The following is a 54,976-nucleotide window of genomic DNA, read 5'->3' on the forward strand; positions in this document are numbered from 1 at the left end:
CGGTCGCGCAGCTCGTAAAGTGGCCGAGACACCTCCACCTTTACCAGGTCCCAGTTCGGCTCGTTCGAGTGCCGCTTCAGCTCGGCGCGCATGCCGCGGGCACGCTCGCGGATGCGGGCGGCCTCGGCACGCAGTTCCGGACCGTCGACCATCTCTTCCACGTCGCGCAGCCGGTCCGACCAGTCGCGGAAGTCTTCGCCGGCCAGCGGCGACCAGGGCCGGTTGCCCGGCTCGAAGAACGGAGCGAAGCCGCCTGGGCCCGTGGCCGTGTTGGGATTCGACTGGCTGCGATTACCGCCGCGCCGTGAACTTGATTGCTGCTGGCCACCTTGGCCCTGCTGGCCACGGTTGGAGCCGCCGGCTTGTTCGCCCGGTTGATTTCCCTGGGGCATAGGCTGGCCGTCCTGCTGAGGAGCGTCCTCACCAGCCGGTTGATTCGACGACCGTGTCGCGTTCGCTGGCGGCTGGCCCCCGCCGTTTGCCGGCTGCGGCTCTGGATTGCGCTGCTGTTGATTGCCCCCGCCGGGTTGACGTTCAACTTGTTGTTGCGAACCTTCATCACCCTGGTCCCTTTCGCGACCGTCGCGTCGGTCGACCTGACCAGTATTGCGAGCGATCTCGTCGCCAAGCTGATCGGCCAGACGATCGAGCTCTTCACGCGCACGGCGGAGGGCCTCGGTGTCGTCGCCCAGCACGCTCTCGGCCGCTCGCTCGATGCCCTGACGCAACTCGCCGATGCCTTTGCCGGCAATGCGCTCCTGGCCGCGGGCATCGTCGGCCAGTCCGCGCCGCACGGAAAGCTCGGCGGCCTCCAAGGCCCGGTCGAGGTTCTGCTCCTGGATTTTGCGGGCCGTGTCGTAAAGCTGCTCGGCCAACAGCGGTTCGGTCGGCTCCGCTTCTTCGATCGTCTCACGCATGCGATTTAGCAGCTCTCTCAGCCGTTCTTTCTGCTGCGCCAACTCAGCCGGCATCTTTTCGCGGTCGTTGTCGTCTCGCAACGACCTTGTAGGCCCGGCACTCCGTGACGGGGGCGCCAGCCCGTCGCCTGCGGCGACGGGTTCTCCGCCACGGAGTGTCGGAGCTACGGTAGGCTCGGCCAGACGTTCGGCGATCTCGTGCTCTTTTTCGTCCAGCTCGCGGGCACTGTCACGCATTTCGCGCATCTGGTCGGTGAACTGACCCGATGTGCGGCGGCGGAATTCATTTCGCAGATCATTGAAATCGCGTTCGGCGCGCGTGCCCGCCGCGGCGGCCTGCGAAACCCTTTCCTGGTCGAGGGCCTCGCTGGCTCGCTGCACCTGATCGCGGGTCTGGTCGAGCTGCTGCCGCGCGTCGGCCATCCGTTCCTGGTTTTCGGGCTGGTCCATGCGGGCCTTCAGCTCGTCGGTGTCGCGCAGGATCTCCTGTTCCTCTTCACGCAGCCGCTTGAGCTGCCGGCGAATCTCGTCACGCTCCGGCTCGCTCTTGGCCTCTTCCAGAGCCGATTGCAATTCCTTCAGCCGCTCGTTCAGATCGTTCTGACGGCGGGCCAACTCGCCCAACCGATTCAGCACCTGCCGCGTCTCGCGCTCTTGCGTTTGCTGCGGCGACTGTGCCGTGCGCTGTGTCTCATAGCGGTTTTCGTCGTTCTTCAGCTCCAGTTGCTGCAACTGCTGCTGCGAGCGGTTCGAGGCGCCGGCCATCCCGCCACCCTGCTGCCGCTGGCTGCGAATGACGCTGTGCTCGCGGGCACGCAGCTTGAGCAACGCCGAATACGCCGCTTGCTCCGCGGTCAGCGCGGGCTTGAGCGGCCCGACCGCCGGCGCATCATGGGCCGCCTGCAAGTTGTCGAGCGCCTGCTGCATCGCCCGCGTCACTTCGCCCGCGTGCGCTTTCGACTGCGGGTCTTGTAACTTCTCGGCCAGCGACTCGGCCTGTTCCAGGGCCGAAGACTGCGACTCGCGGACCGACTGCACGTCGGGGGCGAACGCGCTCGACGGCTCGGCCGGCAACTCGCGGCGAATCAGTTTCCAGGTGGCGTTGATGATGTCCTTTTGCAGTTGGGCCAGCTTCTCGGCGGCCTGGGCGTTTTCGGCCCCTTGCTGCTGTTGCTGCTGCGAGCCGCCCGGCGGCTGCTGGCCTTGCCTGAAGATTTCTTCGAAGGGCCGGACTTCGGCAAAATACATGTCGCTTTCGGTGCGGCGGGGCTGGCCGTCGGGACCGGCGTCTTCGGCCCAGAAGTGATACGACAGCAATTGGTCCGGCTCCGCCTTGAGGTCCTCGAAGCGAATCACGTGCATCATCTCACGGCGTTCTTTCGCCGCGGCGTTTTCGCCCAGCACCACGTCAGTCGGCTCGCCGCCGGCCAGTTCATAGGTCAGCCCGAACCGCTTCAGCCCAAAATCGTCCCACGCCGTTGCCTTGACTTCGGTCTCTTCCAACGGCGATACCTCCACATCGTGCGCCGGGAAAACCAGCTTCAGGTCGGGCGGCTTGTTGGGCAACACGTTGATGGCAAACTCCACCGGGTTCTTGTTCTGCCGGCCCTTGTCATCGACGAGCCGCAACCGCAACCGCCGCGACTTCTGACACGTCAGCTTGGTCTGCCAGGTGAGCGCGTCGTCATCGGTCGCGGCGAGCGCGATCGGTTCCACTCCTTCTTCGGTCAGCGTGGCCGAGACCACTGCTTTGTTCAGATGGCAGAGTAGCGTCAACTCGGTGCCCTCGACGGCCGAGACGGTGCGCACGTCCTGCACCAGCCGCTCTTCGAGTCCCGTATAGGCGGGATAGACGAGCTTCGCGTCGGCCCGGATCAGTTTGGGATACTCGAACACCGTCACGTGGTAAGTGTCGCTGGTGTGGCCCGTCAGCTCGACGCGATAATCGAGCGGCCCGTCGACCACGGGGATGCGGCCGCCGAACACCGGATCGTCGAGGCTCTTTGACATTTTAAGCACTACGGCACGGCGTTGTTGCGCGTTCTTGGAGGATGGCCTTCCTAGGCCGTCACCCTTGCTACTGGACGGCCTAGGAAGGCCATCCTCCTTTTCTCGTCCGCCAAATGCATAGACGAGCGTCGCCTCGGCCGGTTCGTTTCCCTGAAACCGGGCCAGCACCAGCAGGCTGGTGCCGCGTTCGATCTCGGTGTTGCCTGGTTCGATGGTCACGGAAAACTGGCCGGTCGGCTGCAGGCCGTCCTTCGCCAGCGATGCCGCGGTGGCGCGTTGCGAGACCGACTGCGAGCTGAGCGCCGCCAGCACGAACAGCAGCAGCACGCCGGCCGCCAAGTTGGCGAATATGGCCGTCGCAATCCGCCGCGTGGGCACGACGCCTTGCCAGGCGTGCCCGTAGGCGTGGTTGAGCGCCTGACGAATGACGCGGTCTTGCAGAAAGCCGAAACGTCCGTCGGGCAGCGTGGGCCGCTGTTCCATCGCGGCCAGCAGGCATGAGCCAAGTTCGGGATAGGCCGCTTCGACCCTTCGGGCCACCCAGTGATAGTCGCCCGCCGAGCGAACCGCCAGCCACGTGCAGAGCGCGGCGGTGACGAGTGCCAGGCCGAGAGCCAGCGGCACCGCGCCGGGCGGAAACCAACCGATCGCCCGGTGCAGGCCGAGCATGGCCAGCCCGCACCCCGCGGCCAGCAGCCAGGCAAACGAGAGACCGCGCCAAAACCGCAGACGCCGAAACCGGGCCGCTACTTTTTCGAGTTGTTGGCTAAGGCGGTGTTCCATGAGGCCTTTCCATCACAAAGTTTACGCAGCTTGGAACGCCCCGTAAATGGATCCACGACTTGTCCGTCGCATTGTGGACGCCCTGCCCGAAGAACAACAGTCGAAAGTTGCGGTGCGCCAGTGCTCGTAGCATACCGTCAAGTTAGCAGCCGCGGCGGAGAACGCGATCAGGTAGGTGGCATGCGCACCACGGGCTTGACGAGTGGATGCTGATCATGGCGGCCGCCGACAAAGACGGCGACCCACTCGGCCAAGCGCCGCCCCAGGATACGGCAGGCGGACTTCAACTCATCGCTTCGCGGTTCGCGGGCCGAAACGGCGCCGTAGTGGAGTGTCGTCAATTTGCCGGCATAGTCGGTGACGCCGAAGACCAGGAAGCCAAAGTTCATCAGCACCGTCAGTAGCGATTGGCAGGCCAGTTCCTGACCGCCGCCCCATCCGCCGGACGACGAGAAGGCGCAGGCGATCTTGCCATCGACTTTCATCCAGTGCGGCATCATGGTCTCGTCCCAGAAGCGTTTCATCTTCCAGGAGAGGATGCCCATATTCGTCGGGCTGCCCAGAGCCAGACCATCGCACCACAAGACATCGTCGGCCGTGGCCTCGTCGAGATGGCGCAGCCGAACTTCAATCTCGGGCACCTCCCGCGCTCCCTCGGCGACAAGGGCCGCCATCTTCGCCGTGTTGCCGCTGGCCGAATCGTAGAGGACGAGAACTTTGTTCATCGGTGCGGCGACCAGCGGTCTTTGTTTCTCGCCGGATGTTCCCCATCTCGCTTCGACTTGTTGCTCATCACCCGTGCCTTGTGGTCATGGTAATCAATTTCAGCGCGCAACCATAGGGTCGTTGGCCAATGTGGGCACTGGTGGGCGAGCCGGACGCGACCGAATGCCATTTGACTTGTTCCTGGCGGCCGGTTCCGACGGAGCGACCCCTACCTACGTCTGGGAGACGCTTATGAACGCGCACGACGAAACGCGGCCGAGCACGGCGTCGTTTCAATTGCCGCGGAGCGTCTCTGCCTTCCACAGATAGACGTTGAACTCGCCCCGTTGCGTGTCAACCGCGATCTGCTCGTCGGGCTTGATGTCGGCCATCCGGTGCCCGACCGAAACGACGCGCGCGCCGGGCGGCAGCTTGCGAAGCTGCGGCAACAATTTGGCATTGAGACGCGGCAGCAGGGAGAGTGTGACGACGGTCGGCCCTGTGCTCAGGTCGAGCGTGAAGATGTCGCGCTCGTCAATCGTGACCAGCCGCTGCACGCCGTGTGTACGTACGTTGGCGAGGGATTCCTTGACACGCTGGGGATCGATGTCGAAACCGCATGCCCGGCAGCCGTAGTCCTTGGCCGCCGTCGCCACGATGCGTCCGTCGCCGCAGCCGAGGTCCCAGACCACGTCCTTTCTGGTTATCTTGGCAAGCCGCAGCAGCGCATCGACGACCTTTTGCGGCGTGGGCTCATATTCGACGTCGGTGATGGGCCGTTCGCCCGGCGCGCGCAGGTCGATCGATTCGAAGTCGCCCGGCCGGACATCGATCCGGCGCGTGACCGTGCGCGGACCGTTTGGGTCGGGCACGATCGCCTTGATGGTGTAGACGTACTTGCCGGGCGGCAGCGGCGGCGACACAAAGCGGCGCATCGGCCCCTTCGACTTTGTCTCCTGACCCTCGATCAACAGCCGGGCGCACGGCGGCAGATAGACCTCGACCGTGACGGTCTGCCGATAGTCCTGAGCGGACATACCGGCCGGGATCACGCACGTAACCGTACTCACCGCCAGAATCAAGTTGCGCCACATGGAAACGCCTCTCTGTTTCAGATCGCGTTGGCGATGCAAACGATGTGCCGGACGGCTGAGCACAGCCGCCGGACAACTTAAGAGCGTGCGGTGGTGGCATCGAGCGCTAGGCCGGCACTTTTTCTGACTTACGGTTCGGGTTACTATGGGGCTGATAACGTCGTGCAGACGGGAAGAGCGATCGTCGAGGCTGCGGGCATCGTGCCGAGCCCCATGACTAGAGCTTCGCTAGAAAACACTGTGTGGAGGTTGGTTCTTGGCGAGCCGCTTGATGACAGTCTTCTTGCTCGCGGCGCTTGGTGGGGGCTGCTTCTTGCTGATGCCGCGGCTGAGGAACTATCACCTGCCTGGAAATCAGCAGGGTTACGAGCCCGCCCAGCCCGTCGCCTTCTCTCACCGGCAGCACGCCGGCGAGCTGAGTATTTCCTGCCTCTACTGCCACTTTGGCGCGGAACGCAGCCGGCAGGCAGGTTTGCCCTCCGCCAATCTGTGCATGAACTGCCATCGCTTTGTCACCGCTTCCTGGGAAGCGATGTTCCGTGAGTACTTCGAAGCGCTCCACGCGAATCGACCGGTCCGCCCCGTCGTATCGGCTGAGCTCGCCAAACTCTATGACAGCCTGGGCCTCGACGATCAACTGCTGCCCGATCCCAAGAAAGCGTCAACGCCGACTGCTTGGATCCGCGTCCACAATCTGCCGGCCTATGCCTGCTTCGATCACCGGGCGCACCTGCAAGCGGGCGCAACCTGTCAGCGCTGTCATGGGCCGGTCGAGACCATGGACCGCGTGCGGCAAGTGGAAGACTTGTCGATGGGATGGTGCGTAGACTGCCACCGCAACCCCGGCCTACCGGAAGTGGGCGGCCAACAACGCCAGCCCTCGACCGATTGCGCCGTTTGCCACCATTGACGACAGGAAACGAGCCGATGTCACTCGATGAACAGCAAGAACAACCGCCGCGAGCAGATCGCGGTGGGGGTCCACCGGACGTTGCCCATGCACGCCCGGCACCCGACACGGCCGCGGCGACGCGGCGCGACTTCTTGAAGTTGGCGGGTTTTACCTTTGCCGGCACAGCCCTCAGCGGCTGCGCGCCGAGCGCCGTACGTTACGCCGTGGTGCCCGCCATACAGCCGGACGAGATGGTTCCGGGCAAGTCGTATGATTATGCTTCCACGTGCGCGGCCTGCCCCGCCGCTTGTGGCCTGCTGGTGAAGGTCCGCGACGGCCGGCCGATCAAGTTGGAAGGCAACCCGCAACACCCGCTGTCGCTGGGCGGGCTCTGCGCGGCCGGCCAGGCTTCGCTCCTGGGCCTGTACGATCGGTTCAGGTTGCGACAGCCGTGGCACGACGGAAAGCCGAGCGACTGGCACGTCGTCGATGAGGACATCCGCGATCGGCTTGACGATATCCGCAAACGGGGCCAGGCCGTGCGGTTCTTGTCGGGCTCGCTGGCGGGACCGACGGCGCGCGGGCAGGTCAAGCAGTTCCTGAACATGTTTGCCGACGCTCGGCACGTGGTTTACGACGCGCGGTCCTGCTCGGCCATTCTCGAGGCGCACGCCCACACGCACGGCGTACGGCTGCTGCCACACTACCAGCTCGAAAAAGCGGACGTGATCGTCAGCTTCGACGCCGATTTTCTCGGAACCTGGCTTTCGCCGGTGGAATTCACCGCCGCCTATCAAGCCGCGCGGCGCCTGGCGGATTCAATCCCGAGGTCGTCCTACCATGTGCAATTCGAGTCGCACTTGTCGCTGACCGGCAGCAAGGCCGATCGGCGGTTTTGTGTCGCGCCGGGGGAAGTCGCGTTGGTGATGAGCCACCTGGCGACGCGACTGGCGGAGAAAGCGGGCGTGGCGATCAAGACCGTGCCCTTAGAGCCGCCGCCGGTCTCCGGGCCGTTTCTCGACCAGCTCGCCGAACGGCTGTGCCAGAGCCGCGGCCGCAGCCTGGTGCTCTGCGGCAGCCACGATGTGCAAGAGCAGACGCTCGGCAACCTGCTGAACCATCTGCTGGATAATTACGGTTCGACCGTCGACTTCGAGCGGCCGTCGCTTCAGTGGCAGGTAAACGATGCCGAGTTGGCAAACCTGCTGAGCGAAATCCGCGAGGACAAAGTGGCGGCACTGTTCATCTCGCAGTGCAACCCACTATACGACTTGCCGGACGGGGAGGCGCTGGCCGACGCCTTGCGTCGCGTGCCCCTGGTCGTGAACTGCGCCGAGCGAATGGACGAAACGGCCGCGCTGGCCCGCTATGTCTGCGCGGTGCCTCATTACTTGGAGTCGTGGAGCGATGCGGAACCCGTCGCCGGGTTGGTGAGCCTGGCGCAGCCGACGATTGCTCCGCTGGGCAACACTCGATCGCTGTTGGAAAGCCTGGCCGCATGGATGGGAAAACCACAGAAGGCCGACGAGTTGTTGCACGCGCATTGGGAGCAACACGTCTTTCCACGTTGGCGCGGCGGGGGAACGTTCCAGGATTTCTGGGAGCACACGCTGCACGACGGCTTCGCCCAGGTCGCGCCGCAAGGCGATGAGCGCGCGTCGCCCGCGTCACGCCCCTTCGACGTGGATGCCGTCCGCCTTGTGCCACGTGCGGGCCGACCCGCGGAAGAAGCTTACAGCCTCGTGCTCTATTCGAAGGTTGGTATGCCCGATGCCAGCCATGCCTATAATCCTTGGTTGCACGAACTGCCCGACCCGGTGAGCAAAATCACGTGGGACAACTACGCCTGCCTCTCGCCTGCGACCGCGGCCGGCTTGGGGATGACGAGCGGCGACGTGGTCCGGCTGGAAGCCCCCACCGCGGACGGGCGGCCGACCGTGTTGGAGTTGCCCGTGCTGGTGCAGCCGGGCCAGCACGACGGCGTGGTGGCGGTGGCCTTGGGTTATGGCAGCCGATTGAGCCAGCGTTTTGCCAAGATCGGGCCGGAGTGGCTGCAGGCTCGGCCTACCGTGGGCGCCGACGGCCTGGTGGGAAAGAACGCCGCGGCGATGTTGACCTGGGTCGAAGGGAATCTACGCTGGCTGCGCGAAGGCGTGCGGCTGACGAAGACGGGAGAAACGCACGCCCTGGCGGCGTCGCAAGATTACGACTTGCTTGCCGCGCCCGAGCGCCTGGCGCTCGCCGGCCAAGAGCGGCGGCCGATCGTTCGTGAAATTACGCTTGAGGCCTATCGCACGCAACTCGCTCAGGCGGCCACGGTGCCAGGTGCTGAAGCCGCAATCGCGCCGCGGCCGGCGGAAGCGAACGAGGATCTGTGGCCGGCCGACCATCCCACGACCGGAGCAAAATGGGGCATGGCGATCGACATGAACGCCTGCACCGGCTGTTCGGCGTGCGTGATTGCCTGCCAGACGGAGAACAACATCCCGGTGGTCGGGAAGGACGAAGTGCGGCGGCACCGCGAGATGCACTGGCTGCGCATCGATCGCTACTATCGCGAGCGCGAGGGTGGCGTCGATGTGGCTTTCCAGCCGATGCTCTGCCAGCATTGCGCGAGCGCGCCGTGCGAGGCCGTGTGCCCGGTGTTGGCCACCGTCCACAGCGACGAAGGGCTCAACCAGCAGGTTTACAACCGTTGTGTCGGCACGCGCTTCTGCGCCAACAATTGCCCGTACAAGGTCCGCCGCTTCAACTGGTTCAACTACGCCCACGACGACAACTTGCAAAATCTGGTGCTCAATCCGGACGTCACGGTTCGTTCGCGCGGGGTCATGGAAAAGTGTACGTTTTGCGTGCAGCGGATCGAAGAGGCGAAGATCGAGGCGCGCCGGCTAGGGCAACCGCTGCGCGACGGCGACGTCAAAACGGCCTGTCAGCAGTCGTGCCCGGCACAGGCGATCGTGTTCGGCGACTTGAACGACGCCGCGAGCCGGGTGGCGCGGTTGGCCACCGGTCCACGCAGTTACCGGGTGCTGGAGGAGCTCAACGTGCGGCCATCGGTGAGCTATCTGGCCGTGGTCCGCAATCGCCCGGCCGGTGACGAGGAGCCGCGGCATGGCTGACGCCCCTTGGCCCTCCGAGGCGCCGTTGATCGCCGGCCACAAAACGGCGGCCCAGGTAACCCGTGACATCTGCGCGCCACTGGAGCGCAGCGCCGGCGGCTGGTGGTGGCTGGCGTTCAGCCTCGCATTTTCGGTGCTCTGCCTGGGCGTGGCGGCCGTCTCCTATCAAATTGCCGTCGGCATCGGCACGTGGGGGCTCAATCGCACCGTGGGATGGGCGTTTGACATCACCAACTTCGTGTTCTGGATCGGCATCGGCCACGCCGGCACGCTGATCTCGGCGATCCTCTTCCTGTTCCGCCAGAAATGGCGGACGTCGGTCAACCGCTCGGCCGAGGCGATGACGCTGATTGCCGTGACCTGTGCCGGACTGTTTCCGGTGATTCACATGGGCCGGCCGTGGCTGGCCTATTGGATCGTTCCCTATCCGAATTGGCGCGGGCCGCTGTGGGTCAACTTCCTTTCGCCGCTGGTATGGGACTTTTTCGCCATCGGAACGTATTTTCTGGTTTCGCTGGCCTTCTGGTACATCGGGCTTGTCCCCGACCTGGCCACGCTTCGCGACTCGCTGCGCCGCGGCTGGTACTGCCGTCTCGTGGGATTCTTCAGCCTGGGCTGGAACGGCTCCTGCCGCACGTGGCTCCGCTACGAAGTGGTCTACCTGCTGTTGGCCGGACTGGCCACGCCGCTGGTCGTCTCCGTACACTCGGTGGTCAGCACCGACTTCGCGGTCACGCTGCTGCCCGGCTGGCACTCCACGATATTCCCGCCCTACTTCGTCACCGGGGCGATTTTTTCGGGCATGGCGATGGTGCTCACCTTGATGCTGTTGGCCCGCAAGGCGATGCGGCTTGAAGACTATATCACGTTGCGGCACGTGGAAGCGATGTCCAAGCTGGTGCTGGCGACAAGCTGTCTTGTCGGGCTCTCCTATGCGATTGAGTTCTTTACTGCGTTTTATGCCGGCAATCGATATGAGTCGTTCACGTTCCTGAACCGCGCCTTGGGCCCGCTGGGCTGGGGCTACTGGATCATGGTGGCTGCGAACGTCGTGCTCCCGCAACTTTTCTGGCTGGACCGCGCTCGCCGCAATCTGCTGGCGGTATTTGCGGTTTGCGTGCTGGTCAACGTAGGCATGTGGTTCGAGCGGTTCATTATCATCGTCAGCTCGTTGGAGCGCGATTTCCTGCCGTCGAGTTGGAGCGGATACGTGCCGACGTTGATCGAGCTGGCCACGTTGGCAGGCAGCTTCGGCCTGTTCTTCACCTGCTTTTTGGTTTTTTGTCGGATCTTGCCCGTGATTGCGATGGCTGAGGTCAAGGCGGTTGTCCGAGACGCACATCCGGAGGCGCGCCCATGAACGGGAAGGTTTTTGTGGCAGGCTTCGCCACGGAAGAAGACTTGCGGCACGCCGTGCATGCGGCGCGCGAGCGCGGCTGGACGATCGCCGACGCCTTTGCGCCGTATGCCTTGCACGACTTGCCCGATTTGCTCGGCTGGCGGCGCTCGCGGCTTCCGGTGGCCTGCTTTTTGTGTGGAGCGACCGGCGCGGCCCTGTCGTTGTGGTTCCAGTTTTGGACGACCACGCGTAACTGGCCGCTGAACGTCGGCGGCCGTCCCTGGAACTCGCTGCCCGCGTTTGTGCCGGTGACTTTTGAAAGCATGGTGTTGTTGGGCGGGTTCGGGCTGGTATTCGCCTGGCTGATTCGCTGCCGGCTGTATCCGGGAAAGAAGGCCCTGCTGCCGTTGAGCGGACTTACGGATGATCGGTTTGCTTTGGTGCTCGACATCTCCGATTCGGCCGCAACGATCGCGGAGGTCCGGCAGGCGTTCGAGGACTGCGGCGCAACCGAGTTCGTCGAACCAAGCGAGGAGGCATCCTCGTGAAGGGACGAAGCTGGTTGAACCTGTTTCTTTTGTTGGCCTGCCTGGTCACGGGCATGCTGTGTTGGATCGTGCCCGAGCATGACGCGACCCGGCCGAACTACGACTTTTTGCTGGAAGCGCAGATGGACAGTCCCGTGGCCTATGATTCGTTTTCTCCCAATCCCAACTTTCCCGACGGCCTCACGTTGCGTACGCCGCCGCCGGGCACGATTGCGCGCGGCCGGATTCCGCTGCACTACCAAGCGACGCCACAAGACGCCCTCCGCGCGGGTGACGAGTTGAAGAACCCGTTTGCCGACCACGACGCATCGCGGCTGGAACGCGGCAGCGTCGTCTTCACCAACTTCTGCCAGGTGTGCCATGGGGCAACCGGCGAGGGCAACACGCCGGTGACGCAACGCGGCTTCCCCATGCCGCCTTCGCTCTTGGCCCAACGTTGCCTGCAAATGAAAGACGGACAGATGTTCCACGTGATCACCTACGGCCAAGGCAAAATGCCTCCGCACGCGGCTCAGCTCTCGCAGGACGACCGGTGGAGCGTCGTTTTGCACCTGCGCGTGCTGCAACGAGCCAGCGCCACGAGCGGCGGAGCGGGGGCGGCGCCCGTGCGGCTCGCGGACATGACCGACTTGTTTCGCAACAATTGCGCCGCCTGCCATGGCGAGGACGGCACCGGCAGTATCATTCGCAAGGCACTGCCGCTGATTCCCGACTTCACCAGCCTGGCCTGGCAGACGGCGCAGACCGACATGGCGCTGGTCAATCAGATCGACTACGGCTCGATGCCGCTGATGCCCGCCTTCCGTTACAAACTCAAGCCGAGAGAGATCCTGCAGTTGGCCGTGTACGTGCGCTCGTTCGCGGCACGGTGGGCCGGGGCGCCCGCGGCACTCCCCGCCACGGCCCACGTTTCCGCCGATGCGGTGTATCGCACTTTTTGCTTCGCCTGCCACGACACGACGGGCCGGGGGAATCCCGTCATTCGCCAGATGATGCCGGAGCTGCCCAACTTCACCGCGACCACCTGGGCCAAAACTCGCACGGATGCCGATCTGGCCCATTCGATCCTGGAGGGGAAGGGCAAATTCATGTTGCCCATGAAAGACAAGTTGGGACCGGTCGACGTGAAACAAATGGTGGCGCTGGTCAGAAAGTTCGAGGGAGGCAAGCAAGTCATTGCGGTGGAAGGCCCCAAATTGCCCGGCCCGCCCGCGCCCGCGACCGCGGCGACTCCCTTGGCCATCGTGGGCGGCCATCTTCCCGCCGTGACTTTGCCGGAGGAGCCTCTGGTGGCCCCTTCGAGCGAAACGGCCGCACGAGTCCGCGTTGGGGCCACCATTTTTCGCCAATACTGCATCATCTGCCACGGCCCGGACGGGACCGGCAACGTCATGCGTGAAAGGTTGCCGCCGATCCCAAACTTCACCAACGCCGCTTGGCAGCGACAACATAGCGACGCGCAGTTGTTTGTCAGCATCATGGACGGCAAGGGGACGCTGATGCCCGCCAATCGCGGCCGGCTGACGCCGGACGAGGTGCGCGACCTCGTGCCCTACGTGCGCGCCTTCGGTCCCTCCTTGCCCGGTGGCCGGGGCCCGCTGCCGGAAAGCGAATTCTCGACGGCCTTCCGCCAGTTGGAACGCCAATGGAACGAGCTGGAAACACAATTGGGGGAAGCCAAGAGCCCGTAACGGTCAGTGCTCTAACGGAGGCGCGTCGTCACCGGCCTTGACGTGCGGTGGCGTTTCAGGTAACTCCAGCACCTTCACGTCTTTCCTTCCCACCACCTCGCTCATCAAACGCACCGGCCGGTGTGACCTCGCTCCGCGCGCCGATCGCTCGGAAGCGGTTGCCTGTCGGGCATCGCCGGAGCCAAACGCGGATGCGCCTGCGATACAGCCTCGCGCTCACGGCGGCAATTCTTTGGGCCTGTGGGCGCTCGGCCCAGGCCCAGATGCCGCGCAGCGCGGTACTGTCATCCGCGCCCGCGGCCGCCGACCAGGGTCTTGGCGGTTCCCCGGTCCCGGATCCCAGGCGCGCTCGCCCGTCCGTGCTCCAGACGCCCAGCGCGAGACAACAACTTCTCGTTCAAGAAAAACAAATCGAATCGCTGACCAACACGGTCCAGTCTCTCGGCCAGCGGCTGGATCGATCGCCGTTTCAAAGCGCGCTGTCAGGGGACGGCACGGCACCAGGCACGCCCGCGATCGGCCCCGGACCAGCACCCTTCTTAACCCCGCCAGCCGGGCCGCCCGGCACGACCGAGCTGCGCCAAACGCAGCTCGCCCTGCAAAACCTGAAACAGCAACAAGCGGCCGCACCCCTCGACGCTTCAGCCGAGGAACTGCAAAGGCAACTGGAACTGCAGCGCAAACAGATCGAGGTGTTGGAAAAGATGGTCCGGCTGCTGGCCTCGCAGCTCGAGCAGCAAGGCCCGCTGCTGGCCGATATGCAGACCCAAGTGGCCACGCTCACCGCCCGTTCGCAGCAGGCCGCCCAGCGCGATCGGCAGTTGGCCAGCGGCATCGACAACCTGTCCGACCAATTCGACGCCCAGCAGCGTTATGGCCCGCCCTTGCCGGCCCAGCTCAAACAATCATTTCTGGCCAGCGGCACCAATGAAACGCCCTTGAGCATCTTCAACGCGCTCAGCATGCGCTACCAGTATTTTCCCAGCCAGCGGGGGCTGGGACAGTTCCAGTTCATCGAATATGACCCGATTTTCCTGCTGCAACTGAACAACAGTTTCCTATTCGAGAGCCAGCTCGAGGTCCATCCCGACGGCGTCGAACCCGAATTCGCCCAGATCGACTGGACGGTCAACGATGCGCTGACGGTGGTGGGCGGCCGTTTCATGACGCCCATCGGGGTGTTCAACGAGCGACTGCATTACCTGTGGATCAATCGGTTACCCGATTATCCGATCTTTGCCTGGCAGGTGGTGCCGGCCTTCGACTTCAATCTGAACGGAGTACAACTGCGCGGCGCTAAATACCTGTTTCGATCGTCCTGGAAGGCCGAATATGCCTTCTATATGACCAACGGCTGGGGCGTTCCGGGCCAGGGAGGCCTGGGCGACTTCGCCGATCTGAACGGCATGACCGACCAGAGCAAGAGCATCAACAACGCCGTGGCTTACGGGGGGCGGATCGGCCTCTGGCACCCGGCCAGCGGCTTTTTTGGCGGCATCTCCTACTTTGGCAACAGTCCCTACAGCACAACGTCGGGCACCAACATGACGATTTGGGACCTCGACCTGAACTACCACCAGGGAAACTGGGACTGGCGCTTCGAGGGCGCCCAGACGTTTCAGCAAACCGGCAGTTTCATCGGCAACGACATCGTGCGCCGCGGGTTTTACACGCAGATCGCCTATCGCTTTTACGACGCGCCCACCGAATTCCTCTCGCGGATCGAGGCGGTGTTTCGCTACAGCTATGCCGACATCCGCGGGGTTCCGCTCAATCAACTCGACTTGACGGCGTTCACTTTCCCGAACCAATCGCCCGTCTCGCGCGATCAATACACGGTGGGAGCGAATTACTATATTTACCCGTCCATGGCGATCAGGTGGGCCTACGAATTCAACAAGGAAATCGGCGGCAACCTCAAAGACGACGTGCTGTTGACGAGCTTTACTTGGGGATTTTGATGACGTTCGCCACACGAACCCGAAGCGCCAGCGAGGCCATGTCAAGCGGAAGTGCCGCTTATCGTGCTGCGCGTGTGACGGGACGCCGCGGAGCGGCGCGGGAGTTAAGCCGTGGGCGCCAGCCCACGGTTAGCTTGCCGCGAGTTTGTAAAGCCGCGGAGCGGCGACGGAGCGTGGTGTGCCATTCTCCGTCGCCGCTCCGCGGCTGTGGTGATTTGGCCGACGATGTCCGTGGGCTGGCGCCCACGGCTAAACTCCGTTGCCCCTCCGGGGCAGGCGAAAGCAGAAAGCAAGTATGTTAATCGTCCGAAAGCGCTCGGTCGGCTGGCCGACGCTCGTTTGGCTCCTTTTCGGTGGAGGGCTGGCCCTGCTTGGCTGCCGGAACACGCCCGTCGATTTACAGAACGGCCCGGCGCCCTTGCGCGGGCCGCCGCCCAAGCTCGCCGAGGCGGAGAGCTATGAGGATTCGCTGACCGGCGGCCAGGTGTTCGCCATGTATTGCTCCTCCTGCCATAACCCGCGCCCGCTGGCGGAGCGTCCCTTCTCCAGTTACCAAAACGTGGCGGCGCACATGCGGGTCCGTGCCAACTTGACGGGCAAGGAGTACGCCAAGCTGATGGAGTTCTTGCGGCGCTGGCACGATGTGCCACCGCCTCATCCGCCCCTCGAGCCCCCACCCAAGCGGTTCTTCTTCAACCAGCCGATCCCGGAACAACAAGAGGAGATTCCGGCCCCCAAGCCGATGCCGCCGGTCCCGGTCGCGGTGCCGAGCCGGTGATGACTATTTTGCTTTCGGCGGCGGCAGGTTCTCTGGAGACGGCTGGCCGCCTCCTTGCGCTTTGGCCTTTCGCTCCCTCTTTCCCGGTTTGGTTTCCGGCCTGGCCTGTTGAGACTCGCCCTCGTCGGGGCGCGAAACCTCCGTGCCGGGAATGAAGCCGCGCACGTAGCGCGCCAGTGCCCAGGCCTCTTCCAACGTCAGCGCGCCGCGGAACGGCGGCATAACGGCCCCGCGTCCCTGCATGATCGCGCGGGCCAGCTGATCGTCGGACCGCGAAGCGTGAAAGCGGACGTTGGTGAAATTGGGGATGCCGGGAATGTCCCATACGCCGCGGCCATCGATGCCGTGGCAGCGGATGCAATAGCGATTGAAGAGAGCCGCCGCGGCCTGTTTTTCCTCCTCCGGGCTGCGCATCCAGTACCACGTGCCGCCCGGTGGGCCCGCAAACATGGGATGGCTATCGACGAGGATCTGGCCGCCATGATGCCGGCAAAAGTGCGAGCTTTTCCGCCTGGGCGGGACCGCCCCTAAGACCGAGACCAACGCCAGGCTGACCGCGCCAAAAACAAAAAAACGGGCAGCGACGCTGACCCAGAGCATCTCTTGATTTCGCTTCATGCGTCTCACCCTGTAGCGGCGGCCATCTCTCCCGCGCCCCACCTGTTGGACTTATCGGTATTGTTCTCACGCTTTGTGCAGGCCGATTCTTGTCAACAATCGCTCCGCGCGCTGTTATGATGTAGCGTGACGGACCCAACGGATGACGATGCCAGATTCACTCGCTTTTCGCTCGCCTCGCAGGGCCATCCGGCTTTTTCAAATTGCCGCGGCCGCGGGGGCGTGTACGCTGATGGCCGGATGGTGGCTGGCCCCCCAGCGCACGTGGGCCAACCTGCTGCTGGTCAGCTATGGTCTGCTCGGCCTTGGCTTGGGCGGCCTGCTGTGGATCGCCCTGCACCATGTTACCGGCGCACGCTGGAGCGTACCGCTGCTGCGCGTGCCTGAGGCCATGTCAAGTGTGCTGCCCATTGCTGCCGCGGGATTGGTAGTCGTGCTGTTATTCCGCCCCTCGCTCTACCCTTGGTCGGCACCAACCTTCGCGGCAGAATCGTCTTCGTTGTTGCAGCGATTCTGGTTGAGCCGACCGTTCTTTCTCATTCGTGCGCTGACGTATCTGGCGTTGTGGTTGGTTTTCGCGGTCTTGTTCGCGCGCGCTTCGCGACAGCAGCTTGTGGCTGCCGACCCGCCTCCGACGCGAAGCAGCCTCGCCCTGTCGGCCGCGTTCCTGGTCGTTTTCGGCATCACTTGCTGGTTGGCCAGTTACGACTGGATTATGTCGTTGCAACCGCAGTGGGCCAGCACGATCTTCGGCGTCTACAACTTCGCCGGGCTGTTCGTCAGCGGCCTGGCCGCCGCCACCTTGCTGATCCTCTGGCTGCGGCGGCACAGCTCGCTCGAAGGCGTCGTGACCGACGATCATCTGCACGATTTAGGGACGCTGTTGTTTGCCTTCAGCAGCTTTTGGATGTACATCTGGTTTTGCCAGTACATGGTGATTTGGTTCGCAAACAATCCCGAGGAAACCGTCTATTATCTGCGACGAGCGTCAGGGGCATGGATCTCGCTGGCGATTGCCAATGGGGTGCTTGGATGGGGCATTCCCTTTCTCGTGCTCCTCTTCCGCCGGGCGAAACGCACTGCGAAGATCCTGGGAACGGTTGCCATGCTCATTCTCGTCGGTCGCTGGATCGACCTCTATTTGATGATCTTTCCTTCGCAGGGAGAGCTCCTGCCAACTCCGGGACCGCTCGAGGCGGGGCTGCTCTTGGGCGGTCTCGGCGTTTTGGGCCTGGCCGTGTTTCGGGCACTCGAGACGACGCCCCACGGTCCGGTTACAGCAACCGGCTTGCGGCAGAACTCTGATGGGCTCTGACAAACAAAATCGGTAACGACGTTACTGCGCGAGACCGCACGCATGATGCGGAACCGCACCGCCTCCGCACGGCCGCCGGCGTGCCTTCACCGCGGCGCCGTGCAGAACGGCCTGTCGCCGGCGGCGTTTCCGGCGAATGGTCGCCCTACACGCAGCCGGGGTGTACAACGGCACGGCGCTTGCGTTTGTTCCTGACGCCGTAGTCCAAGTCGCGCGGCACGACTGGCGGCGAGGCTTTCCTTCCTGCGACGTGAGGTGCGCCATGTACAGCGACCCAGAAATGGCGGAGTATTTGAAAGAGATCCGGGACCAGGTTTGCAGCCGTTGCATCGAAAAGCCGCCCGGTGGCCCGCCCTGCGCTCCCTTGGGAAAATCGATGGCTTGCCATGGTGGGACCCACACTTCTGAACCAGTGCTGCCGCAAGTCCCTTAAGTTGAAAACCTTCCAGAGTGGGCGATACAGGGCTCGAACCTGTGACCCCCAGCTTGTCGAGCTGGTGCTCTAACCAACTGAGCTAATCGCCCGTCAAGGTCACGTAAACAGACAAATCTGACGCGCCGGCGGTCCGCAGTCAAGGGCCCGGTCGCCGTTTCCGCCGTTTCGGCTGCGTCGACGCAGGCGGCACGACTACATCAGCAGGCGGGACGCCTACGCCACAAACCAGACGCCTACGCCACAAATCAGCAGGCTAGCGGGCCGCAGGCGATGCCAGCCGGTCGCCCGTCCATAAGGCACGCATCTCGGCGGCGATGAAAAATGAACCGGTTACGCAGACCAAATCCTCCTCGCCCGCTTGCTCGCGCGCCGCTTGCCACGCCGCCGACGGATCGGCACACACCTGCACCGGCACCTCCGATATGCCACGGGCCAACGCCGCCAGCTCTTCGGGCGGAACTCCACGCGGGTTGTTCTGATAGCGGGTCAGGATCACGCGGTCGAAATCGGGCAGCAACAAGGCCAGCATCTGGGCAACCTGCTTTTCTTGCGTCGTCGCGAACACCAATAACCGCTCGCGCGCCGAAAAACTTTCACGCAACGTTTGCACCAAGGCCGCGATCGAGGCCACGTTGTGGGCCGCATCCAGCACCAACGTCGGCCGCCGGCCAACCACCTCCACGCGCGCCGGCCAACGCACTTCGGCCAGCCCGCGCCGAATGGCCGTCTCGGGAAGCGACCAGCCTTGCAATGCCAATTGATCCAGCGACGCCAGGGCCAAGGCCGCGTTTGCAGCCTGGTGCGAACCGAGCAACCCCAGCGCGACACCTCGACGGTATTGCTCGCGGCCGGCCGTGTGCGACACAAAGTCGATCGTCGGCCAAATCGGCCCTTCGTCAACGCGCCGGGCGGGATGATAGGCGAAATCGAAATCGCGGCCAAGCTGCACCCGCGGCGCATCCGACTGCTGGCAAACCAACTCGATCTCGCGCCGCGGCCGCTCGGCCGTCACACCGCTGATCACCGGCACGCCGGGCTTCACGATGCCCGCCTTCTCGCGAGCGATCGCTTCCAGCGTGTTGCCAAGCTGCTTCATGTGGTCGAAGCTGATGCTGGTGATGATCGTCAACCGCGGCCGGCAAACGTTCGTGGAGTCGAGCCGGCCGCCCAGGCCGACTTCGGCCACCGCCACGTCAATGCCCCGCTCGACAAAGTGCAGCCATGCCAACGCGGTCGTCAGCTCGAAGTAGGTGGGACCTGTGTCGCCGTTGGTCAGGCACGCCTCGCGGTCCATCTCGGCCACAACTGGCCGCAGTTGGTCGGTAAGCCGGACCAGCTCGTCGGCAGTGCATGCCCGGCCGTCGATCATGAATCGCTCTTCCAGGCGATCCAGGTGCGGCGACGTGTAGAGGCCCGTCGTATAACCCGCCGCCGAGAGCGCCGCGGCGATCATCGCCGAGGTCGAGCCTTTGCCTTTCGTGCCCGCCACGTGAACGATCGGCAGGCGGTCTTGTGGATTGCCGAGCCGGACCAGCAACTCGCGCATGCGATCGAGCTTCAGCTCGCTGCCGTAGGGCATGGCCAAGGCACGTTCATAGTCGATGCGGCCGTACAGAAACGACAAGGCCGCCTGATAGGCGTCGCTCAAGTTTGTCGGTCCTCACCGTCACAACAGCCCGTAGGCGGTGAGCGTCTTGGCGAGCTTCTGCTCTTCGGACGACGTGAGCGAGGTCATCGGCAGCCGCAACTCGCCGGTGTCGCGGCCGAGCATCTTCATGGCCGCTTTGACCGGAATCGGGTTCGTCGCCAGGCCCAGCATGTCGCGGCACAGCGGGAACAGCTTGCGATGCCAACGCTGTGCCTCGGCCAGATTACCCGACTCGAACGACCGCAACAGCGAAAGCATGTCGTTGGGCACGATGTTGCCCACCACGGAGATCACGCCCCGCCCGCCGATCGACAACAGCGGCAAGGTCAGGCTGTCGTCGCCGCTGAGCACGGTCAAGTTCGTCAGGGCCAGAATCTGCGACGCCTGGTCCATCGAACCGGTGGCTTCTTTCACCAGGGCGATGTTCGGCAGCTCCGCCATTCGGGCAATGGTTTCCGGCTCGATGTTCTTGCCCGTGCGGCCGGGAATGTTGTAAACGCAGATCGGAATGCCCACCGCCTCGGCCAGCGCTTCGAAGTGCTGATAAAAACCTTCCTGCGTCGGTTTGTTGTAGTAGGGGGCCACGACCAGCGCGGCGTCGGCCCCCGCTCGCTCGGCCCAACTCGTCAGCCGCAGCGCCTCGCGGGTGCTGTTCGATCCGGTGCCGGGCATGACCTTGATGCGGCCGGCCACGAAATCGACCACCGCCCCGATCACCCGCTCGTGTTCTTCGTGCGAGAGCGTGGGCGATTCGCCGGTCGTGCCCACCGGGCACAAGCAGCTTGTGCCGGCCGCAATCTGAAATTCGATTTGTGCCCGCAACGAGTCGTAATCGACCTCGCCATTGCGAAAAGGCGTGGTCAAGGCGACGGAAAGTCCGGCAAACGCTTCACCTTTGGTGGACATGCGACGATAAGCTCGATCTGGGCGAGGAACAAAACCAATATGGCATGATAGAAAACCGGGTGCATTCGTGGAAGTACCGGAAGGTTGCCCGTTCGATGGGCCACAACGTAGACTGGGTTATGTCTAGGCCGCCAAGGCAACGAACGTAGACTGGGACCAGCGAGCTTGCGAGCGCCGGCCCACCGTTTCGGAGGCATTGGGCGATGGTGGGCCGGCGCTCGCAAGCTCGCTGGTCCCACCCTACGACTGCGACATAAAAACCGAGATACCGAATGCAAGCAGAGCTGGCCTCCATGTTGCCCACCGCGCCGCGGGCGATCGCGGGCAAGGCGTCGCCTTTAGCCCCGGAGGCCGAGGCAGACGCGTGGCAGACTCGCCTGGCTTCGTCGGGGCGCTTCGTGCTCTGCTGGCTGGTCAGCGCCCTGTTGCACATGGTGCTGGTTTTGGTGCTCGGCGTTTGGCTTACGGTGCGGGAGCGAACGGCCGGACCACTGGTGCTGGCCGCCAGCATCGGCGAGCCGAGCCGCGACGAAGGCGTGGAACAGCTCGAAGCACCGTCGGCGGACATCGAGGTGGACCGCTTCGATCCGCCGGCCGAGGCGGTCGCCGCCGGACCGGCCGCCGAAACCCAGCTCGCCGAGTCGATCACCACCGTCGAGCAGCCGCCGGGCGAGTTGATCGGCCGCGATGCGGCAGCCCTGCCCACCGGCCATCTTTCGCCGAGCCAGGTGTTGGCCGGCCGCGACCCGGCCTTCCGCGGAGCCTTGTTGGCCCGTGAAGGCGGCACCAGCGCGTCGGAGGCCGCGGTGGCCAGAGCTTTGGCCTGGCTGGAGCACCACCAGAATTCCGACGGAAGCTGGAGCTTGAACCGGTTCGACAAGGCCGGCGATTGTCACGGCCGTTGCGGCGATCCGGGCGCCGAAAGCGACACCGCGGCGACGGCCCTGGCCCTGCTGCCGTTTCTTGGATCGGGGCAGACCCACCTCCGCGGGGACCACACCGTGACCGTGGCCCGCGGACTGCGGGCGTTGATCGACATGCAGCGGCCGGACGGCGACTTGCGCGGCCGTGGCAACGGCAACATGTATGCGCACGGCCAGGCCACGATCGCCCTGTGCGAAGCCTACGCCCTGACGCAGGCCGAGAATCTTCGCCAGCCGGCCCAACGCGCCGTCGACTTCATCGTCTCGGCCCAGCACGCGGCGGGCGGTTGGCGTTATCGCCCCGGCGAACCCGGCGATCTGAGCGTCGTCGGCTGGCAGATGATGGCCCTGCGCAGCGCCCAGATGGCTTATCTGCACGTGCCGCCGGACGCGTTTCTCAAGACCACGCGGTTTTTGAACAGCGTGCAACGGAACCCAGGCGTGGGGCAATATGGCTATATGCCCGGCGGGCAGCCGACGTTGGTCATGACGGCCGAAGGGCTTCTCTGCCGGCAGTACGCCGGCTGGCGGCACAACAACCCGGTGTTGCGCAACGGCGTGTTCTGGCTGCAGGCGAACCATTTGCCCCGCGCCGACCGGGCCAACATGTACTATTGGTATTACGGCACGCAGGTGATGCACCACATGGGCGGCGAGCAATGGGAAAAGTGGAACGGCGCGTTGCGCGACCTGTTGATTTCGCTGCAATCGGGCGGCGGACACGAGGCCGGAAGCTGGCCGCCGCTGGGCGGGCACGACGCCACCGGCGGGCGGCTGTACACGACCGCCTTGGCCGCCTGCACGCTGGAGGTCTACTATCGGCATCTGCCGCTGTATGGCGCCGCGGCCATCGGCCACGAAGCGGGCCGCGGCAAGGCCGTTGGGCGTTAGCGCCGCTACGCCGAACCCATCGACTAAAGTATGGGTGTCTTGAACTGCGAGAATCAAGCGGCGAGGCACCGTCTCGAAAAGACACGGCTTAATATGCATAAACAAGGGTCATGATCTCACGACGTAAACGGCGCACCGTCGATCGCTGGCGACCGCTCCACGTCGGCCAGATACTCGATTGGGCCGACCGCTTTTACGCGCGTCATGGGCGTTGGCCGCAGGTCGACGACGGTCGCGTCGAGGACGACAAAGACGAGAAGTGGAGGAACCTCGACGCCGCCCTGCGCAGGGGCAGCCGCGGCCTGGTGGCCGGTTCGTCGCTCGCGCGCCTGCTGTCGAAATTTCGTGGCAAGCGGAACCGCAAGGCGCTGCCTCATTACTCGATCCGGCTGATTCTGACCTGGGCCGATGCGTATCGTCGCCGGACGGGCCGCTGGCCGACGCCTCGCTCCGGGCCGATACCCGAGGCCCCCGGCGAAACCTGGTCCGCCGTCCATGCGGCCCTGGAGGCCGGCATTCGCGGGCTGCGCGGCGGTTCGTCGCTGCCGAAACTGCTGGCAAAACATCGCGGCGCTCCCTATCAGGCGGTCGGGCCGCGCTTGACCGAAGCGATGATCCTGGCCTGGGCCGACGATCACTACCGCCGCACCGGACTCTGGCCGCAGACGCATTCCGGGCGGGTCGCCGCGGCGCCGCACACACGCTGGTCGGCTGTGAGCAAGGGACTGCGCGAGGGACGACGCGGCTTGCCCGGCGGTTCGTCGCTGGCCCAATTGCTCAAACAGCGGCGTGGGGTCTTGCCCGCCCATCGCCGCCAGCCTCCGTTGTCGATCGAGCAGGTTTTGGCATGGGCCGACGCGCATCACCGCCGCACGCGGAAATGGCCGAATGAAGAGTCGGGCAAGATTCGCGAGGCGCCGAATGAAAGCTGGGGCAAGCTCGCCAAGGCCCTGCGTGTCGGCCAGCGCGGCCTGCCTGGCGGCATGACGTTGGGGCGCCTGTTGGCCCAGCGGCGCGGCGTGCGAAATCTGCAGGGCCTGCCACGCTTCCGCGTGAAGCAGATTGTCTCGTGGATCGAGGCCCACATTCGCCGCACGGGCAAACCGCCGACGCTTCGCAGTGGGAAGATTGCCGACGCGCCGGCTGAGACATGGATGGCCGTACACATGGCCCTGTACAATGGCCGACGCGGCTTTCCCGGCGGTTCTTCGCTCGCCCAGTTCGTGCGTCACCGTCGCGCCGTCGCCGTGCGGGGGCGTGTGCATCGCAATCGCAGGAGGCCCCAATGATTCGGCGCACGGTCCAATATCCGTCCGGAGAACAGCGCTGGATTCTCATTTCGCAAATCGTCCATGCGCGCGTGGCCGCAACGCTCGCGGACGAGTGGGTAGATCACCAATGCGAACCAACCCGCCGCAAGACCGATTCGCAGAAGCGGCCACCTTGTGCCAAGTACCAGAAACTGCCCGAGCAGGATGGCTTGCCCCCACAGCAGCCCGACCACGATGGGAAACACGACGGGCAATTCCCGTAAGGCAAGCAATCCGACGACGGCCTGAACGGCAGAGGCGGACGCAAGAAAGTGCAGTGCGATCAAGACCGCGAAAGCCAAGGTTCGGCCATTGGTGCGTGCGAGAAAGCGGGCCATAGGAGCCGATTATATCACTTCATTAGGCTTCGCGGGACCAGCTCCAGTTATCAGCATAAATCGTATGCACGAAGGGCTTGCCGTCCGACATTCGCCGATACACCGCGCCGACCACGCGGTCGGCTGGAAGTCACAGAGATCAGTCGGTTTTCGCACGTTGCGCTGAACTCTTATCGCCCGTCGACGCATCGCTTTCGGTTTGATCGCGGACGATGGTGGAGGGAGGCCAGGGAGGCAACCAGTGCTGACGGGCGTCGTCGGGCAATGTCTCCACAGAGATCACTTTGAACTCATATCGCACGTCGTGAAGTTCGCCGATGCCGGCCTGATGGTAGCGTCCCTTGGCCGGATATCGAACGCCGTTGAACTCGGCCAACTCCTCGATTTCGTAAAGCCCCAGCAGCTCGTTATTCTGCTTCGCATAGCGAGCTTCCCTGCGAAGGATCATGAAATCGGGCTCACCCGTCACTTCGACGCGAGACTCAACCCCAAATTCCGCCGAGCCCTTGCCCAGCAGCGTCAATACCTCCCGGTCGTTCGATCGTCGCCTGCCGACGATGTGGAAACGATCAAGGTGCAGGAATCTCAAGTCGTCCGATGCTGCCACCACCCAGTCCTCGAATCCATTGAGGTGGTGGAACAAGAAGCTATCGAAGCGGTTGGGCTCAAACTCCGGCCAGGCCTCCCAGGGCACCGCCGACCCCGCTGGCTCGACTCGATACCAGGCGCGGTGATCCCAAGAGGGCCAACGGTCGAACGAGTTTGTTTGAGAGCCATTGAAGGCAACGAATCGCTGCAGCGCCCATTGGCCGACCGCATTCTTTACCTCTCGCTGCCAGAAGCGCCAGCGGCGAGCAGACTGATCTGATTGCGGGCCCAGGGCGGCGAACACATCGCGTGCCTCCAAGACGCCGTTCGTAAGCCGCGGGTCGTCTTCGCCGCGGGTCGCGGTTGGCGAACGTTTCTCTTCCGTGGTCACGAGCAACGTAAACCGCAGCCCTTCGTAGGCCGACTGTCGCCGCTGGACACCTTCCTCCAAGTGAGCGACGTCGGGGTCGATCGCCGCGCCCTCCGTGCCGTGCGCCGGGGCATCAACGACCCTGACGTCCTCCGCAAAACTCGCCTTGAACCGGTCGGCCGGTATGTCGTCGGTATAAGAGATTTCGACCGTGCGGTACGGCTTCCATTTGGAATCGAGCCCGCGCTCGTAGTCGCAACGGCGGATACGCTTCGACCCGTCGATCAGAAACACAATTCGGCGGCCGGAGGCAATTTCGTCTGGTTGTCCGACGCGATCGTCGGGCAACAGCTCGTCCTTCAGCAGCCAGACGTAGGCAGTGCAGCGGTCTGTGTCGATGGCACGGTCTTTCTCGGCAAGGCGCGGCAGGGCGTCGGGCAGGTCGTCGACGTAAAACCCCATCACCTTGCCAAGCCGCCTCGCGTCAGGATAGCCGCCATCGCCCAAACGGCTTTTCGATCGCACGACGAGCTTCTGAGACCGCGAGTAGTCCCAGTGGCTTGCGCCGTCATCGATCTCCAGCCCCAGCGGGCTTTGCATGGCGAAGCCCCTTCCACGCCGATACCACACCTCGACCGGGCCGGACGCGCCGTCTGCTTCGTTTTGGATCAGCAGATGAACAGACGCGATGCTTTCCAGGGCATTGCGAACTTCGGCGAACGCGCGGTTCTCGCGGCCAACAGAAACAAGCACCGCGGAAGCAACGCCGATCACAGCTAGCAGGGCCGCCACCGCCTGCGCCGTTTTTCGGCCGCCAGCGGCCGCCATGCTTAGGCGGAGCGAAAACCTTTTCGGGCGCGTGCGCGGCGCCCCGGGGGGCGGCATGGCAATCGCAGCCCCGCCGTCAAGTTGTCTGGCCCTCGTCAGCGCCCGCCGCAACGATTCGTCCGGCACCGGCGCGTCGCGCATGGCGTCGATCGCAGCTTGCAGGGGATCGTTAAGATGCAGAGACATTCTAGTATTCCTCGGGGGAAAGCAGGTGTTCGAGATCGGTTTCCAATTTCGCTCGGGCTTTGTGCAGTGCTACGGCAACGGCATGCGCGCTGATTTTGAGCGCCGCCGCGATTTCCTGGTGCGATTGTTGATCAAGGAAATGCAGCGCGAAAACCTCCGCCTGTTGCTGCGGCAGCCGCGCAATGGCGCGACGCACTTCTACTTGGAGCTCTTGTTCGCGTATCAGGTCCTCTGGGGCAGCACGATGGTCGGCGATCGGTTGATGCAGGCTCTCCTCACCTTTGCTTCTTCGTAGAAGGTCAATCGCCCGCCGCGTTGCCAGGCTCCGCAAGACCGCCTCCCAGTTTGCGACTTCCCGGGACTGCCAAAGCCGATGGACTTCCAAAAAGACGTCTTGCAGGACGTCCTCCGCGTCGGCCGTCTGGCCCACAATGCGCAGCGCAGTTCGATAGGCCATCGGCCCAAATTCGTCAACGAGCTGAACCCATGGAATCAATGGATTGCACTTTGCTGAGGCCGAACGACCACCGTCTTGCAAGGCGGCGATCCGCGAAGGAATATTATGTCAGAGTCGGGCGATCTCGCCCGCCCTACATAGAAGACGAATCGCCTGCCTGAATTATCACCCATAAAATTCATTTCGGCGATCACTACCGCGACCCTGCTGGGGGCGATATGCTGTTACTGTTCCATGATCCGCACCTGCTAACAATGATCGCCCCCGACCGCCTTGCCGTATTGCTTCTCCTTCCGGGCGTTCTGTGCTTCGCCGTTTGCGCATGCGCGGAAGAGAATGAGCTGACGGGGTTGTTAAAGACGTTCCGCGAGGAGTTCGTCGCGATCGCTCCCGGCGAAGGCGATTTCCCCGCGTCGTTCACGATGGGCGACGAACATGGTGCCGAGAGCGAGCGGCCCGCCCATAAGGTGGCGATCAAGCATGCGTTTGAGATTGCCCGCTATGAAGTGCCGCAAAATCTGTGGGAGGCCGTGATGGGCCAGAACCCAAGCCGCTGGAAAGGCAAGCGGAACGGTGTCGAGATGCTGAGCTACGACGACGCCGTCGATTTTTGCCGGCGCGCGACCGCGGCGATGCGACAGGCGAAGCTGATTGCCCAAGAGGAATTCGTGCGGCTGCCGAGCGAAGCCGAGTGGGAATACGCCGCGCGCGCCGGCTCGACGGGCCGCTATTGCTTCGGTGACGATCCAGCCGGGCTCGGCGATTACGGCTGGTATCACGGCAACGCGGCCGGCAACGATCCGCCCGTCGGCGCCAAACAGCCGAACGCCTGGAAGCTCTACGACGTCCACGGCTATCTCTGGGAATGGTGTGCCGACCGTTGGCATGACGACTACCGCGGAGCGCCGGCCGACGCGTCGGCGTGGACCACGGGCGACGATCCACGGCGCGTATTGCGCGGCGGAAGCTGGAAGGATCCGGCGGAGAAGTTGACGATCTCATCTCGACGCGCGGCCGGGCCCCAACTGCGCGACGACGCCGTCGGCCTGCGTTGTGTGCTGGCCCGCGAGACGTGGTAGGGTGCGTGATCGGTTCATCAGGACCAAGGCTCAAGACGCCGATGCGTTTCCTCGACCGTTTCAACGTGATCCTGCTCGACCTACACGAACTCGGATATGTCCCGAACGCCTACGCCAAATGCCTGCGGCGTCTGGCCACGACACATCGACTCGGACTGGTAACGAACATCTGGAGCAAGAAGGATCGCTGGGTGGACGAGTTGAACGCCGTTCGGAGTCGGCAAGGATGAAGTCGTGCTGCTCGGAGACAACATCGTGTGCGACATCGAGGGAGGGAAAGCGGCAGGGCGATCAACGGTCTGGATCAATGCCGCCGCTCCGGGCTCCCCGGCAGCAGATTATGTCGTTTCAGACCTGCTCGACCTTGAGTGAAAAAACACATGTCAACGAGGTCGATGCCACCTCGGCAGGATATCGCGGGTTGTCGGCAGCACTCGCTTGTGTGCAGCGGCAGCCGGCCGATAATACTGGGTGCTTGCCTGGAACAGATTCCCAGAAGGAGTTCACCCGATGAAGACACCTCTCTTGATTTCACTGCTGTTGACGTTGCCGTCCCTGGCAACGGCTTTCGCCGAACCGGCCAAGTCAGATGCGCCGCGGAAGATGAACGTGCTGTTCCTGATCGCGGACGATTTGAACTGTGATCTGCACTGCTATGGTCATCCCCACGTCAAGTCGCCGAACATCGATCGGTTGGCGGCGCGTGGCGTGCGGTTCGAGCACGCCTATTGTCAGTTTCCGTTGTGCAGCCCCAGCCGCAGCTCGTTTTTGACGGGCCGGCGGCCGAATGCCACCCACATTCACACCAATCCCCGCGCCGCGCAGTTCTCCACCGACTATCGCCCCACGCCACACTTCCGCGAGTTCATTCCCGACACGCTGACCATGCCGCAGTTGTTCCGGCGGCACGGTTATACAGCGGCGCGGGTCGGTAAGCTCTTCCACTACGGCGTGCCGGGGCAAATCGGCACCAGCGGCCTGGACGATCCGGAGTCGTGGGACTTTGTCGTGAACCCCGCCGGCCGCGACAAGGCCGAGGAGAACAAGATTTTCACGCTCACGCCGCACAGCTACGGCGGAACGTTGAGTTGGCTGGCTGCCGAAGGGGCTGACCCGGAGCAGACCGACGGACTGGGTGCCACGGCCGCCGTCAGCCTGTTGGAAGAATACAAGGACCGGCCGTTCTTTTTGGCGGTGGGCTTCTATCGCCCGCACACTCCCTACGTCGCGCCGAAACGCTACTTCGACGAATATGACGTGAATGAGATCGGGCTGCCGGCCCTGTCGCACGCCGATCGCGAGCGAATGCCGGCTGCCGCTTACGCCAGCGCCAAACAAGAACAAGCGGCGATGAGCGACGACTTGCGGCGCGAGGCGATCCGCGCCTACTGGGCGTCGATCACCTTTATGGACGCCCAGTTGGGCCGCGTGCTCGACGCTTTGGACCGCTTGGAGTTGACCGACAACACGATCGTCGTGATGACGAGCGACCACGGCTATCACATGTACCAGCACGGGCTGTGGCAGAAGATGAGCTTATTCGAGAATTCGGCGCACGTGCCGCTGATCGTCTCGCTGCCCGGCGCCGCCGGGCGGGGGAAATCGAACGCCGGGCCGGTGGAATTGGTCGATATCTATCCAACACTCGCCGACCTTTGCGGGCTGCCCGCGCCCGACTACCTCGATGGCACGAGCTTGCGGCCGGCGCTCAACGGTCCCTCAAAGTCGGTCAAAGAGGCCGCCTTCACGCAAGTGCGACGCGGCGATTTCGATGGTTACAGCATCCGCACCTCGCGTTGGCGTTACACGCTTTGGGACGAGGGCCGCAAAGGAGAACAGCTTTATGACATGCAGTCCGACCCCGGCGAGATGACGAACCTCGCCGCCCACCCGGCGCAGACTCAGACGGTGGCCACGCTAAAGGCGCAATTGCAGAACTATGCGAAGCGCGGCGGTAAATAGAGATCGCCCCGCTTCTCCGCCTCGCCCCGCGGCACGTAGGTCCAGCCGATCTCCTGTGCGTAGGCCAGGATGCGGGCCCGCACGGTCTTGTGCTCACTTGGCGCGGGCATGTCCCACCGCACGGCCCGGATTGCCGGCCCTTCGGCAGTCGGACGAAAGTGGGGTGTCTGGAACTCCGCCTTAGCGCAGAAAGAGCCGCGGCGCGAAATCGAACATCGCGTAACGCCAGGTCTGCCATTCGTGCGCCAATCCTGCCGCGTCGCGAAAGACCACGTTCTTGATGCCCGATTGAGCAAGCGCGTCGTACAGCTTGCTTGCACTGTCGTGAATCCGGGCGTCGAGGCCCACGGTTCCGCAGTGCAAATAGAACAGCTTCACCTTTTCGTCGAACGCGGCGGGACCGGCGAACACGCCGTCAAACGCGGTCTTTGGATCGAGGTCGCGGACCCCGCTGAACGAAGCGACCGCGGAAAACGTGTCCAAGTGGCTCAGGCCAATGCGGAGCGCTTGCCCGCCGCCCATCGACAAACCGGCGATGGCGCGGTGGTCTCGGTCGGCATGCGTGCGGTAAGTCGCGTCGATCATCGGAACCAGATCCTTGAGGACCACGTCTTCGAACGCGCCGCCGTCGCCGCGGCCCGGCCCCGCCGGCAACGCCGCTTCGCCCGCCCTGGCGGCATAGCCTTTTTCCATGACGACGATCATGGGCGCTGCTTTGTCCGCGGCAATCAGGTTGTCGAGAATGAAGTTGACGTGCCCCTGCCGCGTCCAGCCCGTCTCGTCTTCGCCGGCGCCATGCTGCAGGTAGAGCACGGGGTAGCGCTTGTGCGGATCGGCGTCGTAGCCCGGCGGCGTATAAACCAGGATGTGCCGCATCTTGCCGGTTACTTGCGAGTGGTACCATCGCGAGCGGACTTCGCCATGCGGCACGTCTTTGGCGTGGTAAAAATCGACGCCCGAGTCGGACACATCGATGCCACTCGTCGGCTTGCCGGTGCCAAAAAAGACATCGCTCCCGGGGTCGTTCACCGGCACGCCGTCGACGAGCAGTGCGTAGTAATGAAACCCAGGCACGACGGGCGGCGACGTGAGCGTCCACAGTCCCTCGTCTCCGCGTTGCATGTCCCAGGGACCGCCGCTGCCGAGCCCGAAATTGGTGAAGACCTGAACCTTGGCGGCCTCGGGAGCCTTCAGCCGGAATGTCACGCGCCGGTCGGGATGAACGCGCGGGTAGGCCGAATTACCGACGTTGGTCGTCGCCGGCTTCGATTCGTCGCGGCTGGCGTCGGCCGCGCTTTTCTCGGCAGACGCGCCGGCCTTGTTTCCCGTTGAGTAGTTCGGCGGCGGCGCGTCGCGAAACACAAGTTGTGCGAAGTGGTACAGGTCGCTCTTCCATACTCTAAAATCGTGCCCGCCGCCTGGGATGACGCGATACACGTGCGGCACTTTCTTCTCCACGAGCATCTCGTGAACGCCCTGACTGATCCGGAACAGCCGATCGTTGTCGCCGCAGGCCACGTAAAGCAGCCGCAGTTTGCCGGCTGCTTCGGCCGTGTCTTTGATCAGTTCGGCGGGAGGCTTGGTATTGGGGGCCGAGGAGAAACCGCCTACCCAGGCGAACGTGTCGAGGTGATTCAGGCCGAAATTGAGCGCCTGCCCGCCGCCCATCGATAAGCCGGCGATGGCCCGCGACTCTCGGTCGGCCTGGACCGAATAGTTCTTTTCGATGAACGGAATCAGATCGGTGAGCAGATCGTTTTCGAAGGCCGCGAATGCCGGCGACTGCTTGGGGATCGGATCGCGGGCGGTGACGTCTTTCGCTGCCCGGCCGTTCGGCAGCACGACGATCATCGGCACCGCCTTTTTCTCCGCGTAGAGGTTGTCGAGAATTACCTCAGGCGAGCCGCCGCGCGCCCACTCGTTCTCGTCGCCTCCGATACCGTGCAGCAGGTACAGCACCGGGTACTTCCGGTCTTTGTCGTAGCCTGGCGGCGTATAGACCCTTGCCATGCGATTGATTCCCACGGTCGTCGAATCGTACTCAATGGTCTCGAGCGTGCCGTGTTCGATGCCCTCGCGGCGAGCGTCGAAACCTTCGGGAGGTGTCGGTAGGGCGTTGTCGGCCGTTTGCGCCGCGGCGGGCATGGTCGCCAGGGCCAGCATGCTTGCCGCGATGAAGGGAAAGATGCGTCCGCTCATGGGAAGTTCGTTCTGCGTGGTCATGGGCGTTCTCGGGAGAAATATCGTGCGCATACGCACGAATTAAGAGTTTACGTCCGGGTCGGCGTGCTTGCAAGATGCTCATGGACTGCGAGTGAGCCGAAATGCTGTCGCTGGCGCATTCGTCAGCCGATGGCGAGTTCGCTAGAGCGAAGGCCCTGAAAGCAAGATCGGCCCGAATGACTCGCACGCTCTCTTTCCCTCCGCGCCCCGCACGCGGGCACCCCGGGTTGGGGTGAGGGCCTTGGCGCCGCTTTCGATTCGATTCCCGACAACCGCACGGTGAGACCCGGTGAAACCATCGCCCGCAACAGCTCACCGCGTCGGCACAAAACCGCGGTTCGATGCGCGTGCCGCCCGCGCAGCAATGAGCACCTGCGCGGCAGCGGCCGGCAGCGCCTGCATTTTCGTCGCGCACCGCGCCGAGCCAGCCTATCAAGCATCGCGGGCGAGAAAGGCGGCCGCCGACCGCACGGCCCGGATTGCCGGCTCTTCGGCAGTCCGACGAGCCGTCGGTGCGGGCGTAACTCTGATTGGAACGGCGCATCAGGGTGGGACGGTCTCGGCCACTGGGTCGGCGCTCGCGCTCGGTCCCACGTCCGCGCGCTCGACGATCCGGCCGTCGGGGAAATCGGCACGCCCCCGTCGTTTTTTCCGCGGAGGTTTTCGACGGCCAATTGCTTGGACGCGTCGTGGCGACTAACATCGCAAACAACTTTTACCATGGAAAGCTCTTTATGCCGGATTTCGACACCGCATGGAAGGAGGCCCTGGAGGCCCTATTCGAGCCATTCATGGCCTTCTTTTTCCCCCAGGCGCATCGCGACATTGACTGGACGCGCAAGGCCCTAATGCTTGACAAGGAGCTGGAGCGGATCGCGCCGGAATCGGAGCAAGGGCGGCGTGTGGTGGACAAGCTGGTCAAGGTCTGGCGGACCAACGGCCAAGACGAGTGGGTGTTGGTCCACATTGAGGTGCAGAGCCAGCAGGAAACGGAGTTCGCGAAACGAATGTTTGTCTATAACTACCGGCTTTTCGATCGCTATAATCGAAAGGTGGCCAGTTTCGCCATTTTGGGCGACGAGCGCCCGGCTTGGCGGCCGCAACGGTTTGGATACGAACTTTGGGGAACGAAGGTCGGCATCGAGTTCGCAACCGCGAAGTTGCTTGACTACGCGGCTGATGAAGCGGCCCTGGAAGCCAATCCAAATCCATTCGCGGTGCTGGTGCTGGCGCATTTGAAGGCACTGGCGACGGCTCATGACGACGAGGCACGGCGAGTATCGGAGGTGCGGCTGGTCAGGGGGCTTTACGAGCGGGGGTTCAGCGCCGATCAGATCCGACAGTTGTACCACCTGATCGACAGAATGATGAGGCTGCCGGAGCCGCTGGCGGACCTCGCCTGGAGAGAGATACGTGACTTTGAAAGGGAGAAAAGCATGCCATTTATAACCGGAGCGGAGCGTGTCGAACGCGAGGAAGGGCTGGAGGAAGGGTTGGCGAAGGGGTTGGCGAAGGGGTTGGCGAAGGGGTTGGCGAAGGGGCTCGCGCAGGCGCGGGAAGACATCCTGACGGGCATCGAGGAATTGCTCGACGTCCGATTTGGTCCAGCCGGCCTGGCGCTGCTCGCTGAGATTCGGCCGATCGAAGATCTCGACCTCCTGCGGAAAATCCTCCACAGCATCAAGCCAGCGGATAGTCCGGAAGCCTTGCGCCGGCTCTGGTCAAAAGCCTGACGTGGCTCGCGGTATCCAGCCACCGTTCACAACGGCGCATCATGGTGGGACGGTCGCAAGAAAACTTCCGTGTTCGCCGGCCGCCAGGCCGGCCGAGCGGCCGCTCGTAGGGCAGACGTGACCAATCTATGGGCCCGATGATGGCGGGCCAGCATGAGACATTGGCCGCCAAAGTTTTTCAGCGACGGCTCGGCCATCTATCTGGCAAGCCATTCGACGAGATCCGCGATTTACTGCGATCCGTCTTCACCTAGCGAGCGATCTCACCGTTTTCCAAGGATCGCCAATGATTAAGACGACGGAACAAGCCACCCGCCTTTGCAGCGACCGCCAATAGGTGAACTCCGGGTGAGCCGCAATGCTGCCGCTGGTGCCTTCGTCAGCCGAAGGCGAGTTCGGCGAAGCCAAGACCCTGAAACCGAAATCGGCCCGAACAACGCGGCGGTGGCCGGTGGTCGCGTGCTTGTATCATGGCGTTGCGTCGGACCGCGGGCAGGATCCATCCCGATTCGGCAGGAATGGGGCGGCGCAAGGCGGCATCGTCCGGCGCCACGGGCGGCGCGGGGGTTTCGCTGTAGTTATAGGTGCCGAAGCCGGCCGCGTCCTAAGCGCGGTCGAGCACGCTTTGCAAGTCGAGATGCGCGTCGGGATCGAGCGCGGCAACGGGCGCTCGCACCACCGGCAACCGCTCGCGCAAAGCGAGCGGCCAAAATCCGACGTTCGGGCGGTCTTCGTAGCGGCTCACCAGCGCATCGTAGTCGCAGGGATGCCAGTTTTGTCACCGCTACGACTGGGCTTGCCCCAGTCGAGCGCTGACTGGCAGGCTAGAACGGCGCCGCGAAGCTGCCCCCGCACCGCCTTCCGCATCCTGCGTCTCGTCCGCCGTCGACGCGGCGGACGAGACGCAGGATGAGGAAGGCCGATTAAGAGTGGAAAGGATCTTGACGGCCGCCGTCTAGCCTGTCCGTCAGCGCCCCACCGGCACAAGGCCGGCGGTGGCGGAGCGGAACACATTCAACCATGATTCCTTGCAAAGCGAGTCGCCGGGGTTGAATGCGGCAGGATGAACTCCGAACGGCGCTTATGTGTTACTTTGTTCATTATTTACATACAAATAGCTGCAACAACCGGCTGGCCGTCGTGTCGGCCAATTTGGCAGCCCGACGGTTGACAGGGCAGGCGGCGCGGAGCGAGCCGACCAAGCTCTTTGAAAAGCAAAAATTGGTTGTGATCCGTAGTCGGTGGTCCGTGGCGAGTCGCCTGTTCGTGTAGAATGCCGGCAGAATGAAATACCTACATCTGCCGGCGTTGAGAGATGAGGGATGAGAGATGAAGGTGACGGTGGAACAACCTGAGGATGAAGAGCAGCTCGATGAGTTGCTGAGCCGGCCGAGCGAGCAGGTGATCGACGCATTGGGCCGGCTGCCGGGCGATGTGGTCGTGTGGGGTGCCTCGGGCAAGATGGGGCCGTCGCTGGCGCGAATGCTGAAGCGCGCGAGCGACGCCGCCGGCCTGCCGCGGCGAGTTTTCGGCGTGGCGCGGTTTACCGAGGGCGGTGAAGAAACGCTGGAGGCACAGGGCATCGAGACGATTCGTTGCGATCTGCTCGATGAGGACCAGGTGATGCGCTTGCCCGACGCGGAGAACGTGATCTTCATGGCCGGGCGGAAGTTCGGCTCGACGGGCGACGAAGGGCTGACTTGGGCCATGAACGCCTGGCTGCCCACGCTCGTCTGCCGCAGATATCGCCGCAGCCGGACCGTGGCCTTTTCGACGGGAAACATCTATGGCCTCGTGCCGGTCGAAGGGGGCGGATCTCGCGAGGTGGACGTTCCGCAGCCCGTCGGCGAGTATGCGATGAGTTGTCTGGCACGGGAACGGCTCTTCGGCTACTTCAGCCGCAAATATGGCACGCCCGTCGCCATCGTGCGGCTCAATTATGTTTGCGACCTGCGCTATGGCGTGCTGGTCGATCTGGCGCAGAAGATCGTCGAGGAACAGCCGATCGATCTTGCGATGGGCTATTTCAACACGATCTGGCAGCGCGACGCGAACGCCCTGGCACTGCTGGCACTGGCTCACGCCGCCACGCCGCCCTGGATCGTGAATGTCACCGGCGTCGAGACGCTTTCGGTCAGAGAGGTTTGTCAGCGATTGGCCAGACTGTTGGATAAGCCGGTGCGCTTCGTCGGCAGCGAATCGCCGACGGCCTTGCTGAGCGATGCGTCGCTGGCCGTCGAAGAATTCGGTCCCCCCGCGATGCCGGCCGAGCCATTGATCGAGCGGGTGGCAAATTGGGTCGGCCGCGGCGGCCGAACGCTTGATAAGCCGACGCATTTTGAATCCCGCAACGGAAAATACTAAGCTAGGCGAATGACCATGAATCTCAATCCAGACATCCGGCGCGTCCTGCAACAAGGCGTCGTCGTTCCGGCTTGTCCGTTGGCGTTGGACGCCGGGCGAAAATGGGACGAGCACCGGCAACGGGCGCTGCTGCGCTACTACCTTGACGCCGGCGCCGGCGGCATCGCCATCGGCGTACACACGACTCAGTTCGCCATTCGAGAGCCGCGGCACGATCTCTATCGCCCGCTGCTGCGGTTCGCCGCGGCGGAAATGGCCAAGTGCGACCGCCCTGTGGTGCGGGTGGCCGGCGTGTGCGGCGGGACGGAACAGGCGCTGCTGGAAGCCGGCTTCGCCCGTGAGTGCGGCTATCATGCGGGTTTGCTCAATCTCGCGGCGCTGGCGGCGGCCAGTGAGGACGAGCTGATCGATCATTGCCGGCGCGTGGCGGAAGTGCTGCCGGTGTTCGGGTTTTATCTGAACCCGGCCATCGGCGGCCGTTTGCTGCCGTATTCTTTCTGGCGGCGGTTCGCCGAGATCGACGCCGTCGTGGCCATTAAGATCGCGCCGTTCAACCGTTATCAGACGCTCGACGTGGTCCGCGCGGTCGTGGAGGCGGGCCGCGACGACATCGCTCTTTATACCGGCAACGACGACAACATCGTGGCCGACCTGATTACGCCGTTTCGCTTCGAACGCGACGGTCGCCGCGTCGAACGGCGCATCGTCGGCGGCTTGCTCGGGCAATGGGCGGTGGGCACGCGGGCCGCGGTCGAACTGCTCGACGAATGCCATCGCGCCGCGGCCGGCGTTTCGGCGTCGAGCAAACTGCTGGCAGACAATGTCGCGGTGACCGATATCAACGCCGCGCTGTTCGATGCCGCCAACGATTTCGCCGGCTGCATTCCCGGCATTCACGAAGTCCTGCGCCGTCAAGCCTTGCTGGCGGGCATCGACTGTCTCGACCCGCGCCAAACCCTCAGTCCCGGCCAGGCTGAAGAAATCGATCGCGTGATGCGGGCATATTCCCATTGGTTCGACGGCGATTTCGTGCGCGAGAACCTTGCCAGGTGGCTGCACGAGTAGCATCAAACGCCTTTCGCAAAGCCGTTCATGAAACGGCTTGCGAAAGGCACTTTGTTAATTAGCGGAGAGGACAGGATTCGAACCTGCGGACCAGTTTCCCGGTCACGGGTTTAGCAAACCCGCGCTTTAGACCACTCAGCCACCTCTCCTGGAGCGATGCCCCGATCAAAGCGATTCTATGCATTAAGTCTAGTCCTGCAAGTGGTTGTCGCCGGCGGCAGGACCGTGAAACACGACGCCCGTCGCCAGTAGCCACCTTCCGTGCGGCACGCCCTCCGTTTTTAGAGTATACATGCTGAATGACTTGCGAGCCGTTCCCGATGCCGATTTCCCTCATGTCACGAACCACCCTGTTTTTGCTGCTATTCACCTGGGCCGGAGCGTCGAGCGCGGCTGAAACGGCGGCCTCGAAGGTGCTTTCGTCGATTACCTCCGCCGACCTGCGAAGGCACGCCGAGCGGCTGGCCGATGACACCCTGGAGGGCCGCGAGGCGGGCAGCCGCGGCGGACACGCCGCCGGCCACTACCTGGGCCAGGAATTCCAGCGGCACCGGCTTGCCGGCGGGGCCGCGGCCCGCAGCTACTACCAGTCGTTCGGCCCGCAGTACCGCAACATTCTCGGCCTGCTGGAAGGAAGCGACCCGCAACTCAAGCAGGAGCTGATCGTGGTCGGCGCCCATTACGACCACGTCGGCTACGGGAACTCGCAGAACAGCTACGGCCCGACCGGCTACATTCATAATGGCGCCGACGACAATGCCAGCGGCGTGGCCGGCCTGCTGGAACTGGTCGAAGCGTTCTCGCGGCTCGACGCCCGTCCCAAACGGTCGATTCTGTTCGCACTTTGGGACGGCGAAGAAAAAGGCCTGCTCGGTTCCGAATACTGGGTGGCCCATCCGACCGCGCCGCTCGACCGCGTGCGGCTGGCCGTCAATCTCGATATGATCGGCCGCTTGCAACGAAAGCGGCTGGAAGTTTACGGCATCCGCAGCGGCTTCGGCTTGCGGCGGCTGTTGAGCATGAACAATGCCGCGACCGATCTGGCGTTCGACTTTTCCTGGACCATGCGCGAAGACAGCGACCATTACTCATTCTATAAACGCAACGTGCCCGTGTTGATGTTCCACTCCGGCCTGCACTCCGATTATCACCGGCCCAGCGACGATGTGGAGAAGCTCGACTTTGCCGGCATGGAGCGGATCGTGCGAATGTTGTTCGGCGTCGTCCACGAGCTGGCCGACGAGCGGAAGCTGTCGGGCTTTCGCGGCGCCGCGCGGCACGAAAACAGCGAGCTGCGACGCGAGCGCGAACAGCCGTTGCCGGCCCCGCCCGCCCGATTGGGACTGGCCTGGGACCCGCGTGATGAAGGGCGCGACGGCGGCCTGCGGATCGTGCATGTCGCCCCGCGCTCGGCGGCCGCCGTTGCGGGCATTCGCGTGGGCGACCGATTGGTGCGATTCGCCGGCCGCGACCTGAATCGCGAGACCGACCTGCGCAGCCTGGTGCTGGCGGCGAAGAGTCCCGCGATCGTCGCGGTCGAGCGGGCCGGCTCCGCTCAGCCGCTGAATCTGACGGTGAAGCTGGCCGGACCGCCGCTGCGGCTGGGCCTTTCTTGGCGGACCGACGCCGCCGAGCCGCAGGCCGTGATTGTGGCGCATGTGGTGCCCGGCTCGCCCGCCGCGCGGTCGGGCATGCTGGTACACGACCGCCTTTATGAAGTATCGGGGAGGGCCTTTACCGGCGAGGAAGAGTTTCGCCGGCTACTCACGGAGACCGACGACGACACGCTCGAACTGCTCACCGAACGCGAAGGCCGCGTGCGGACGGTGACGGTCAAGCTGCTGCCACCGGTAAGAAGCGAATTCTAGGAACGATCACGCACGCCGACAACTTCGGCCGCCTGAAAGACAAGCTGCTGCCGCCGCTCGACCGCGGTTTGGCCGCCTTGCTCGACGACTTGGCGGCGTCGGGCCTGCTCGATGAGACGCTGATCGTGGTGACCGGCGAGTTTGGCCGGACGCCGAAGATATCGATGTTGCCCGGTGCGTCGTTGCCGGGCCGCGATCACTGGGCGCCGGTCTATTCGGCCGTTTTCGCCGGCGGCGGCGTGCGCGGCGGGCAGGTCATCGGCCGTTCCGACAAGCAGGCGGCGTTGCCGGTGACGCGGTCGTATCGGCCGGAGGATTTGGGCGCGACGATCTACCATGCGCTGGGCGTCGACGGCGCGGCCGAAGTCCGCGACACGCTTGGCCGGCCATTGCGGCTGAATGGCGGCGAGCCGATCGCGGCGCTATTCAGCGGCGCGGCGGTTTAGCCTGACAATGCGAAGCCGCGGCGGTAGAATCAGGGCAGTGAGGATTTAGTCCATGTATCGACCCATTGAAGTACGACCGCTGTCAGGCTATCGACTTTACCTGCGTTATGACAATGGCGTCGAGGGCGAAGTCGATCTTTCCGATTTTGCCGGCCGCGGGGTTTTTGCTGTGTGGAACGATCGAGCGGCGTTTGAGAAGGTGTCGATCGGCCCCGGCGGAGAGATTCGGTGGAGCGACAAAGTCGATCTTTGCCCGGATGCGTTGTACATGAGAGTGACCGGTGCATCGCCGGAAGACCTTTTTCCCCAGCTTGTGCAGGAAAGGCGCGAATCCGAGTTGAATGCCTGACATCAGCCGCTTTTACGGCATCGTCATCAAGATCTACTACGGCGATCATCCGCCACCGCATTTCCACGCCGAGTACGGAGGCAAGCAATAGGTTGTCAGCATTGACACGTTGTCGACCATCGCGGGAAAGCTGCCATCGCGCGCTGCTGCCATGGTGGCGGAGTGGGCCAGCCTACATCAGTCTGAATTGCGGAAGGTGTGGGGCCAGGCAGCCAATATGGAACCGCTTGACGACATCGATCCGCTTCCATGAACAAACCAAGCTAGCGCCGGAACGCCGATTGCCAATGCATTACAACACCCAAATCAGTACCGCTGACGACCCCGCCCTCGACCAGCTTTGCCTTGCCCTTGCGGCGCGCGCCGACGCACTCGATACGTCGGGCGACTGGCCGGCGGAGCAGCTTGACCTTTGTCGACGATTTGGCGTCAATCGCTGGTTCGTCGGCCCGGAGTGGGGCGGCGCGGGGTGGAGCGAGCTCGATCTGATGCGGGGCTTGATGCGGCTCAGCTCCGCATGTCTGGCCACAACGTTCGTGCTTACCCAGCCGCTGGGCGTCTGCCGGCGACTGACGGTCTGCGAGAACCATGCGTTGCGCGACGACCTGCTGCCGAAGCTGGCCGGCGGCGAAGTGTTCGCGACCGTCGGCATTTCGCACCTCACGACCAGCCGCCGGCATCTGGCCAAGCCGGTGCTGGCTGCCCGGCAGAGCGACGAGGGATTTGTGCTCAACGGTTCGATCCCCTGGGTCACCGGCGCCGTGCGGGCCGACTACGTGCTCACCGGGGCCACGCTCGACGACGGCCGGCAGATTCTGACCATGCTGCCCACGAACCTGCCGGGCTTCACCGTCGGCGAACCTGCTCGGCTGGTGGGACTCACCGCCACGATGACCGGCGGTGCCGAATGCCGCGATGTGCTCGTCGATCGCCGCTGGCTGCTGGCGGGACCGACCGAGAACGTGCTGTCGGGCAAAGGCGCGGGGACCGGCGGCGTGCAAACCTCGGCCCTGGCTCTCGGTCTGGCGGCGGGAGCACTCGATTATCTGGAGCGCGAGGCGGCCCTGCGTGCCGATCTGATGGCGCCGGCCGCCAGTTTGCGCGAAGTACACTCGGAGCTCGAAGCGGAGCTGTTGACCTTGGCGGCGGGCGGCGAGGGGTGTTCGCCCGACGAACTTCGCTCGCGGGCCAACAGCCTGGCGCTGCGGGCCACACAGGGAGCATTGACGGCGGCCAAGGGGAGCGGATATGTCTTAGGCCATCCGGCAGGCCGCTGGTGCCGGGAGGCGTTGTTCTTTTTGGTTTGGAGCTGCCCGCAGCCGGTGATGGCCGCAGCACTGTGCGAGCTGGCCGGCCTGAGTGATTAAAATGCCATTACGAACTCCCCAGATTCGCCGCGAACAAGTTCCGCCGGACGACTGTCTGTGCAATTACTGCTCGGCCAAGTGCTGCAAGTATTTCGCCCTGCCGATCGACAAGCCGACGACGCACAAGGATTTCGACTACATCCGCTGGTACTTGCTGCACGACGCGGCCACGGTGTTCGTCGAGGGCGAGCAGTGGTATCTGCTGGTCCACACCCGCTGCAAGCATCTGCAACACGACAATCGCTGCGGCATTTACGAGACGCGGCCCAACATCTGCCGCGAGTACTCGACTGAGAGCTGCGAATATGAAGACGATTACGTGTACGACCGCTATTTCGAAACGCCGGAGCAGGTGGCGGAATACGTCGAGGCCGTGCTGCCGCCCCGCAGCCGCGATCAGTTCCGCAGCCGCCGGCCCCCTTTGCTGAATGTGATCTCGCCGTGACCAAAGCCCAACGCATCGAGCCGCGCACGCTCAAAGGATTTCGCGACTACCTGCCCGACGCCATGATGGCCCGCGAGCGGCTGATCGACACGGCCCGGCGGGTCTATCGCTCCTACGGCTTCAGCCCCATCGACACGCCGGCGCTGGAATACCTGGAAATCCTCACGGGCAAAGGCGGCGAAGAGACCGACAAGCAGCTTTACCGCTTCGAGGACCACGGCGGACGCTGGGTCGGGCTGCGGTTCGACCTGACGGTGCCCCTGGCCCGCTTCATCGCACAGCACGCCAGTGAGCTGGGCACGCCCTTCAAGCGTTATCACATCGCCACGGTGTGGCGTGGCGAGAACACGCAGCGCGGCCGCTACCGCGAGTTTATGCAGTGCGATTTCGACACGATCGGCACGCGCTCTCCGGTGGCTGACGTCGAGACGGCGCTGGTGATCCACGACCTGATGCGGGCCATCGGCTTCGAGGCGTTTACGATTCGCGTCAACAACCGCATGGTGCTCAATGGCCTGTTGCAGCGATTGGGCCTGGCCGACAAGTCGGGAGCGGTCCTGCGAGCGCTCGACAAACTCGCCAAAATCGGTCGTGAAGCGGTGGCTGAGGAGATGCAGAGTGTGGCGGGAGCTACCGCCGAGCAGGCCAACGACGTGCTGCGTTTGTCGGAGTTGAGCGGGTCGAACGAAGACGTGTTGCGGCAGCTTGAGCCGCTGGTGGCCGGCAGCGACGTCGGGCAAGAGGGCGTCGGCCGGCTGGCCGAGCTGCTGGCGGCCGCGGAGGCCGGCGGCGTGCCGCGCGAGCGTCTGCGGCTCGATGTTTCGATCGCCCGCGGCCTCGACTACTACACCGGCACGATCTTCGAGACGTTTTTAGACCAGCTTTCCGGCATCGGCAGCATCTGCTCGGGCGGACGTTATGATAACCTGGCGAGCCTTTACACCAACCAGGAACTGCCAGGCATCGGGGCCTCGCTGGGGCTCGACCGATTGCTGGCGGCGATGGAAGAGCTAGGGATGCTGACCAAGGTCACGACGCCGGCGGAGGTGCTGGTTGTCTATTTTGTCGCCGAGCGGCTGCACGATTATCTACGGTTGGCAGCCCGGTTGCGTGCGGCGGGTTTGGGGGTCGAGGTTTATCCTGAAGCCAAGAAGATCGGCCAGCAATTAAAGTATGCCGACCGCCGGGGTTTCAAGGTGGCGGTCATCGCCGGCGAAGACGAGCTGGCAGCCGGCAACTGCCAGATCAAAAACCTGGCCAGCGGCGAGAGCACGACGGTGCCGTTGGCGGGCGATGTAGCGGGGGCGGTCAAGAGCGCTTTGCAGTAGCGTTTGGCAAAAGGTATTGTTGGACCACTGGCAAATCCAGATGGCCAATCGAGACAACCATTACGAAGCCGCCTTCGAAGCCTATCTCCGGGCACGGCAGATACCCTACGTGGCCGTCGATGAAAGCCGCCGCAGCCTGCTGGCCGACGCCTCGATCAAAAGCCTGGACTACATCGTCTCGTCGACCAATGGCAACACCTGGCTGGTCGATGTCAAAGGACGGCGGTTCCCGTCGGGCATGCGCAAGCAGTATTGGAAGAACTGGTCGACGCGCGACGACCTGGTGAGCATGGCCCAATGGGAGCGGCTGTTCGGCGAACGCTTCAGGGCCGTGTTCGTGTTCGCCTACGCCATCCTCGGCGACCGCGCACCGCTGCCCCGCGAGCAACTTTTCGAGTTTCGCGAAGCACTGTATGCCTTTGTCGGCATCCGGCTGGAACAATACGCCTTTTACGCCAAGCAGATCTCGCCGCGCTGGGATACTGTGGCCATGCCCTACGAGCGGTTCCGTGAGTTGGCTGAGCCGATGGACCGGCTGCTGTGAATCCACTACATCCGCAGCATCTCGCGAAATCCGGCCGTGACGGCCTGGGGGTGCAGCATCACTTGCCAGCCGATGCAGGCCGCGAGCACGAATGAGCCGAACGCCAACACCACGCCCCAGGCGTTGGCCGGCGACTCGGCCTGACGTAGCCGCGACCGGAGTGCCTGCTCCAGACGCCGCCAACCGGCAAAGCTCTGTTCGTCGCCCGTGGCCACCAGTGAGACGTTTTTCAGGGCCGGACTCGACTCCAAGTGCAGCTCAACCCTCAGTTTCGGCAGCGACAAGCAAGTGCCTGCCCAGCGGGCCTCCGGCTCGATCTCGTCGATCGTCTCGGCCAATAGCGGACGAAGCTGTTCGAGCGAGAAGTTGTAGATCGTCAACCGCTGTCGCGACAAGAGCGCCGCCAGGGAAACGCACAAACTGTACATCACCAGCAGCAGCAGCCAAACGTAGCCCTTGTAGACGTAAATGGCCTGCTCGGGCAGCAACAGCTCGATCGGTCCCACCAGCACCATGCCTGAAACGGCCACGCCCAAGGCCGCCAGGTCACGGGCACCGGAAACCAAAAACGGGCGGCGAGAGAGATTGATCCAGGCCAGCAGCAACAGATAAACCGTCAGCGGCCCCAATGCCAGGCAGAGTCGAAAACCGTCCATGCGGCGTCTCGTTGGCCCATCGTTCCAAATGCCCCAAAAGCCAATTTAGACCGCGGCCGTCGGCCGGTCAAACGGCGCAGACGCCTTTCGCCTTTGCCGTGCGTCCGGCACAATAGGGCCTTTGCTCACGATGCTCGCCGCCATGCCTCGCCACACCGTCGAAGACGCCACCTGCACTTATTGCACCTGCTTATGCGACGACATCGTGCTCGACGTGGAAGACAACCGCATCGTCGCCGCCCGGAACGCTTGTGCCCTGGGCCGTGAGTGGTTTACGCGGCCGCGAGACGAAACGCATCCGCCCTGCACTGTCGACAGCCGCGAGGCCACGGCGGAAGAAGCCTATCAGCGGGCGGTCGAAATCCTCACGTCCGCCCGTGCTCCGCTGGTCTATGGCCTGACGGAAACCACCAGCGAGGCCCAACGCGTGGCGGTGGCCATCGCCGATTGGCTCGGCGCCACGCTCGACACCGGCACCAGCATGGGGCACGCACCCAGCGTGCTGGCCCTGCAGCGCACCGGCAAAGTCACCTGCACGCTGGGCGAGATCGCCAATCGCAGCAACTTGATCGTGTTCTGGGGCACGAACTGCGCCGAAACCCATCCGCGGCTCTACTCGAAATACACCGCCCTGGCCGAGGGAATGTTTGTTCCCCGCGGCCGCGCCGACCGCACCTGCGTGGCGATCGACGTGCGCCCCACCGCGACCTCCGCGGCGGCCGATCGGTTCTTGCAGATCAAGCCGGATGCCGATTTCGAGGCCCTCTGGATCCTGCGAGCGCTGCTCAAAGAAATCGAACTCGACGCCGACGATGTGCTGCGGCAAACCGGCGTGCCGTTGGACTCTTGGCGCGACCTGATTCAACGCATGAAGCAGGCCCGGTATGGCACGTTCATCATGGGCATGGGGCTGATGCACTCCCGCGGCCGTCATCTCAATTGCGAGGCACTCTTTCTTTTGACGCGCGAGCTGAACGCCTTTACGCGCTTCGTGACTCGCTCGGTGCGTGCCCGCGGCAACGTGACCGGCGGCGACAAGCTGGTCGGTTGGCGGACCGGCTTTGCTTACGCGGTGAACCTGGCACGGGGCTATCCGCGTTACAATCCGGGCGAATATACGGCCCAAGAGGTACTGACCCGCGGCGAAGCCGATGCCGCACTGATCGTGGCCGCCGATCCTTTCGAGACGTTCAGCCGCGATGCCTGCCGGTCGTTGCGGTCGATTCCTTCTATCTATGTCGGCCCGCCGGACACAGCCGCCGCCCGCGATGCCACCGTCGCCTTTGCAACAGCCACTTACGGCATCCACACAGCCGGCACGGTCTATCGCATGGACGACGTTCCTTTGCGCTTGCGGCCCGCGCTAACCAGCCGCTATCCCAGCGACTACGACGTGCTTGCACAGATCGAGCGGCGGATCTTGCAGCGCCAGAAAAGCGGCCGGGGCGAATGAGCGACGTCGTCAACGTGGCCGCCCGACTCGCCCGCCAGGCACAGGCCAGGCCCGACGCCACGGCGGTCATCGAAGCGGCTGGTTGCGATCGGTCCGGCAAACGACGATACCATCGTCTGACGTTTCGCGAGCTCGACCAAGACAGCGATCGCATTGCCCGTGGACTGCGTCGGCTCGGCGTGACGCCGGGCACGCGACTGGCGTTGCTGGTCAAGCCGGGCATCGACTTTGTCTGGTTGGTCTTCGCACTGCTCAAAGCCGGCGCCGTTACTATTTTGATCGATCCGGGCATGGGCCGCGGCAATCTCATCGGCTGCCTGGAAGCGGTCGCTCCCGAAGGATTCGTCGCCATCTCGCCTGTGCAGGCGGTGCGAATACTGTTTCGGCGGCGTTTCCGCCGCGCTCGTTTTAATGTAACCGTGGGACGGCGCTGGTTTTGGGGCGGAGCGACGCTCGCTCAGCTTCGCGCGACGGAATGGAGCGGCCCGGAACTGGCGCCGACCAAGGCCGACGATCCGGCGGCAATCATCTTCACTACCGGCAGCACCGGCCCGCCCAAGGGCGTGCTTTATCGTCATGGGAACTTCGACCGCCAGGTCGAGGAGATTCGCGACTTTTACGACATTCAGCCCGGCGAAGTCGATCTGGCCTGCTTCCCGCTGTTCGGGCTGTTCAACTGCGCGATGGGGGTGACGACGGTCGTGCCCGACATGGACGCTTCACGCCCGGCGACGGCCGACCCGGCGAAGCTCGTGGCCGCCATCACGGATTGCGGAGTCAGCCAATCGTTCGCCTCGCCCGCCGTCTGGAACCGCGTTGGTCCCTATTGTGCCACGCACGGCCTGACGCTGCCGACGCTGCGGCGGGTGATGTCGGCTGGCGCTCCGGTGCCGCCCTACGTGCTGGAGCGAATGAAGTCGTGCATCGCCGCGGATGGCGAAATGCACACGCCTTATGGAGCGACGGAGGCGTTGCCCGTGGCGTCGATCTCGGCCAGTGAAGTGCTGTCGGAGACGGCCGAGCGGACGCGCCAAGGCGCTGGCACGTGCGTGGGTCGGCGTTTTCCGGGCATCGAATGGAAGGTGATCGAAACTGTGGACGGGCCGATTTCGACACTGGCCGAGGCGAAAGAACTGCCGACCGGCCGGATTGGCGAGCTGATCGTTCGTGGGCCGGTGGTCACGCAAGAGTATGTGACGCGCACCGAGTGGAACGCCTTGGCGAAGATCATCGACGGCGAAACGTTCTGGCACCGCATGGGCGACGTCGGCTATTTGGACGATCGCGACCGCTTCTGGTATTGCGGCCGGCTGTCGCACCGCGTGTTGACGGCCGGAGGGCCGATGTACACCGAGCCGTGCGAGGCGATCTTCAATCATCATCCGGCTGTCTATCGTTCGGCGCTCGTGGGACTGGGCACGAAAGGGCAGCAGCAGCCGGTGATCGTCGTCGAGCCGCTGGTCGAGCGGCTGCCGTTGACACTTTCCGACCGCCATGCATTGCTCGCTGAAATGCGTGAAGTGGCCAAGTCGAACCCGCTCACCGCGGCGATCGACGAGGTGCTGATTCATCCCTCGTTTCCGGTCGATATTCGGCACAACGCCAAGATCTTCCGCGAGAAGCTGGCCGTTTGGGCCAAGAAGGAACTTTCGTAATAAAGGCAGAAGGCAGAAGGATGAAGGCAGAAAAAGATTCTCTGCCTTCTGCCTTTCCAGCCTGCCCTGGGCGAGCGGCACACCGGTCGGTATGCTGTGGCATTAACGCTGTCCGGTTTTGCACTCCTGTGTTCTTACTCGAACCACCACGCACGCAATACGATGTCAACTTCGCGCTGGCCGGCGTGCCGGTGCGCGTGCATCCGCTGTTTTGGCTGGTCACGTTGCTCTTGGGTATGTCGCACGACGCCAAGCCGGTCGAGGTGCTGCTGTGGGTGGCGGCCGTCTTCGTTTCGATCCTCGTCCATGAGTTCGGACACGCGGTCATGATCCGCTATTATGGCTGGCGGCCGCGGATTATTCTTCATTCGCTCGGTGGGCTGGCAGCCTACGAGCCAACCTACCACCGCACCTGGCCGCAGGTCGCCATCTCGTTCGCCGGTCCCGCGGCCGGCTTCTTGTTGGCCGCGCTAGTGGCGTTGGCCATTCGCCTGGCGGGGCACGAAGTGCAACTCGATTGGAAAGATCCGTTTCCCCTGCCCATACGGTTTGAATTCTTCCATGCGACGAATCTCAACCGGTTCATCATCGACCTGTTCTTCGTAAACATCCTCTGGGGCTGCATCAACCTGCTGCCGATCTATCCGCTCGACGGCGGGCAAATCTCGCAAGAGGTGTTGAATCACTACAACCCAGCCAACGGAACGCGGCAATCGTTGATGCTGTCGATTTTCACCGCCGTGGGCATGGGCGTGGTGATGCTGGCCAAGCTCGAAGATTATTGGCTGGCGCTCCTCTTCGGATTGTTCGCCTACACGAACTATCAGGCGCTGCAGCAATATGACGACCGGTTCGGCGGACGCGGCTGGTAATAGGGGAGTGGATGGTGTGACCGCCAGCGAAGTGCCCCAGCGTCGCGTGGTGTTGCTGGGCGCCAGCAACGTCACTCGCAGCATTGCCACCGTCGTCGACACGGCCTGCCGCGCTTGGGGCCGGCCGCTCGACCTGCTGGCCGCCGTGGGCCACGGGCGGTCCTACGGTCTGCGCAGCAGGGTGCTGGTGCGGTCGCTCCCTGGCATCCTTGAATGCGGGCTGTGGCCGGCACTGGCCGCGCGGCCCGCCGCCCCGACTGCCGCGTTGATCACGGACATCGGCAACGATCTTTTCTACGGCGCCTCGCCGCAGATGATTGCCGGTTGGGTCGACGAGTGCTGCCGGCGACTCGCGGCCACCGGTGCCCGGCTGGTGATGACGCGGCTTCCCGTGTGCAACGTCGGCCGCGTGAAAGAGTGGCAGTTCGCGGTATTTCGCGCGATGTCGTATCCCGGCTGTCGCGCGACGCTGGCCGAGATAACTCGCAGCGCTCAAGAACTCGACGAGCGGCTGACGGAAGTTGCCGGCCGCCACGACTGTCGGTTGATCGAGCCGGAATCCCACTGGTATGGGCTTGACCCGGTTCACATCAGACCCTTTCAATCGCGCCGGGCGTGGCAATCCATTCTGGGCGGCTGGAACGAAACTCTGCCGGAAGACGCGGCAAGCAGTTCGCTACGTCGCTGGATCTATCTGAACGCGCGCATCCCCGAACGGCGATGGCTGTTCGGCCGCCAGCAGGGCCGCCCCCAGCCGAGCGGACGGTTGCCCGACGGCACCGTCGTCTCGCTATTTTAGGCAACCACCCGCCTGAACAACAGAAACAGAATGGCGATGCCCCGGTAGTGCCACCACTCCCGGCGCGCCGGGACTGGCCGGCCGCGCGTATTGCAAGGGCCGGATCGATCTCGGCTCCCGGCGCGCCGGGACCCCAGCCACCGACGATTGCGTGCAGCATAACAACTTGGCGGGTGGTTGATTTTAGGAGACTGGCCCCGCCTTTGCTGGGGGAATCGCTGGGTTTTTGCCTATTCATAGCGCGCAAATCGCGCAGCCCCCTGAAACTCGCGGCGAATTCGTGGTATCCTAAAGCGATCCGATCGGCGGACGGAATGTCAACCAGCATCAAGCACAGTGCAGAATCTGGTCACAGTGGACATGGTTTGTCCAGCTCCCGCGAATTCTCTATGAACGCCAAGTTTGTCCTGCGCATGACCGCACCGATGATTGGGGTCAGCATGTTGCTGCTCGCCATCGGAGTAGTGTCGGCCTGGTATGTCCATCGGCTGCAAAAGGAGAACTCGGATCTGTTGGCCCACGACGTGGCCGGCATGCTCACCGCGGAGGACCTGGAAATCAAGATGCGGGAGGTCCGCAGCAAGCTGAACCGCTATCTTCGAGGCGACGCCAGCCAACTGGACGACATTCCTGAACTACGGAAAAGCACTGAACGACTGCTGGTTTCGGCCAAAGCCTCGGCCCGTGCCGAAGGCGAGCTCGATTACATCGCGAAGGTCGAGCAGGGATGCCACGAGTTCTTCGCCGCGGTGGAGCGTGCCCGACACAGTGGCTCCCCCAATGAGCAATTCGCTGAGTTTCTCTGGGACTCACGCATGGACCACGATATCTTCGAGCCGTCGCGGGAGTATATCGACTATCACCGCCAAATTGTGGAGCGCACCAGCGACCAAAGCCAGATGATGGCCGACCGCATGGGTTTGGGATTGCTGCTCTTGGGCATCTGCGGCTCGGCGGCCGGTTTGCTGGCCGGTTTCGGCATCGCCCGCGGCATCAACCGCTTCATCGTGCAACTCAGCGTGCCGGTACACGGGGCCGCCGGCAAACTGAACGAGGTGGTGGGACCCATCACCCTGTCGGCGACGGCCAGTTTCGAAGAGTTGGAAAGCGCGCTGAAAGACATGGCCGACCATATCGGAATGGTGGTCGAACGCTTGGAGCAGCGTGAACGCGAGGTCTTGCGGAGCGAGCAGTTGGCGGCCGTGGGACAGTTGGCGGCCGGCGTCGCTCACGAGCTGCGGAATCCCTTGATGGCCATCAAGATTCTCGTCCAGTCGGCCGGCGAGCGCGGAGACGGAGGGCTGCGCGGCCGCGATCTGGCGGTCGTCGAGGAGGAGATTGGCCGCTTGGAAACCTCGATCCAGTCCCTGCTCGATTTTGCCCGGCCGCCCAAGCCCGAGAAGGTCGCTCTCGATCTCGGGCACCTGATACGCCAGACCTTCGAGCTGGTGTCGGCACGGGCGGAGCAGCAGCACGTTTCGCTGGTCAGCCATTTGCCCGAAATACCGGCCATGGTTGAAGCCGATGGCGGGCAAATTCGCCAGGTGCTGCTGAACCTGCTGCTGAACGCGCTGGACGCTTTACCGGAGGGAGGGGTGGTGGAGGTCGACGTCGTCGGCCGGCGCCGCTGGCGGCCCGTGGCAGCCGGTGGAGTGGAGCCCGAACAAGCGGCGGTGACGGCCGCCGCCGGGGTGGAGCGTCCGCTGCTGGGGCAGTCGCCGTGGGAAGCGTTCGCGAGCGCCCTTGATACGATGGCCACCGATCGCGCCGAGCACGGATTTGTGATCAAAGTCACCGATAACGGTTGCGGCCTGCCGGCCGACCTTGGCAACCGAATTTTCGAGCCGTTCATCAGCACCAAGGAAACCGGCACAGGACTCGGTCTGCCGATCTGCCGCCGCATCGTGGAAGACCACGGCGGCGTGATCGACGCCGGCAACATGCCCGGCGGCGGCGCCGAGTTCGATATTTGGCTGCCGCGGGCCGGCGAGCGCGACTTCGCCGAATCCGCGGCCGCGAGCGTTGTTTCTTCCATCTCTGTCGACGCCCTGGGGCCGCAGCATGCCGCGCTTGCTCGTAATCGATGACGAGCCGAACGTTCTCTATTCACTGCAGAAGAGCCTGACCAGCTCGACTCTGGAGGTGCTGACGGCCAAGACGGGCAAGGAAGGCGTCGATCGCGTGGTCGATTCGCTTCCGGACGCGGTGATTGTCGACGTGCGGCTGCCTGACATGTCGGGCCTCGACGCCTACGACCGCATCCGCCAGATCGACCCGCGGTTGCCGGTGATCGTGATTACGGCCTTCGCCAAGACGGAGACCGCCATTGAGGCCATGCGCCGCGGCGCGTTCGAGTATCTGCTCAAGCCGGTCGATTTTCGGCGGCTGCGCGAGGTGGTGGCCAAGGCGCTGGAAGTCAGCCATCTCAGCCACGTGCCGGCGGTGATCAGCGAAGAGGAGCCGACCGATTCGCCGGCCGACCGCATCGTGGGGAACTCGCCGGCGATGCAAGAAGTCTATAAAGCCATCGGTCGCGTTGCGCCGCAGAACGTGACCGTTTTAATCGTGGGCGAAAGCGGCACCGGCAAGGAGCTGGTGGCCCGCTCCATTTATCACTACAGCCGCCGCAGCCAAGGCCCGTTCCTGGCCATCAACTGTGCCGCGATCCCCGAAAACTTGCTGGAAAGCGAACTGTTCGGCCACGAGCGGGGGGCCTTCACCGGCGCCGACCAGCGGCGGATCGGCAAGTTCGAGCAGGTCAGCGGCGGCACGATCTTTCTCGACGAAATCGGCGACATGAGCAGCGCCACGCAGGCCAAGGTGCTGCGGCTGCTGCAAGAACAGCGCTTCGAGCGGGTGGGCGCCAACGACACCATTCAGATCGACGTTCGCGTGATCGCGGCCACCAACAAGAACCTGACGGACCTGGTCGAACAGGGCCGTTTTCGCCAAGATCTCTTTTATCGCTTGAACGGCTTCACGCTCGCGTTGCCGTCGCTGCGCGATCGGCGCGAAGACATTCCGCTGTTGATCGAACACTTCTTGCGGCTGTTCAACCGCGAACTGGGCAAGAACGTCCGCTCCATCACGGCCGATGCGCGGCGCCTGCTGGAAACGCACGATTGGCCGGGCAACGTGCGCGAGCTGCAAAGCGCCCTCAAGTTCGCCCTGCTGCATGCCACCGGCGAGGTGCTGACGCCCGACTGCCTGCCGGAAGTGTGCCGTCCGGCGGCCGCGGAATTGGCCGCGCCCGGCGCCGGCGCGCTCGACGTGGGACGCTACACGCGCCAGTTGCTCGAACTGAACGAGCCGCACATCTATCGGTTGGTTTCCGCGGCGGTCGACCACGTCGTGCTCGACGAAGTGTTGCGGCACGTGAAAGGCAACCAGCTCCAGGCCGCGGAATTGCTCGGCATCTCGCGCACCACGTTGCGGGCAAAGCTGCGCACGCTGGGGCTGGCCGTCGAAAAGTGGCTCGCCGACGGGAACGGGGCGTGAGGCATCAGGCGTCAGGCGTCAGGCATCAGGCATCAGGCGTCAGGCGGTCCTGAACCCTGAACCCTGAACCCTGAACCCTGAACCCTGATACCTCACGCCTCACTTACTCGGGGCTCTCACCCAACCGGACCCGCACCTCCACCGGCTTTCCGCCGCGGAGAACGGTCAGTTGCACTTCGTCGCCGGGATGGTGCCGGTTTTCGATCTCCGTCAAAAACTCGTCGGCCGTCGTCACCTGGACTCCGTCGACCGCCACGATGGTGTCGGCCGTGCTGCGGTCCATGCGGTACTCCATGAACGGCCCGCGCTGCCGCCGATAGACGCGCGGTCCTTGCAGTCCGGCTTTCTCCGCCGGCCCCTTCGGCACCAGCTCTGCGATCAACAGCCCGTGCTCGGTTTCATAAACTTTGGCGATTCCCACGTCGGGACGGATCACGCGCCCCTTCTCGATGAGCTGCGGCACGATGCGCGAGATGTTGCTGACGGGTATGGCGAAACCGACGCCCGTGTTTTGCCCGGTGCGGCTGGCGATGGCCGTCGTCATGCCGATCAGCCGCCCGCGGCTGTCGAGCAGCGGCCCGCCGGAATTGCCGGGATTGATGGCGGCGTCGGTCTGGATGATCGATTTCAGCGTGCGGCCTTCGCGGCCGGGGATGCTGCGGTTGAGGCTCGAAATGATGCCGGTGGTGAGCGTTCGCTCCAGCCCGAACGGATTGCCGATGGCGAACACGCGTTGCCCGACCTTCAAATGCGACGAATCGCCGAAGGGAACCGGAAACAGCAGTTCTTGCGGGGCCTCGATGCTGAGCACGGCCACGTCGCTGGCCGCGTCCTGGCCCACGAGCTTGGCGGCATGAGCGCTGCCGTCGAAGAGCGTGACCTCGATCTGCCGCGCCTCTTCGATGACGTGGAAGTTGGTCAGAATATGGCCCGCCTTATCGAGCACCGAGCCGGAGCCGGCCCCTTCGGTGGGCACCTCGAACATAAAAAAATCTCCCTCGCGGACGCCCTTCGTGTTGATGTTCACCACCGAGCGGTTCACTTGCTCATAGACCGAGATGTTGACGCGCTCTTCGGGCGTAAACGCTTCGCCGCTGGGCTGCTGAGGGACGGGCTTCGGCGTCTCTTGCGTTTCGGCGGGCGCCGGTGCGGCAGGTTGCACGTCGGGCGGCGGCGCGGCAGGTTGCACCACGGGCGGCGCGGCGGCGGGTTTCTCTTCGGCCGGCAGGGGCGGCGCTTGGTGCAGGAACGCCGCCGCGACCACGGCACCCAGAGCGAACATCGTGATACAGAGCAGGGCTTGTTTCATGGCCACCATGATACCGATTGCACGCATGCCGCCATACTGCTTATGGCGTGTGACGCCGAAACAACCGGCACACCTGTGCCATTCGCTGTCGGCAGCGTTCGCCTAACGCCCCTGGTTTGCTTGCTCCGATAACACGATGCAGTCGGAATACCAGGAGGGGATGATGAGGCGTTCACGGCGGACTTTGTGGTTGTTGCTGGCGGTAATGGCAATGTCGCTGGGCGTCGTCCAGTTGACGACGCAATCTGGGGCTCCGACGTCCAGCCGGCCGCGTCCGGTGGCAGCGGCAGAGCCCGATCCAGGCGAATCCAGACCGGTCAAGCGGCGCGACGGCCGGCCGACGCCCAGGCATGTCGAACGGGGCCGCTTCCGGCAAAAAAAATCCGCGGCGATCTGGAACAGCCTGTCCCACGCTCGGCGAACGGTCGTTGGGTTTGGCCGGTCGCAACTTGCCTCGCTCTCGGAGAGGCTGGCCGGGGGTTTTACGCCCGCTTTACGGCAGCCGGTTGCTGTAAGAAGCTCCTCGTTGGACTCAAGCGAGCGATCGCATGCCGCGGCCATTACGCTGATTGTGGAGTTGCCACAAAGCGCCGCGAGCGAGTCGATGACCTACCGGGCAGGCTGGAGCGGCTGCGACGCCTATGCGTTTGGCTGCGACCACCTGGGCCGGCCTCTCAGCGAGGATGGCATTGGCCGACCGGCACCTATGCACCGCGCTATCGTCGGTAAACTGGCGCGGCTTGTCGACATGGCTGCCCGTTTCGCCGACCTGGCAACGGCGCTGCTCGACGGCGGCGGCGTCAAAGTGGCAGGCACACTCCGTGTGCCGTAGCCGCCAGTCGAGCGAACCGAACTATTGGCTTGGGCGAGGCGATCCAGAGCCAGCGCCCCACGGCAAGTGTCCCAATTTCACGTCGCGCAGCGCGCTGCGCGTCGTGTGGAGGGCCTCCCAACTCGGCTATGACTGTGCGCAGCGCGCTGCGCGTCGGCACACCGGCCGCTCGACTCCGCCTTACCCAGCCTGGCCGACTGGCGCAGCGCGCTGCGCGTCAACACCCCATATAGGTTACGTCGCTCCATTTTCTAAAGCCTTCATAGACTGGGTCGACTCGCCCGTTCATCGCCTCCCCGGCTCGGACCGATTAGAATGGAGAAGTCGAAGGGAGCTTGGATCATGGCAGAAGCGGCGGTCGAACTCAGTGGTTGGGAAAGGGCGCTTATGGCGGCCGAAAAAGTCAAGGAGCGGCTGAGCAGGGCAACTCGCGCGCTGGACGCCGCCGGCGTACCTTATGCCGTCGCCGGTGGCA

44 protein-coding genes, 2 tRNA genes and 2 pseudogenes are annotated in these 54,976 nt (G+C 63.9%); 33 read left to right on the plus strand and 15 right to left on the minus strand.

Annotated elements, in window-relative coordinates; all coding sequences use genetic code 11:
• The 3 genes from VNH11_29290 to VNH11_29300 all read right to left on the minus strand — a co-directional run.
• Window positions 1-3,710: hypothetical protein (locus tag VNH11_29290; protein ID HVA50479.1), on the minus strand; the 3,710-nt coding region annotated here is incomplete at its 3' end.
• A gap of 167 nt (window positions 3,711-3,877) precedes the next feature.
• Window positions 3,878-4,435 (minus strand): flavodoxin family protein, encoded by a 558-nt coding sequence (locus VNH11_29295; protein HVA50480.1) that lies wholly within the window; start codon window positions 4,433-4,435, stop codon window positions 3,878-3,880.
• A 273-nt stretch (window positions 4,436-4,708) separates the two neighbouring features.
• A complete protein-coding gene (locus VNH11_29300) occupies window positions 4,709-5,509 on the minus strand; it encodes a TIGR03000 domain-containing protein (protein ID HVA50481.1) in 801 nt (266 codons plus the stop codon).
• 271 nt (window positions 5,510-5,780) lie between these two features.
• Between VNH11_29300 and VNH11_29305 the strand changes: the two genes are divergently transcribed.
• The 7 genes from VNH11_29305 to VNH11_29335 all read left to right on the plus strand — a co-directional run bounded on the left by VNH11_29305 (window position 5,781) and on the right by VNH11_29335 (window position 15,840).
• A complete protein-coding gene (locus VNH11_29305) occupies window positions 5,781-6,419 on the plus strand; it encodes a cytochrome c3 family protein (GenBank protein ID HVA50482.1) in 639 nt (212 codons plus the stop codon).
• Window positions 6,420-6,436: 17 nt separating this feature from the next.
• A complete protein-coding gene (locus VNH11_29310; protein ID HVA50483.1) occupies window positions 6,437-9,523 on the plus strand; it encodes a 4Fe-4S dicluster domain-containing protein in 3,087 nt (1,028 codons plus the stop codon).
• Window positions 9,516-10,883, plus strand: coding sequence for an NrfD/PsrC family molybdoenzyme membrane anchor subunit (gene nrfD / locus VNH11_29315; GenBank protein HVA50484.1), 1,368 nt, complete (start codon window positions 9,516-9,518; stop codon window positions 10,881-10,883). Before VNH11_29310 ends, nrfD begins: the two co-directional genes overlap by 8 nt.
• On the plus strand, window positions 10,880-11,410 hold the full coding sequence (locus tag VNH11_29320; GenBank protein ID HVA50485.1) for a DUF3341 domain-containing protein: 531 nt from the start codon (window positions 10,880-10,882) through the stop codon (window positions 11,408-11,410). Before nrfD ends, VNH11_29320 begins: the two co-directional genes overlap by 4 nt.
• Window positions 11,407-13,101 carry a c-type cytochrome gene (locus VNH11_29325; protein HVA50486.1) on the plus strand — a complete coding sequence of 565 codons (1,695 nt, stop codon included), beginning with the start codon at window positions 11,407-11,409 and terminating at the stop codon, window positions 13,099-13,101. Before VNH11_29320 ends, VNH11_29325 begins: the two co-directional genes overlap by 4 nt.
• Window positions 13,102-13,460: 359 nt before the next feature.
• The gene (locus VNH11_29330; protein HVA50487.1) at window positions 13,461-15,062 is read left to right on the plus strand and encodes a hypothetical protein; all 1,602 of its coding nucleotides are present in this window, start codon (window positions 13,461-13,463) and stop codon (window positions 15,060-15,062) included.
• Between the two features lie 295 nt (window positions 15,063-15,357).
• On the plus strand, window positions 15,358-15,840 hold the full coding sequence (locus tag VNH11_29335) for a hypothetical protein (GenBank protein ID HVA50488.1): 483 nt from the start codon (window positions 15,358-15,360) through the stop codon (window positions 15,838-15,840).
• A gap of 3 nt (window positions 15,841-15,843) precedes the next feature.
• Here the strand turns inward: VNH11_29335 and VNH11_29340 are convergent, their stop codons facing one another.
• Window positions 15,844-16,458 carry a cytochrome c gene (locus tag VNH11_29340; protein ID HVA50489.1) on the minus strand — a complete coding sequence of 205 codons (615 nt, stop codon included), beginning with the start codon at window positions 16,456-16,458 and terminating at the stop codon, window positions 15,844-15,846.
• Between the two features lie 148 nt (window positions 16,459-16,606).
• On the opposite strand from VNH11_29340, the gene VNH11_29345 reads away from it, so the two are divergent.
• Window positions 16,607-17,773, plus strand: coding sequence for a hypothetical protein (locus VNH11_29345; protein ID HVA50490.1), 1,167 nt, complete (start codon window positions 16,607-16,609; stop codon window positions 17,771-17,773).
• 451 nt (window positions 17,774-18,224) lie between these two features.
• On the opposite strand, the gene VNH11_29350 is transcribed toward VNH11_29345, so the two are convergent.
• From VNH11_29350 to dapA, 3 genes are all read right to left on the minus strand, one after another.
• Window positions 18,225-18,298: transfer RNA gene (locus VNH11_29350), tRNA-Val, on the minus strand.
• Between the two features lie 164 nt (window positions 18,299-18,462).
• On the minus strand, window positions 18,463-19,857 hold the full coding sequence (locus VNH11_29355; GenBank protein HVA50491.1) for a folylpolyglutamate synthase/dihydrofolate synthase family protein: 1,395 nt from the start codon (window positions 19,855-19,857) through the stop codon (window positions 18,463-18,465).
• A gap of 18 nt (window positions 19,858-19,875) precedes the next feature.
• The gene (gene dapA, locus VNH11_29360; protein HVA50492.1) at window positions 19,876-20,763 is read right to left on the minus strand and encodes a 4-hydroxy-tetrahydrodipicolinate synthase; all 888 of its coding nucleotides are present in this window, start codon (window positions 20,761-20,763) and stop codon (window positions 19,876-19,878) included.
• Window positions 20,764-21,035: 272 nt separating this feature from the next.
• Here dapA and VNH11_29365 point away from each other — a divergent pair, with 272 nt between their 5' ends.
• The 3 genes from VNH11_29365 to VNH11_29375 all read left to right on the plus strand — a co-directional run bounded on the left by VNH11_29365 (window position 21,036) and on the right by VNH11_29375 (window position 24,111).
• Window positions 21,036-22,577: a prenyltransferase/squalene oxidase repeat-containing protein gene (locus VNH11_29365; protein ID HVA50493.1), complete on the plus strand. Its 1,542-nt coding sequence runs from the start codon at window positions 21,036-21,038 to the stop codon at window positions 22,575-22,577.
• Between the two features lie 110 nt (window positions 22,578-22,687).
• Complete coding sequence (locus VNH11_29370; GenBank protein HVA50494.1) at window positions 22,688-23,866, plus strand: hypothetical protein; 1,179 nt, start codon at window positions 22,688-22,690, stop codon at window positions 23,864-23,866.
• Window positions 23,863-24,111 carry a hypothetical protein gene (locus VNH11_29375; GenBank protein ID HVA50495.1) on the plus strand — a complete coding sequence of 83 codons (249 nt, stop codon included), beginning with the start codon at window positions 23,863-23,865 and terminating at the stop codon, window positions 24,109-24,111. The genes VNH11_29370 and VNH11_29375 overlap by 4 nt, the downstream gene beginning before the upstream one ends.
• Window positions 24,112-24,364: 253 nt before the next feature.
• Here VNH11_29375 and VNH11_29380 read toward each other — a convergent pair whose 3' ends face one another.
• Window positions 24,365-26,197: a hypothetical protein gene (locus VNH11_29380; protein ID HVA50496.1), complete on the minus strand. Its 1,833-nt coding sequence runs from the start codon at window positions 26,195-26,197 to the stop codon at window positions 24,365-24,367.
• Window position 26,198: 1 nt separating this feature from the next.
• Complete coding sequence (locus VNH11_29385; GenBank protein ID HVA50497.1) at window positions 26,199-26,735, minus strand: sigma-70 family RNA polymerase sigma factor; 537 nt, start codon at window positions 26,733-26,735, stop codon at window positions 26,199-26,201.
• A gap of 137 nt (window positions 26,736-26,872) precedes the next feature.
• Between VNH11_29385 and VNH11_29390 the strand changes: the two genes are divergently transcribed.
• The 4 genes from VNH11_29390 (at window position 26,873) to VNH11_29405 (ending at window position 29,695) form a co-directional block, all read left to right on the plus strand.
• Window positions 26,873-27,733, plus strand: coding sequence for a formylglycine-generating enzyme family protein (locus VNH11_29390; GenBank protein ID HVA50498.1), 861 nt, complete (start codon window positions 26,873-26,875; stop codon window positions 27,731-27,733).
• A 41-nt stretch (window positions 27,734-27,774) separates the two neighbouring features.
• Window positions 27,775-27,963, plus strand: a complete 189-nt coding sequence (locus VNH11_29395) for a hypothetical protein (protein ID HVA50499.1) — start codon at window positions 27,775-27,777, stop codon at window positions 27,961-27,963.
• A 4-nt stretch (window positions 27,964-27,967) separates the two neighbouring features.
• Entirely contained in the window at window positions 27,968-28,105 is a 138-nt protein-coding gene (locus tag VNH11_29400; GenBank protein ID HVA50500.1) for a hypothetical protein, read from the plus strand.
• A 138-nt stretch (window positions 28,106-28,243) separates the two neighbouring features.
• Window positions 28,244-29,695 (plus strand): sulfatase, encoded by a 1,452-nt coding sequence (locus VNH11_29405; protein ID HVA50501.1) that lies wholly within the window; start codon window positions 28,244-28,246, stop codon window positions 29,693-29,695.
• Here VNH11_29405 and VNH11_29410 read toward each other — a convergent pair.
• Window positions 29,671-29,805, minus strand: a complete 135-nt coding sequence (locus tag VNH11_29410; protein ID HVA50502.1) for a hypothetical protein — start codon at window positions 29,803-29,805, stop codon at window positions 29,671-29,673. The two genes, VNH11_29405 and VNH11_29410, sit on opposite strands and share 25 nt — an antisense overlap.
• Window positions 29,806-29,875: 70 nt before the next feature.
• A complete protein-coding gene (locus tag VNH11_29415; GenBank protein HVA50503.1) occupies window positions 29,876-31,918 on the minus strand; it encodes an alpha/beta hydrolase-fold protein in 2,043 nt (680 codons plus the stop codon).
• Between the two features lie 734 nt (window positions 31,919-32,652).
• On the opposite strand from VNH11_29415, the gene VNH11_29420 reads away from it, so the two are divergent.
• Complete coding sequence (locus VNH11_29420; protein HVA50504.1) at window positions 32,653-33,651, plus strand: hypothetical protein; 999 nt, start codon at window positions 32,653-32,655, stop codon at window positions 33,649-33,651.
• 604 nt (window positions 33,652-34,255) lie between these two features.
• Here VNH11_29420 and VNH11_29425 read toward each other — a convergent pair.
• Window positions 34,256-34,405, minus strand: a pseudogene (locus VNH11_29425) (DUF4058 family protein).
• Between the two features lie 575 nt (window positions 34,406-34,980).
• Here VNH11_29425 and VNH11_29430 point away from each other — a divergent pair.
• Both VNH11_29430 and VNH11_29435 read left to right on the plus strand, forming a co-directional pair.
• Window positions 34,981-36,015, plus strand: coding sequence for an NAD(P)-dependent oxidoreductase (locus tag VNH11_29430; GenBank protein HVA50505.1), 1,035 nt, complete (start codon window positions 34,981-34,983; stop codon window positions 36,013-36,015).
• Between the two features lie 15 nt (window positions 36,016-36,030).
• Window positions 36,031-37,080, plus strand: coding sequence for a dihydrodipicolinate synthase family protein (locus VNH11_29435; GenBank protein ID HVA50506.1), 1,050 nt, complete (start codon window positions 36,031-36,033; stop codon window positions 37,078-37,080).
• 62 nt (window positions 37,081-37,142) lie between these two features.
• Here VNH11_29435 and VNH11_29440 read toward each other — a convergent pair.
• A tRNA-Ser gene (locus VNH11_29440) sits at window positions 37,143-37,229 on the minus strand.
• A 186-nt stretch (window positions 37,230-37,415) separates the two neighbouring features.
• Between VNH11_29440 and VNH11_29445 the strand changes: the two genes are divergently transcribed.
• The 8 genes and pseudogenes from VNH11_29445 to VNH11_29480 all read left to right on the plus strand — a co-directional run bounded on the left by VNH11_29445 (window position 37,416) and on the right by VNH11_29480 (window position 43,427).
• Window positions 37,416-38,948 (plus strand): M20/M25/M40 family metallo-hydrolase, encoded by a 1,533-nt coding sequence (locus tag VNH11_29445; GenBank protein ID HVA50507.1) that lies wholly within the window; start codon window positions 37,416-37,418, stop codon window positions 38,946-38,948.
• A gap of 5 nt (window positions 38,949-38,953) precedes the next feature.
• Window positions 38,954-39,394, plus strand: coding sequence for a DUF1501 domain-containing protein (locus VNH11_29450; GenBank protein HVA50508.1), 441 nt, complete (start codon window positions 38,954-38,956; stop codon window positions 39,392-39,394).
• Window positions 39,395-39,446: 52 nt separating this feature from the next.
• Window positions 39,447-39,743 carry a DUF2442 domain-containing protein gene (locus VNH11_29455; GenBank protein HVA50509.1) on the plus strand — a complete coding sequence of 99 codons (297 nt, stop codon included), beginning with the start codon at window positions 39,447-39,449 and terminating at the stop codon, window positions 39,741-39,743.
• A pseudogene (locus tag VNH11_29460) lies at window positions 39,736-39,996 on the plus strand (DUF4160 domain-containing protein). Before VNH11_29455 ends, VNH11_29460 begins: the two are co-directional and overlap by 8 nt.
• Before the next feature lie 34 nt (window positions 39,997-40,030).
• Window positions 40,031-41,110 carry an acyl-CoA dehydrogenase family protein gene (locus VNH11_29465; protein HVA50510.1) on the plus strand — a complete coding sequence of 360 codons (1,080 nt, stop codon included), beginning with the start codon at window positions 40,031-40,033 and terminating at the stop codon, window positions 41,108-41,110.
• Between the two features lies 1 nt (window position 41,111).
• Window positions 41,112-41,555 carry a YkgJ family cysteine cluster protein gene (locus VNH11_29470; protein HVA50511.1) on the plus strand — a complete coding sequence of 148 codons (444 nt, stop codon included), beginning with the start codon at window positions 41,112-41,114 and terminating at the stop codon, window positions 41,553-41,555.
• On the plus strand, window positions 41,552-42,883 hold the full coding sequence (gene hisS / locus VNH11_29475; protein HVA50512.1) for a histidine--tRNA ligase: 1,332 nt from the start codon (window positions 41,552-41,554) through the stop codon (window positions 42,881-42,883). The genes VNH11_29470 and hisS overlap by 4 nt, the downstream gene beginning before the upstream one ends.
• A gap of 40 nt (window positions 42,884-42,923) precedes the next feature.
• The gene (locus tag VNH11_29480) at window positions 42,924-43,427 is read left to right on the plus strand and encodes an HYExAFE family protein (protein ID HVA50513.1); all 504 of its coding nucleotides are present in this window, start codon (window positions 42,924-42,926) and stop codon (window positions 43,425-43,427) included.
• Between the two features lie 5 nt (window positions 43,428-43,432).
• On the opposite strand, the gene VNH11_29485 is transcribed toward VNH11_29480, so the two are convergent.
• Window positions 43,433-44,083, minus strand: coding sequence for a hypothetical protein (locus VNH11_29485; protein ID HVA50514.1), 651 nt, complete (start codon window positions 44,081-44,083; stop codon window positions 43,433-43,435).
• 142 nt (window positions 44,084-44,225) lie between these two features.
• Here VNH11_29485 and VNH11_29490 point away from each other — a divergent pair, with 142 nt between their 5' ends.
• The 6 genes from VNH11_29490 to VNH11_29515 all read left to right on the plus strand — a co-directional run bounded on the left by VNH11_29490 (window position 44,226) and on the right by VNH11_29515 (window position 52,360).
• Window positions 44,226-45,536 carry a formylmethanofuran dehydrogenase subunit B gene (locus VNH11_29490; GenBank protein HVA50515.1) on the plus strand — a complete coding sequence of 437 codons (1,311 nt, stop codon included), beginning with the start codon at window positions 44,226-44,228 and terminating at the stop codon, window positions 45,534-45,536.
• The gene (locus VNH11_29495) at window positions 45,533-47,191 is read left to right on the plus strand and encodes a fatty acid CoA ligase family protein (GenBank protein ID HVA50516.1); all 1,659 of its coding nucleotides are present in this window, start codon (window positions 45,533-45,535) and stop codon (window positions 47,189-47,191) included. The genes VNH11_29490 and VNH11_29495 overlap by 4 nt, the downstream gene beginning before the upstream one ends.
• Before the next feature lie 128 nt (window positions 47,192-47,319).
• Window positions 47,320-48,063: a site-2 protease family protein gene (locus tag VNH11_29500; GenBank protein HVA50517.1), complete on the plus strand. Its 744-nt coding sequence runs from the start codon at window positions 47,320-47,322 to the stop codon at window positions 48,061-48,063.
• Window positions 48,064-48,079: 16 nt separating this feature from the next.
• Complete coding sequence (locus VNH11_29505) at window positions 48,080-48,862, plus strand: hypothetical protein (protein HVA50518.1); 783 nt, start codon at window positions 48,080-48,082, stop codon at window positions 48,860-48,862.
• A 389-nt stretch (window positions 48,863-49,251) separates the two neighbouring features.
• The gene (locus VNH11_29510; protein HVA50519.1) at window positions 49,252-50,949 is read left to right on the plus strand and encodes an ATP-binding protein; all 1,698 of its coding nucleotides are present in this window, start codon (window positions 49,252-49,254) and stop codon (window positions 50,947-50,949) included.
• Window positions 50,924-52,360: a sigma-54 dependent transcriptional regulator gene (locus tag VNH11_29515; protein HVA50520.1), complete on the plus strand. Its 1,437-nt coding sequence runs from the start codon at window positions 50,924-50,926 to the stop codon at window positions 52,358-52,360. The genes VNH11_29510 and VNH11_29515 overlap by 26 nt, the downstream gene beginning before the upstream one ends.
• A gap of 103 nt (window positions 52,361-52,463) precedes the next feature.
• On the opposite strand, the gene VNH11_29520 is transcribed toward VNH11_29515, so the two are convergent.
• Window positions 52,464-53,696 (minus strand): trypsin-like peptidase domain-containing protein, encoded by a 1,233-nt coding sequence (locus tag VNH11_29520; protein HVA50521.1) that lies wholly within the window; start codon window positions 53,694-53,696, stop codon window positions 52,464-52,466.
• 499 nt (window positions 53,697-54,195) lie between these two features.
• On the opposite strand from VNH11_29520, the gene VNH11_29525 reads away from it, so the two are divergent.
• A complete protein-coding gene (locus VNH11_29525) occupies window positions 54,196-54,501 on the plus strand; it encodes a hypothetical protein (GenBank protein HVA50522.1) in 306 nt (101 codons plus the stop codon).
• The last annotated feature ends 475 nt before the right edge of the window (window positions 54,502-54,976 follow it).

Source organism: Pirellulales bacterium (genome assembly GCA_035533075.1).
Taxonomy (GTDB): Bacteria; Planctomycetota; Planctomycetia; order Pirellulales; family JAICIG01; genus DASSFG01.

What these genes read in the sequence shown, in the direction of transcription:
- VNH11_29345 (HVA50490.1), top strand. Translation starts at nt 16,607, where the DNA reads ATGCCAGATTCACTCGCTTTTCGCTCGCCTCGCAGGGCCATCCGGCTT.
- VNH11_29465 (HVA50510.1), top strand. Translation starts at nt 40,031, where the DNA reads ATGCATTACAACACCCAAATCAGTACCGCTGACGACCCCGCCCTCGAC.
- VNH11_29370 (HVA50494.1), top strand. Translation starts at nt 22,688, where the DNA reads ATGATCTCACGACGTAAACGGCGCACCGTCGATCGCTGGCGACCGCTC.
- VNH11_29300 (HVA50481.1), bottom strand. Translation starts at nt 5,509, where the DNA reads ATGTGGCGCAACTTGATTCTGGCGGTGAGTACGGTTACGTGCGTGATC.
- dapA (HVA50492.1), bottom strand. Translation starts at nt 20,763, where the DNA reads ATGTCCACCAAAGGTGAAGCGTTTGCCGGACTTTCCGTCGCCTTGACC.
- VNH11_29485 (HVA50514.1), bottom strand. Translation starts at nt 44,083, where the DNA reads ATGGACGGTTTTCGACTCTGCCTGGCATTGGGGCCGCTGACGGTTTAT.
- VNH11_29455 (HVA50509.1), top strand. Translation starts at nt 39,447, where the DNA reads ATGTATCGACCCATTGAAGTACGACCGCTGTCAGGCTATCGACTTTAC.
- VNH11_29490 (HVA50515.1), top strand. Translation starts at nt 44,226, where the DNA reads ATGCCTCGCCACACCGTCGAAGACGCCACCTGCACTTATTGCACCTGC.
- VNH11_29380 (HVA50496.1), bottom strand. Translation starts at nt 26,197, where the DNA reads ATGTCTCTGCATCTTAACGATCCCCTGCAAGCTGCGATCGACGCCATG.
- VNH11_29375 (HVA50495.1), top strand. Translation starts at nt 23,863, where the DNA reads ATGATTCGGCGCACGGTCCAATATCCGTCCGGAGAACAGCGCTGGATT.
- VNH11_29320 (HVA50485.1), top strand. Translation starts at nt 10,880, where the DNA reads ATGAACGGGAAGGTTTTTGTGGCAGGCTTCGCCACGGAAGAAGACTTG.
- VNH11_29435 (HVA50506.1), top strand. Translation starts at nt 36,031, where the DNA reads ATGAATCTCAATCCAGACATCCGGCGCGTCCTGCAACAAGGCGTCGTC.
- VNH11_29515 (HVA50520.1), top strand. Translation starts at nt 50,924, where the DNA reads ATGCCGCGCTTGCTCGTAATCGATGACGAGCCGAACGTTCTCTATTCA.
- VNH11_29495 (HVA50516.1), top strand. Translation starts at nt 45,533, where the DNA reads ATGAGCGACGTCGTCAACGTGGCCGCCCGACTCGCCCGCCAGGCACAG.
- VNH11_29335 (HVA50488.1), top strand. Translation starts at nt 15,358, where the DNA reads ATGTTAATCGTCCGAAAGCGCTCGGTCGGCTGGCCGACGCTCGTTTGG.
- VNH11_29295 (HVA50480.1), bottom strand. Translation starts at nt 4,435, where the DNA reads ATGAACAAAGTTCTCGTCCTCTACGATTCGGCCAGCGGCAACACGGCG.
- VNH11_29510 (HVA50519.1), top strand. Translation starts at nt 49,252, where the DNA reads ATGAACGCCAAGTTTGTCCTGCGCATGACCGCACCGATGATTGGGGTC.
- VNH11_29520 (HVA50521.1), bottom strand. Translation starts at nt 53,696, where the DNA reads ATGCGTGCAATCGGTATCATGGTGGCCATGAAACAAGCCCTGCTCTGT.
- VNH11_29415 (HVA50503.1), bottom strand. Translation starts at nt 31,918, where the DNA reads ATGACCACGCAGAACGAACTTCCCATGAGCGGACGCATCTTTCCCTTC.
- VNH11_29430 (HVA50505.1), top strand. Translation starts at nt 34,981, where the DNA reads ATGAAGGTGACGGTGGAACAACCTGAGGATGAAGAGCAGCTCGATGAG.
- VNH11_29305 (HVA50482.1), top strand. Translation starts at nt 5,781, where the DNA reads ATGACAGTCTTCTTGCTCGCGGCGCTTGGTGGGGGCTGCTTCTTGCTG.
- VNH11_29395 (HVA50499.1), top strand. Translation starts at nt 27,775, where the DNA reads ATGCGTTTCCTCGACCGTTTCAACGTGATCCTGCTCGACCTACACGAA.
- VNH11_29405 (HVA50501.1), top strand. Translation starts at nt 28,244, where the DNA reads ATGAAGACACCTCTCTTGATTTCACTGCTGTTGACGTTGCCGTCCCTG.
- VNH11_29365 (HVA50493.1), top strand. Translation starts at nt 21,036, where the DNA reads ATGCAAGCAGAGCTGGCCTCCATGTTGCCCACCGCGCCGCGGGCGATC.
- VNH11_29420 (HVA50504.1), top strand. Translation starts at nt 32,653, where the DNA reads ATGCCGGATTTCGACACCGCATGGAAGGAGGCCCTGGAGGCCCTATTC.
- VNH11_29390 (HVA50498.1), top strand. Translation starts at nt 26,873, where the DNA reads ATGCTGTTACTGTTCCATGATCCGCACCTGCTAACAATGATCGCCCCC.
- VNH11_29310 (HVA50483.1), top strand. Translation starts at nt 6,437, where the DNA reads ATGTCACTCGATGAACAGCAAGAACAACCGCCGCGAGCAGATCGCGGT.
- VNH11_29470 (HVA50511.1), top strand. Translation starts at nt 41,112, where the DNA reads ATGCCATTACGAACTCCCCAGATTCGCCGCGAACAAGTTCCGCCGGAC.
- nrfD (HVA50484.1), top strand. Translation starts at nt 9,516, where the DNA reads ATGGCTGACGCCCCTTGGCCCTCCGAGGCGCCGTTGATCGCCGGCCAC.
- VNH11_29480 (HVA50513.1), top strand. Translation starts at nt 42,924, where the DNA reads ATGGCCAATCGAGACAACCATTACGAAGCCGCCTTCGAAGCCTATCTC.
- VNH11_29410 (HVA50502.1), bottom strand. Translation starts at nt 29,805, where the DNA reads ATGCCCGCGCCAAGTGAGCACAAGACCGTGCGGGCCCGCATCCTGGCC.
- VNH11_29445 (HVA50507.1), top strand. Translation starts at nt 37,416, where the DNA reads ATGTCACGAACCACCCTGTTTTTGCTGCTATTCACCTGGGCCGGAGCG.
- VNH11_29340 (HVA50489.1), bottom strand. Translation starts at nt 16,458, where the DNA reads ATGAAGCGAAATCAAGAGATGCTCTGGGTCAGCGTCGCTGCCCGTTTT.